This window comes from Notoacmeibacter ruber, from assembly GCF_003668555.1.
Lineage (GTDB): Bacteria > Pseudomonadota > Alphaproteobacteria > Rhizobiales > Rhizobiaceae > Notoacmeibacter > Notoacmeibacter ruber.
Window position 1 is genome coordinate 1,255,045 of sequence record NZ_RCWN01000001.1, and the last position, 56,740, is coordinate 1,311,784.

Sequence of the window (56,740 nt, forward strand, 5' to 3'; positions counted from 1 at the left end):
CGGGTCAAAAGCCCGTCGTGACCCGAGCTCGCAACTCGATTGCCGGCTTCAAGGTCCGTGAAGGCATGCCGATCGGCGCGAAGGTCACGCTTCGGCGTGAGCGCATGTATGAGTTTCTTGACCGCCTGATCACGATCGCGCTACCGCGCGTTCGCGACTTCCGCGGCTTGAATCCCAAGAGCTTCGACGGTCGTGGCAACTTTGCCATGGGCCTGAAGGAGCATATCGTCTTCCCCGAGATCAATTACGACAAGGTCGACCAGATCTGGGGCATGGACATCATCGTCTGCACGACCGCCAAGACGGATGATGAAGCGCGCGAACTTCTGCGTGGCTTCAACTTCCCCTTCCGGCAGTAACGGCAAGCGAAAAGGAGCCTCTTATGGCAAAAGTCTCTGCTGTTGAGAAAAATCAGAAGCGCCGCCGCATGGCGAAGAAGTACGCCGACAAGCGTGCTGCGCTGAAGAAGATCATCATGGATCGGTCCGCCCCGCTTGATGAGCGCTTTTCCGCTCAGCTCAAGCTGGCTGCGCTGCCGCGTAACTCGGCGAAGAATCGTATCCGTAACCGTTGCGGTGTAACGGGCCGTCCGCGCGCCTATTACCGCAAGCTCAATATGAGCCGTATCGCGCTGCGTGAGCTTGGCTCCGTCGGCCTGATTCCGGGCCTCAAGAAGTCCAGCTGGTAAGGAGCATTGACATGTCGGTGAATGATCCTCTTGGTGATATGCTCACCCGCATCCGCAACGGGGCCCTGCGTCGGAAGACTTCGGTCTCCACGCCAGGTTCGAAGTTGCGCGCGCGTGTTCTCGATGTTCTCAAGGAAGAAGGCTACATCCGCGACTACGCCGTCACGGAATATGAAAATGGCCGTTCGGACATTGAGATCGAACTGAAATACTATGAAGGCCAGCCGGTCATCCGCAAGATCGAGCGGGTGAGCAAGCCGGGCCGCCGGGTTTATGCTTCGGTGAAGAATATTCCGCAGGTCGCCAACGGCCTCGGCATTTCCATCCTGTCGACGCCTCGCGGCGTTTTGGCGGACCACTCGGCTCGTGAACAGAATGTCGGCGGGGAAGTTCTCTGCCAGATCTTCTAAGCCGGGCCCAACGGAAACGATAGAACAGGGATACGATCATGTCTCGTATCGGTAAGAAACCGGTTGCCGTGCCGGATGGCGTTACCGCCTCCGTCGACGGTCAGACCGTCAAGGCCAAGGGCCCGAAGGGTGAACTCCAGTTCACCGTCGCCGAGGAAGTATCGGTTGCGATGGAAGACGGCGCAGTCGCCGTCGAGCCGCGCAACGAAACGAAGGTAGCTCGCTCCAAGTGGGGCATGAGCCGCACCATGATCGCCAACATCATGGAAGGCGTGAAGGATGGTTTCGAGCGCAAGCTCGAGATCAACGGTGTCGGTTATCGTGCCGCCATGCGTGGCAAGGACCTTCAGCTCTCGCTCGGCTTCAGCCACGAAGTCATCTATGAAGCGCCGGAAGGCGTGACCATCACCGTGCCGAAGCCGACGGAGATCACGATCTCCGGCATCGACAAGCAGGTGGTCGGTGAAACTGCGGCCAAGATTCGCGAATATCGTCCGCCGGAGCCCTACAAGGGCAAGGGTGTGAAGTATGCCGAAGAGCGGATTGTCCGCAAAGAAGGCAAGAAGAAGTAAGGAACGGAAGATCATGGCTTACAAGACTCCCGTCCAGAAGCGCGCCTTTCGCGTCCGCAAGAAGCTCCGCCAGGTGGCCGCTGGCCGCCCGCGGCTTTCGGTCTACCGGTCGGGCCTGAATATCTACGCCCAGATTATCGATGACGCGAAAGGCCACACGGTTGCGGCCGCTTCGACGCTCGACAAGGATCTGCGCAGTTCTTCTGGCGCCAATGTCGATGCGGCAGCCTCTGTTGGAAAGCTCATTGCCGAGCGTGCCAAGGAAGCTGGCGTCACCGAGGTCGTCTTCGACCGCGGACCGTATATCTATCATGGTCGCGTCAAGGCTCTTGCCGATGCGGCACGTGAGGGTGGTCTCACCTTCTGATTTGATGTATTGACCGGCCGCCGCTGCTTCGCGGAAGCGAAGTGGGGGCCGATCTTTAAACCCAATCGCCAGTTTTCCGGAAAAGAACAAGGATAGGAACATGGCACAGAACCGCAGGGACGATCGCCGCGACCGCGATGAGCGCGACAGCGAATTCGTCGACAAGCTCGTTCATATCAATCGTGTCGCCAAGGTCGTGAAGGGTGGTCGCCGTTTTGGCTTCGCCGCTCTCGTCGTCGTCGGCGACCAGAAGGGCCGCGTCGGCTTCGGGCATGGCAAGGCCCGTGAAGTGCCGGAAGCGATCCGCAAGGCAACGGAAAGCGCCAAGCGCGATCTGATTTTCGTGCCGCTTCGTGATGGCCGTACGCTTCACCATGACGTCAAGGGCCGTCACGGCGCTGGCAAGGTTGTTCTGCGTACCGCGAAGCCGGGTACCGGTATCATTGCGGGCGGCCCGATGCGCGCCGTTTTCGAGACTCTTGGTATTCACGACGTGGTTGCCAAGTCGCTTGGTACATCCAACCCCTACAACATGATCCGCGCCACCTTTGATGCTCTGAAGAACCAGATGCACCCGAAGGACGTCGCAGCTGCCCGCGGCATCAAATATGCTGAGCTTCAGGCTCGACGCATCGATACCGCCCGGGCCGAGGAAAGCAGCGTGACGGAGGAAGCTCATGGCTGACAAGATCACCGTCGAGCAGATCGGAAGCCCGATCCGCCGTTCGAAGGATCAGCGCGCAACGCTGGCTGGTCTCGGTCTTAACAAGATGCATCGCCGTCGCGAGCTGGAAGATACGCCGGCTGTGCGCGGCATGATCGCCAAGGTCTCCCACCTTGTCCGCATCGTGGACGGAGAGTGAGGATAATAAAATGAAACTCAACGAACTTTCTCCGAAAGAAGGCTCGGTCAAGGATCGCACCCGCGTTGGTCGCGGTATCGGCTCGGGCAAGGGCAAGACCGGCGGTCGTGGCGTCAAGGGTCAGAAGTCCCGTTCCGGTGTTTCCGTCGCCGGCTTCGAGGGCGGCCAGATGCCGATCTATCGTCGCCTGCCGAAGCGCGGCTTCAACAATGTCTTCGCCAAAGACTATAATGAAGTCTCCGTTGAACGCATTCAGAAGGCCATCGACGCCGGCAAGCTCGACAAGGGCGCAACCGTTGACCTTGATGCGCTGGTCCAGGCTGGCATTGTCCGCCGCAAGAGGGATGGTGTTCGCCTGCTCGGCAATGGTGAGATCAAGGATGGCGTGACGTTCGAAGTGAACTACGCCACCAAGAGCGCGGCCGAAAAGGTCGAAAAGGCGGGTGGCTCGGTGAAGCTCATCGCACCCAAAACGAAAACCGCCGAATAAGTTCGGTGGGGCCGCTTCCGAGAAGGGAGCGGCCCTTTCCTTTTTATGGATGGTTGCCCCGCCGCGCTTGCGCTATCGCCCTGCGCGGCTTATTTCGGGCGCGCAACCGACTCTTCTATCCGGAACGTCGCATCGCTGACCGGCTCGCCGCATGGCTCGACCGGATCCGACCCCGAGGACTTTCATGGCATCTGCAGCAGAACAGCTCGCCTCCAATCTGAATTTTTCCGCGTTTGCCAAGGCGGAAGATCTCAAGAAACGCCTTTGGTTCACCCTGGGCGCCTTACTGGTCTATCGCTTCGGCACTTTCGTGCCGATGCCGGGCATCAACCCGGATGCCTTCGCGCAAGCCTTCCAGCAGCAGTCCGGCGGCGTCCTCGGCATGTTCAACATGTTCTCGGGCGGCGCGGTCCAGCGCATGGCTATCTTCGCTCTCGGGATCATGCCCTACATTTCGGCGTCGATTATCGTGCAATTGATGACGAGCGTCATTCCCTCGCTGGAAGCGCTCAAGAAGGAAGGCGAGCAGGGCCGGAAGGTCATCAACCAGTACACGCGCTACGGCACTGTATTGCTCGGCACCATTCAGGCCTACGGCATCGCCGTCGGTCTCGAGGGCGGCAACAATATCGTGATCGATCCGGGCTGGTTCTTCCGCATCTCAACCGTCATCACGCTTGTCGGCGGCACGATGTTTCTGATGTGGCTGGGTGAACAGATTACCGCACGCGGTATCGGTAACGGCATCTCGCTGATTATCTTTTCGGGTATTGTCGCAGGCTTGCCAGGGGCAATCGGCGGGACGCTGGAACTCGGCCGCACCGGTGCGCTGTCGACGGGTATCATTCTCGCGATCATCGCCCTGGCCGTGATCGTCATCGCGGTGATCGTCTTCTTCGAGCGCGCGCAGCGGCGGCTTCTGATCCAGTATCCGAAGCGCCAGGTGGGCAACCGGATGTTCCAGGGCGACACGTCTCACCTTCCGCTGAAGCTCAACACCGCGGGCGTTATTCCGCCGATCTTCGCGTCTTCGCTTCTGTTGCTGCCGGCAACCGTTGCAGGGTTCGCACAGAGCGAAAACATGCCCTCTTGGGCGGCGCCAATTCTGGCTGCATTGGGTCACGGGCAGCCGATCTATATGGCGCTCTACGCCTTCATGATCGCGTTCTTCGCGTTCTTCTACACTGCCATCGTCTTCAATCCGAAGGATACGGCCGACCAGTTGAAGAAGCACTCAGGCTTCATTCCCGGCTATCGTCCCGGCGAACGCACCGCGGATTATATCGACTACGTGCTCACCCGTATCACCTTCATCGGGGCGATCTATCTGGTCGTGATCTGTCTATTACCCGAATTTCTCATTTCGGCGACGGGCGTTCCGTTCTATCTCGGCGGCACCTCGCTGCTGATCGTGGTCTCGGTGACGCTTGATACGGTTGCACAGGTTCAGGGGCACCTCATTGCCCATCAATATGAGGGGCTCATCAAGAAATCGAAGCTCCGGGGAGGAAAGAGGGGCCGATGAGACTTATTCTTCTAGGACCGCCGGGCGCCGGCAAGGGAACGCAGGCGCAACGGCTGGTAAAACTCTACGATATACCGCAGCTCTCGACGGGCGACATGTTGCGCGCCGCCGTTCAGGAGGGAACGGAAGTCGGCCGTCGTGCGAAAGCCGTGATGGACGCGGGAGAGCTGGTTTCCGACGACATCGTCAACCAGATCGTGTCGGACAGGCTGGACCAGGCAGACTGTCAGAATGGTTTTATTCTTGACGGCTACCCGCGCACTTTGGCGCAGGCCGACTGCGTCGAGGAGATGCTGGCGGAGAAGGAAATGCCGCTTGACGCCGTTGTCGAGCTTCGCGTCGACGATGACGCTTTGATCGATCGCGTCTCTGGCCGTTTCACCTGCGCAAGCTGTGGCGCCGTCTATCACGATACGCAGAAACCGCCCCAGACCGAGGGTGTTTGCGATGTCTGCGGTTCGACCGAGTTCAAGCGGCGAGCGGATGACAACGCTGAAACCATGCGCACCCGTTTGCGGGCTTATTACAAGGAAACCGCGCCATTGGTTGGCTATTACCATGCCAAGGGCCTCCTCCGTCCGGTCGATGGCATGGGGGAAATCGATGAAGTCACGGCCGCTGTTCAGTCCGTTCTCGACGACTAAAGGCTGATCGCAACAAGAAGTCCGGTATCCGATCATTGGAGTCAGGCGGCGGGGTTGACATTGATCTTCACCTCCGCTACCGCCCGTTCGTCCTCCCGGAAAAGGAAATGGATGTGCCCCGTCGGGGCTTTTCGTCATTTCCGGTCGGGGAACCTGCAGGGGCCGGGCTCCACCGGACGCGGGTCAATACAATGCGCCGGCTAGGCCGGCCCAAATGGAGAAGTAAAGATGGCCCGTATCGCCGGCGTCAACATTCCGACGAACAAGCGCGTTGTCATCGCGCTGCAGTACATTCATGGCATTGGCGCGAAGTTCGCCCAGGATATCGTGGAGAAGGCGGGTATTCCTGCCGAGCGGCGTGTGTCCGAACTGACCGACGCTGAAGTGCTGCAGATCCGCGAAACAATCGACCGCGACTATCAGGTGGAAGGCGATCTTCGCCGAGAAACCGCGATGAACATCAAGCGCCTTATGGACCTTGGTGCCTACCGTGGCCTGCGCCACCGCCGCAACCTGCCGGTTCGCGGCCAGCGCACGCACACCAATGCCCGCACACGCAAGGGGCCGGCCAAGGCCATCGCAGGCAAGAAGAAGTAATTTTGCGTCCTTATCGGCCGTGATCGTCTTCAGGGCGGTCGCGGTCGTTCTGACGCGAGGTGTAGCCGCCGGCATTACGGCGGCGATGATATCGACTGAAAGGAACTGAAATGGCGAAAGAAGCCGCCCGCGTACGCCGCCGCGAACGCAAGAATATCTCGTCGGGTGTCGCGCATGTGAATTCGACGTTCAACAATACGATGATCACCATCACCGATGCGCAGGGCAACACCATTGCCTGGTCGAGCGCTGGCGCGCAGGGCTTCAAGGGCTCGCGCAAGTCTACGCCGTTCGCTGCGCAGATTGCTGCGGAAGATTGCGCCAAGAAGGCGATGGATCACGGCATGAACACGCTGGAAGTCGAAGTCCGTGGTCCTGGTTCCGGCCGTGAGTCGGCGCTTCGCGCGCTTCAGGCTGCTGGCTTCACGATCACCTCGATCCGTGATGTAACGCCGATCCCGCACAACGGTGTCCGCGCCAAGAAGAAGCGCCGCGTCTGATCCGTTTCCGCCATTGGCTGCCGGCAGTTCCGGTGGTCGACAACCGTTTCCTCCCAGCCTGCCACGATTGGATGGTGGCGGCACACTGAAGGAAGACAACCGAATGATCCAGAAAAACTGGCAGGAACTGATCAAGCCGAACAAGATCGAAGTCGGATCCAAAAAGGGCAATGTGACGACGCTCGTCGCCGAGCCCCTGGAACGCGGCTTTGGTCTGACGCTCGGCAATGCACTGCGCCGTGTCCTGCTGTCGTCGCTTCGCGGCGCAGCCGTGACCGCCGTCCAGATCGATGGTGTCCTGCATGAATTTTCGTCGGTCGCCGGCGTCCGTGAGGACGTGACCGACGTGATCCTCAACATCAAGGAAATCGCCATCAAGATGGATGGCGAGGGTCCCAAGCGCATGGTTGTGCGCAAGGCAGGCCCCGGCGTCGTGACCGCTGGCGATATCCAGACGGTCGGTGATGTCGAGATCCTCAATCCCGATCATGTCATCTGCACCCTCGACCGCGACGCGGAAGTGCGGATGGAATTCACCGTCGATAATGGCAAAGGCTACGAGCCGGCTGATCGCAACCGTTCTGAAGACAGCCCGATCGGGTTGATCCTCGTCGATGCGCTGTTCTCGCCGGTCCGCAAGGTCTCCTACAAGGTCGAGAACACCCGCGAAGGTCAGGTTCTCGATTATGACAAGCTCACGCTGACCATCGAAACCGATGGCTCGATCTCCGGCGAGGATGCCGTGGCTTATGCCGCCCGCATCATCCAGGATCAGCTGTCCATCTTCGTCAACTTTGAAGAGCCGCAGCGTGAAAACGCGACCGAGCAGGCCAGCGAGCTGGCCTTCAACCCGGCGCTGCTCAAGAAGGTGGACGAGTTGGAACTGTCGGTTCGTTCGGCCAACTGCCTGAAGAACGACAACATCGTCTACATTGGCGACCTCATTCAGAAGACCGAAGCGGAGATGCTCCGTACGCCGAACTTCGGCCGTAAGTCGCTGAACGAGATCAAGGAAGTTCTCGCCTCCATGGGCCTGCACCTCGGTATGGAAGTGCCGGATTGGCCTCCGGAGAATATCGATGAACTGGCCAAGCGCTACGAAGACCAATACTGAGGCGCGAACGCGTCCTCTCGATCGAAACGAAAGGAACAGGCTCATGCGTCACGGTAACCGGGGCCGGAAATTCAACCGCACACACGAGCATCGCAAGGCGATGTTCGCCAATATGGCTGCTTCGCTGATCACGCACGAGCAGATCGTCACGACTTTGCCGAAGGCGAAAGACCTTCGTCCGATCGTCGAGAAGCTCGTCACGCTCGGCAAGCGCGGCGATCAGCACGCTCGTCGCATGGTCGCGTCGCAGATTCAGGATGAGGCAGCTGCCAAGCGTCTCTTCGATGAAGTCGCGCCTCGTTATGCGGAGCGCAATGGCGGCTACCTTCGCATCATGAAGGCCGGCTTCCGTCATGGCGACAATGCGCCGATGGCGGTGATCGAGTTCGTCGATCGCGATGTCGATGCCAAGGGCAAGGCCGATCGCGAACGTATGGAAGCGGAAGCCGAGCTTGAGGGTGAAGAGGCTTAAGCCTCAATCCACCAGAAAATCGATTAAGGGTCGGCTTTGCGCCGGCCCTTTTTTCTTTTGCGCCAGCGCTTGTCATCCCTTCACCACGCTCGCCGCATATCGGAAACTGCTGGGCAGCAGAGGGAAAAGAAGAATGATTCGCCGTCGCCATCTTGTTTTGATTGCAGGACTTGCAGTGGGTGCCGTCACGGCTGCAACCGCCGAGGAAAAGCCGCTCGACACTTTGCTCGGTCAGTTGCGCGGAGGAGGTGGACCAAACTCCGTCGAGCGCCAGGTTCCCTCGAGCGCGGATGAGGTCAGGATGTCATATGCGCCTCTCGTTCGCGAGACGGCGCCAGCGGTGGTCAACGTCTATGCGACGAAGATGGCTCGTGCGCAGCGCTCGCCCTTCGAGGGCGACCCGTTCTTCGATCAGTTTTTCCGGCGCAGCCCGCGTCGCTCGCTCCGCCGCTCCTCATCTCTCGGTTCGGGCGTCATCGTCGACTCGTCCGGACTTGTGGTCACAAACAATCATGTCATCGAAGGCGCGGACGAAGTCCGCATCGCCCTGCATGACGGCCGCGAGCTGGAAGCGGAGGTTATGTTGCGCGACGAGAGCGTCGACCTTGCAATTCTGAAAGTGGAGAACGGCGAAGCTCTCCCGTTCCTTTCTTTCGCGGATAGCGATTCAATGGAGGTCGGTGACCTCGTCCTGGCGATCGGCAATCCGTTCGGGGTCGGCCAGACGGTAACCAGCGGTATCGTTTCGGCTCTGGCACGAAACCACGTGGGCGTTTCCGATTTCAACTTCTTCATTCAGACCGACGCTGCGATCAATCCGGGCAATTCGGGTGGTGCCCTTGTCGATATGGAAGGGCGGCTCGCCGGCATCAACACGGCGATCTACTCTCGCTCGGGCGGCTCGAACGGTATCGGGTTCTCTATCCCGGCAAATATGGTCCGCGCGTTTCTGGCAGCGGCCAAGGCGGGAGAGACGCGTTTTGAGCGTCCTTGGCTTGGCGCTGCGTTTTCGCCCATTACGAGGGACATTGCCGAGGCGCTCGGCCTGGATCGGCCACGCGGCGTTCTCGTGGCAGAGGTTATTGCAAACAGTCCGGCAGAGGTTGGGGATCTTCGTGCGGGCGATGCGATACTCGCGATGGACGGCCGCCCGATCGAGCATCCGGACGCTCTGGGATATCGTCTTGCCACCCATCCGATAGGCGAGCCGGCCACGTTTAGGGTGCTGCGTGATGGCGAGGAGATCGATGTGGTCTGCACACCCACCCGCGCCCCCGACCTGTCATCAAACGCCATCCTGCTGGAGGGGCAACAGCCATTGGCGGGTGCGAACGTTGCCGATCTGACGACGGCACTCTCGCAGCGCATGAATCTGAAGGGCAGGCCATCGAGCGGCGCAGTGATCGTCGAGGTATCTCCCGGCTCCATTGCCGAGAGCTATGGTTTTCGCACGGGCGACGCGATTGTCGAACTGAATGGCAGCCGCATCGACGATGCGACCACCCTGCAGCGTCTCGTTTCCGAAGGGGCGCGATTCTGGCGTATCGCGCTAGTGCGCGAAGGGCGCACATTCCGCCAGATGTTCAGCTTCTGACGTTCCAATGGCTGATCTTTTCGGACCCACCACGGACGACGCAACGCCTGAAAGAGAGCAAGCCGGGCAGGGCACCGCGGTGAACCGTCCTCTTGCCGATCGGCTCAGGCCCACTCGCTTGTCCGAGGTCGTTGGCCAGAACCATCTAACCGGCGACGATGGCGCTCTTACACGCATGCTGCGGTCGGGCACATTGGGCTCGATGATCTTCTGGGGACCGCCGGGAACGGGAAAAACGACAGTTGCCCGATTGCTCGCCGGTCAGACCGATCTGTCCTTCGAGCAGATATCGGCGATCTTTTCAGGCGTTGCAGAGCTGAAAAAGGTTTTCGAGGCCGCTCGGATGCGGTGGTCGCAAGGGCGACAGACCCTGCTGTTCGTCGACGAGATTCATCGTTTTAATCGCGCGCAGCAAGACAGCTTTCTGCCGGTTATGGAAAACGGTACCGTTATTCTTGTTGGTGCCACCACCGAAAATCCGAGTTTCGAACTCAACGCCGCCTTGCTTTCGCGCGCCAGGGTCCTGACGTTTCGTTCGCTGGATGGCGAGGATATCGAGGCACTTCTGGCGAAGGCGGAAGAAACGGATGAGAAAAAGCTGCCGCTCGATGACGAAGCCCGCGCCGTTCTCATTCGCATGGCGGATGGTGACGGCCGTGCTGCATTGACGCTGGCGGAAGAGGTCTGGCGTTCGGCCAAGAGTGGGGAAACGCTGGACGCGGAAGAGCTCCAATCGATTCTTCAGCGCCGCGCACCGGTCTACGACAAGAGCCAGGACGGCCACTACAATCTGATATCAGCATTGCATAAGGCTGTCCGGGGCTCCGATCCCGACGCGGCACTCTACTATCTTTGCCGAATGCTCGATGCGGGCGAGCACCCTCTCTATCTTGGACGAAGGCTCGTCCGTATGGCGAGCGAAGACATCGGTCTTGCCGATCCTCAGGCGCTCGTGATCGCAAACGCGGCCAAGGACGCCTATGATTATCTGGGAAGTCCGGAAGGGGAACTGGCCTTGGCGGAAGCCACGGTCTATCTCGCGACAGCGCCGAAATCCAACGCGGTCTACACAGCCTATAAGGCCGCTATGCGGAGCGCCAAGGAGAACGGGTCTCTCCTGCCACCCCGCCATATCCTGAACGCTCCGACAAAGCTCATGAAGGAGGAGGGGTATAGCGAGGGCTATCGCTATGACCACGATGAGCCGGATGCCTTTTCAAGTCAGGACTACTTTCCCGAGAAGATGGGTCGACGGGATTTTTACCGGCCCGTCGACCGTGGTTTCGAGCGCGAGATTGGCAAACGACTGGAGTATTGGAGCAAGCTCCGCCGCGACCGCGGAAACGGCTGACCATTGGCGCTTTGGCGCTCGATCGCGGGTTCCACTTCCGACGGATCGGCCTGAAAACCACCCGCTGCGAGGAGAGCGGCGAACCGGCCACCTTCCGCGGCCAGCACGTCGTAACTGCCGCGCTCTACGATCCGCCCGTCCTCGATCACGAGAATCAGGTCGGCATTGCGGATGGTCGAGAGACGGTGAGCGACGACAAAGGTCGTCCGGCCCTGCCGAAGCTGGTTCAGTGCGATCTGCACCTTGCTCTCTGTCTCGACATCGAGCGCACTGGTGGCTTCATCCAGAACAAGAATGGGCGCATTCTTGAGCACCGCGCGTGCAATGGCGATCCGCTGACGTTCGCCGCCCGACAGACATGCGCCGCGATCACCGGCCGCAGCATCGTATCCGCCATCCTTGCATTCGATGAAGCTCGCCGCTGACGCGGTGTGCGCAGCCTTGGCAATCTCGTCCCGGCTGGCAGGTTCGCGTCCAACGCGGATATTTTCTTCGATGGTCCGGTTCAGGATTGAGGGGTCCTGGAAGACGGTGGCGATATTGCGTCTGAGCGACTCGCGCGAGACGTCACTGATATCGGTCCCGTCGATCGTGATCCGGCCCTCCTGAGGTGTCTGAACGGCCTGAAGAAGATTGATGATCGTGCTTTTGCCGGAACCCGTCGGTCCGACCAGCGCAACCGTCTGTCCCGGCAGAACGGAAAACGCGATATCGGAAACGCCGCAATGGGACGAGGGGTACTGAAACGAGACGTTTTCGAACCGGACAGCGCCGCTCACGGCGCCCAACGCGGGCTTGCTGCACATGCGTGGCTCTCCGCCCGCCTCATTCTCCAGCCGAAAGAACTCCTGAAGCTTGGCGCGGCTGTCGTGCAGTTGCGTCAGGAAGCCTGTGATCTGATCGAGCCGGGAAATGAGCAGACCAGCAAATCCGGTGAAGGCGATCACATCGCCGATGGCAAGCTCGCCGCGGCTGACGAGAAGACTTCCGATCAGCAGCACGACAGCCATGGAAAGAGTGGAAGCCAGGCGGTTGAGGGTCGCGGCCAGGGCCCACCAGTTGAGGACCGGATATTGTTCGTCGAGCAGGCGGTGAGCAAAAATCCGGAGCGTATTCGTTTCAGTGGCAATCCGGTTATAGCTTTGCAGAACACCGACATTGCTGATCGTATCGGTCACGTGGCCGAACACATGATGGTTGGACTGCTCCAGTGCGCGTTGCCCGTGCTCGGTCTTCTGCATGACGAAGCGGCTCGTCATCGCATACGCCGCGGCGAGACCGAACAGGACGACACTCAGACGCCAGTCCATGGCTAGGGCCGTCGGGACGAGAAAGACCAGTGCCACAACGGTGGATAGATGCGCGCGCATGAAATCCAGCCAAAGGGCGAACAGCGTATCGACGCCCCGCAGCACGGTGTGAAGAACGCGCGAACTGCCTGTCTGCTGATGGTAGGCCAGCGGCAGCCGCATGACATGCTCATAGCTCTCCAGAAGCACCTGCATTTTGTGCTTGTTGGCGAGCCGGTCGCCGGCGAGGGCAACCAGGATGAAAGCGACGATGTTAAAGGCGCCGATCGCCAGCCAAATGACGAGATTGGTCGTGATCGACCCGTCTCCTGCAATGGCATCGAATACGCGGCCCAGGAGGACCGGCTCGTAAACGGCAATGGCGGCGAGCGCTACGTTTGCAGCGCAGATGACAGCCACCTTCTTCTTCTCAGGCAAAAGATAACGGATCGCTCTGAGATAAAGGGAAAAGACGGTGGAGGGGAAAACTGACTCGGAATAATTCAAACTCGAAATGCCCGCACAATGTGTTGCGCCGCCGCATGAAATCGGCAGCCTGCACCACGCTTCGTTTAGCGTCTCGAACTCCGTCCTCGAACGAAACGCTCGCGTGATGATGTAATGCCTTGGCGCGAAATGGGTTTCCGCGATAGATTGACGCTCGAAGATGAATTGTGATGAGGGTGTGGCGATTATGATGCGCTGCAAAATCATCCACTGGATGCAGATGTTTTCTCAAACGATTGAATCCACAATCGTATAGAGATCGCATAATATACCTTGAGCGGTGGGGTTCAGACGCTTTCTACGATTTGCTATGCAAAATTCACGCGACCACCATTCCCTAATTGCATGGCTCTTGTTGCAAGCTGTTGAACATATTTAAAAAAGTGAGATGGGGACGGACAACATGCAGGGAACCTTGGCCGTCATGATTGGCGGGGCCCTTGGAGCGGGTTTGCGCCATTTGGTCGGAATAGGCACCTTCCGCCTTTTCGGTTCCGGTTTTCCCTATGGGACCCTGACCGTAAACGTGGTCGGTTCTTTTCTCATGGGTCTGTTGGTGAGTTGGCTTCTGCCACGTCTACCCGGCGCGGAATGGCGTCTTTTTCTGGCGACGGGGCTGCTCGGCGGTTTTACCACGTTCTCTTCCTTCAGTCTCGATGTTGCGACCCTTTGGGAGAGAGGCGCTTCAGGTCTGACCGCGTTTTACGTTGCAGCAAGCGTTGTCGCATCGATCCTCGCAATCTTTGCGGGGCTGGCCTTGGGACGCATGGCCGGTTAGAGCGGACGCAGTACGGCGATATCCGCCACCAACACTTGAATGACAGGGTTTCCATGGCTGGCGTGGAACAGATTACCGTCGATCACGACGAGGCAGGCATGCGTGTGGACCGGTGGTTCAAGGCCCACTATCCGGGCCTCGGGTTCGGCGCGCTGCAGAAATTGCTCCGAAGCGGACAGGTGCGTGTCGATGGTGGCCGCGTCAAATCGGATACGAGGCTACAGGCGGGGCAATCTGTTCGTGTTCCGCCACTTGCCACCGACCGTAAGTCGAATGCGCCCCTGACGCATAAAACGATGAGGGACCGCGCCGATGGGGATCTCCTCTCCTCCATGCTGCTTTATGAAGACAAGAAGGTTCTCGTCTTCAACAAGCCTGCAAGCCTGGCCGTCCAGGGCGGGTCCGGCATCATGCGGTCTGTCGATTCCATGCTGGAGGCATGGCGGAACCAGAAAGGCGAAAAGCCCCGTCTGGTCCATCGGCTGGACCGTGATACATCCGGCGTGCTTGTCGTAGCGCGGACGCGAGGCGCGGCGCAGAAGCTGACGGGTGCTTTCCGTGAAAGGACGACCCGGAAAACCTATTGGGCTCTCGTCAAAGGTCTGCCCAAGCCCCTGGCCGGACGGATTTCGACATGGATGATCAAGGAGCAGACGCCGGATGGCGACCGGATGCGTAATGTTCGCCAGAGCAAGGAGGCGGACCACGCCATCTCGACCTACAAGGTCATCGAGCATGTCGGACAGGAACTCGCATGGGTTCGCATGGAACCGGAGACCGGCCGTACACACCAGCTTCGTGTCCATGCGCTGCATATGGGCCATCCCATTATCGGCGATCCGAAATATTTCGAGGCGGATCAGAACTGGGAATTTCCCGGTGGCATCCAGAACAAGCTGCACCTTCATGCCCGCCGGATCCGTATTCCGCATCCGGACGGAGGGATGGTCGACGTCACAGCGCCGCTACCACCGCACATGATCCAGAGCTGGAATTTGCTGGGCTTCGATGAGGGAACGGCCGAAAAGGTCGAGGAATCCGAAGAATGAAACTCGTCCTTTTCGATTGCGACGGGACGCTTGTTGACGGCGCCGGGCTCATTTGCGCCACGATGGATGAGACCTTCGCCGAACACGGCCTCTCACACCCCGATCAACTGGCGACCAGGGGGGTGATCGGCCGTAGCCTCGATCTGGCGATCGCCGAGTTGTTACCGGAGACCTATCAGCCGAACCTGCCCCAACTGGTCGAGCGCTACAAAAGCAACTATCGGCGCCTGCGCTTGGAAGGGGGCCACGTCGACCCCATTTATGATGGGATGGCCGAGCTCATAAGCGGGCTTGCGGATAGAGATGACGTGCTTCTCGGAATCGTTACTGGCAAGAGCCGCCGGGGTGTCGAAAGTGTTTTCGAGGCGCATGGATTCGGCCACAATTTCGTAACGGTGAGAACGGCGGACGACTGTCCGAGCAAGCCGCATCCCGCCATGGTCCTTGAGTGTTGCGCGGAAGTCGGTACGGACCCGACTGAGGCCATTGTGGTCGGCGATACGGTTTATGACATGGAGATGGCGGTTTCGGCGGGTGCCACCGCCATCGGTGTTGATTGGGGCTATGGCACGGTGGAGGATCTGCTGAGAACCGGCGCATTCGCAGTTCTGAGCCAGCCTTCCGAGCTGCTCGACCATTTGCCGCAGACGGTTTGAAGAAGAAAGGAGCGCGCTCATGCGCGACCAGCTGGAATCCATCGAACAGGGCAGCCGCCAGTTGGATACCGATCCGACGCAGAAGGCCCGCGAACAGATGCGCCGTCCGCTTCCCAAGCGGTTTTACAAGGAGGTCACGGTCGAAGAGGCCGATGACGTCTCCGCCTATGCCATTCTGCTGGACGGGCGGACGGTCAAGACGCCGGGACGAAAGGTCCTCGCATTCCCGACGCGCGCGCTTGCCGAGCTGATCGCGGCAGAATTTGCATCCCAGAAGGATGTTCTCGATCCGGCGGCAATGCCGGCTTTCCGGCTGGCTAACAGTGCGGTTGAAGCAGTCGCCGATAATGCAGAGGCGGTCGCGGGAGACCTTGTCCGTTTCGCTGGCTCAGACCTCCTGTGCTATCGCGCCGAGGGGCCTGCGGGACTGGTCGCCAACCAGCAGGAGAAATGGGATCCGCTACTGGCGTGGATATGCGAGGAGACGGGAGGCGCGTTCATCACCACAGGCGGCATCGTCTATGCCGAACAGCCGGAAGAGGCTCTGGCTGGCTTCGCGCGATATGTCGGCCGATACCGCGATGCTTTCCAGCTGGCGGCGATGCATTCCATGACCACATTGACGGGCTCCGTCTTCCTGGCCGTCGCGGTGGCCGAGGGGCGGATCACTCCGGAGGATGCCTGGACGGCGGCGCATGTCGATGAGGACTGGAATATTGCGCAATGGGGCGAGGACTTCGAGGCGAAGCGGATGAGGGAGGCACGCTGGACCGAGATGAAGGCGGCTGCTGAGCTTTTTCACGCCGTGCGCGCTTCGTAGAGATCATATGCGAGGCTGTTATCGATATGAAAAAGGCCCCGGCGAAACCGGGGCCTTTTCTGTTTCTACGCTACCGGCTGATCAGACCGAATAGTACATGTCGAATTCGACCGGGTGCGGCGTGTGCTCGAAGCGGATGACCTCTTCCATCTTCAGATCGATATAGGCGTCGATCTGATCGTCGTCGAAGACGCCGCCAGCGGTCAGGAAGGAGCGGTCGGCATCGACGCTTTCCAGAGCTTCGCGCAGGGAAGCGCAGACGGTCGGGATGTCCTTCAGCTCTTCCGGCGGAAGATCGTAGAGATCCTTGTCCATGGCGTCGCCGGGATGGATCTTGTTCTTGATGCCGTCGAGGCCAGCCATCAGCATGGAAGCGAAGCAGAGGTAGGGGTTCGCCATCGGATCGGGGAACCGCACTTCCACACGCTTGCTCTTCGGCGAAGAGCCGAACGGAATACGGCAGGATGCCGAACGGTTACGCGCCGAATAGGCGAGAAGAACCGGTGCTTCGAAGCCCGGGACCAGACGCTTGTAGGAGTTGGTCGACGGGTTGGTGAAGGCGTTCAGTGCCTTGGCGTGCTTGATGATGCCGCCAATGTAGTGAAGGCAGGTTTCCGACAGGCCAGCGTAGAGGTCGCCAGCGAAGGTCGGCTCGCCACCTTTCCAGATCGACTGGTGGCAGTGCATGCCCGTGCCGTTATCGCCATAGACCGGCTTCGGCATGAAGGTTGCCGTCTTACCGTAGGCGTTGGCGACCTGATGGACGACATACTTGTAGATCTGCATCTTGTCGGCGTTACGGACCATCTCATCGAACATGATGCCGAGTTCGTGCTGCGCTGCTGCCACTTCGTGGTGGTGCTTTTCGACCTTCACGCCCATCTCTGAGAGAACCGTCAGCATTTCCGAACGCATGTCCTGCGCGCTGTCGACCGGCGGTACGGGGAAATAGCCGCCCTTGGTCCGCACGCGGTGGCCGAGGTTACCGGTCTCGTAATCGGCGCCCGTATTGGTCGGCAACTCGATGTTGTCGAGCTGGAAGCCCGTATTGTACGGATCCGTGCTGAACTTGACGTCGTCGAAGACGAAGAACTCGGCTTCCGGGCCAAAATAGATGGTGTCGCCAACGCCTTCGCCCTTCATGTAGGCTTCGGCCTTCTTGGCGGTGCCGCGCGGATCGCGGTTATAGGATTCGCCGGAAACCGGGTCGAGAATGTCGCAGAAGATCGACATGGTCGACTGGGCGAAGAACGGGTCGACGTGAACCGTATCGTTGTCCGGCATGAGAAGCATGTCGGATTCGTTGATGGCCTTCCAGCCGGCAATGGATGAACCGTCGAACATGACGCCTTCAGCGAAGAGGTCTTCGTCGCAAAGGCTGGCGTCCATGGTGACGTGCTGCATCTTGCCGCGCGGGTCCGTGAAGCGCAGGTCGACGAATTTTACGTCATTATCTTTGATCTGCTTTGCGATATCGCTAGCCGAAGTCATTCTATGCAGTCCCCTTGGGTTCGTGAGGCTTTATTAGATTTTACCGGCATCAGCCGGTGGTAGGAGGAGGAAAGAAATTCCCGTCAAACGGCATCGGCTCCGGTTTCACCGGTACGGATGCGTATCACTTCCTCGATGGCGGAAACGAAAATCTTGCCATCGCCGATCCGGCCGGTCTGAGCCGCGCCGCGGATGGCATCGATCGCTGCTTCCACGCTCTCGTCCGAAAGGACGATTTCGACTTTCACCTTGGGAAGAAAATCGACCACGTATTCAGCACCCCGGTAAAGTTCGGTGTGCCCTTTCTGCCGGCCAAAACCCTTGGCTTCGGTAACGGTGATACCCTGCAGACCAACGTCCTGCAGCGCTTCTTTCACCTCGTCCAGTTTGAAAGGTTTGATGATCGCTTCGATCTTTTTCATGAAATTTGGAGGCCTCCCCTGATGAAGTGACCGGACGCTGATGTGCCCGCCCGGTAAGGATTAAGCATGTTCCATGCCAGTCAGAACCGGCGCCGCCAAAAGCTGGCGCATTGCGTCCTTCTGCAATCGAACAGCTGATCGATATTCAAGCCAACGCCTAAAGGATAGGCAATATGCATTCAAGTTGGGCAAGGGTAGCATCACAGTCCGGTTCGCAGAAAGGTTGATTGATCCTGAATGCCTCGCATCTACCGTCGTCGAAGCGACGGGAGCGAACATGCATCTTTTGACGACCCAACAGATGGCGCAGGCGGACCAACTGACAATGGATAGCGGCCTGTCTGGGTGCGATCTGATGCAGAATGCCGCCGAAGCGGTCGCCAGCATCATCCGCCAGTTGGCGGGGGCCGACCAGCTGATACAGATCCTGTGCGGTCCGGGTAATAATGGGGGTGACGGATACGCGCTCGGCGCAATTCTCGTCAGGGAATGGCGGAACGTCGAGATTTTCGCGGTGGCCGCGCCAAAAGATGATAGCGATGCGGCATGGGCGCGGTCGAAATGGGGTAAAGACGTCCGACCCCTGAGCGAGTTTCGGCCGGACGGGTCCGCCATCATCGTCGACGCTCTGTTCGGTGCGGGGCTTTCCCGGCCACTGGAGGGCGACGCGCTCGAGGCGGTGGAGCGTGCAAATGGATCGGCTGCGACAATCGTTGCGGTCGATATTCCGAGCGGCATCGGCGGAAATGATGGCAAGATTTATGGGACTGCGATCGAGGCATCCGATACGGTCACTTTTTTTCGCGGCAAGCCCGGCCATTGGCTCTATCCGGGCAGGGGCAATACGGGCCGGCTGCACGTCAAACAGATCGGGATTGAAGAGAGGGTGCTTCGTACGATCGATTCAAATTGTCGGCTCAATGGGCCCTTTCTTTGGATCGGGTCCTTACCCTCATCGGAAAACAGCACCCATAAATATGAGCGGGGGGCCGCTCTGATCTTTTCCGGTGCGGCGCTTTCCACCGGGGCTTCGCGTCTTTCCGCCCTTGCAGCCGCGAGAGCAGGCGCAGGCGCGGTCACTCTCGTCGCGCCGCCCGACGCTGCGCGAGTACATGCCGCACATCTGACCGCTATCATGGTCAATGAAGCTGAGACGCGTGAAGACGCGCTCGAGCGTGCGTGTAACGGGAAGGAGAGGGCCGCGGTGATCGGCCCCGGATATGGTGTCGGCGAGCCGTTGAAAAAGCTCGTATTGGGCCTCCTTAAGGCCAGCAATAGCGCCTTGAAGACCATCGTGCTCGACGCAGACGCGCTGACCAGCTTCCGTGAGGATCCAGAGACGCTGTTCGATGCGATCCGCGCCGGCAAAAAAAACGTGGTTTTGACGCCGCATGAGGGTGAGTTCTCTCGTCTGTTTCCTAACCTCGCCGAAGGTCACGCCAAAACCGAAAAGGCAGCCGAAGCGGCGCGGCGATCGGGAGCCATTGTTCTCCTGAAAGGCTCTGACACGGTGATCGCCGAGCCGGATGGCTGTATCGCAATCAACCCGAACGGTACGCCTCTACTTGCAACGGCGGGCTCCGGGGACGTACTCGCTGGCATAATCGCGGGGCTGGCCGCACAGAATATGCCACTCTTCCTTGCCGCCTGTGCAGCCGCCTGGCTTCACGCGGAAGCGGCTCGTTCGTTCGGCAGAGGTCTTGTCGCCGACGACCTGCCGGATCAATTGCCGGCCATTCTAGAGTCGCTATTCGATACTGAGGAGAGGGGACAATGAGGATCAAGCTGAAGCGCTTCTGGCGCTGGCTGAAAGGGCGGCTGTGGGTGCGGCCCGCGATCTACTGCATATTGGCAGTAGCCACGGTCTTTGTCGCCACGACAACCGACGTTTTCTTCCCCGAGATCGCCTTTCTCGATGTTTCCGTCGAAACCATCGAAAATTTGCTGACGATCATCGCGTCGTCCATGCTGGCCGTCGCGACGTTCGCAGTCTCCGTCATGGTTTCGACCTATAATGCGGCGCTGAACAATACGACGCCTCGAGCCTTCGATATCGTGGTCTCCGACACGTCTACCCGCCAGGCCATATCCAGCTTCATCGGTGCGTTTATCTTTGCCATGATCGGTCTCATGGGGGTCAATTTCAGTTATTTCGGATCGCCCGGCCGTGTCGTGCTCTTTTTGATGACACTCGCCGTATTCCTTTGGGTGGTCGGCACTTTCGTCTACTGGATCGACCATGTGACCCGTATGGGCCAGCTTCGACACACGATCGAACGGGTCGCCGGACGAGTGACGACACTTCTCGCCGAATATTTCGCAAATCCGGGCCGGGGAGGGGTTGTTGCTGACGTCGGTGAAGAGCCGCCCCGCGACGCGATCCCGGTCTATCCGAAGCAATCCGGTATCGTCGTCACGTTCAGTTGCGCTGATATCAAGGCGGTCATGCCCGAGGGCAGTTGGCAGGCTTTCATCGCCGCGCGGCCGGGATACCGGGTATCGCCATCGGTTGCTCTCATATGGATCAGGGGAATCGACGTGGACGAGGAGATGGCATCTTCTCTACGCTCCTGCTTCGATGTTTCCCGGGTGCGAACGCTTGAGGAAGATCCCGAAATGGGACTTCGCATTCTGGCCGAGATCGCCGACCGAGCGCTTTCACCGGGAGTAAACGATCCGGGCACGGCCATGGATATCGTCAATACATCGGTCTCGGTTTTCAATGACGCCCGGATCAGAGCGGAAGAAATCGACGAATGGCCGAGCGACGAGCGCATACGCGTCGTGCCGATCGAGCCCGATCGTCTTTTCGGTACGCTTTTCGAGCCGATCGCGCGCGATGGCGCCCATGTGGTGGAAGTTGCGGAGACGCTCCAGCGGTCGCTCGTCGCGCTTTATGTCATCTTGCCGGCGGCTTATGGCGAGACGCTTAGAACGCAGGCATGGCGTGCTTTTCGTTACGCGAGCGACAAGTTGGCTTACCAATGGGAGGTTGACCGTGTGAAAGCGGCGGGCCGATATCTCCTTGAAGGTGATGAAAGCGATCAAAAGTTCATCGCCGCAAAGAATCTCGAACGGGCCGTTCCAATCGACGAGACATAAATCCACTCCCGGTTGAAACTCATTTCCTCATTGAAACGTCCAGACTGTGTAACCGAAACGTTTTGAGAGGAAAGACAAATGACAAAGACGCTTACTGCAACGATCGCCATCGCCAGCTTCGCCTTTGCCACGCCGGTATTTGCTCAATCCGATGCATCCGTCAGCGCGTCGGATCAGGATGTCAGCAGCGGCACCGTGATGGCCGAGACCATTACGGCTCCCGAAAATGGCTGGCTGGTTGTGCATCGCACAGATTCAGAAATGGCGCCGGGACCGGTTGTTGGTTACGCGCCGCTCAAAGCGGGTGACAATGAAAGCGTCGTCGCCATCCTTCAGGAAGAAGTAGCCTCCGGCGATATGCTGATGCTCATGGTCCATGGCGAAACGGGCGGCAATGAAACCGGCGTATTCGAGTACACACTCGGTGCAAAGGAAGACGGACCGATCCGGATCAACGACGAACTGGTCATGAAGGTCGTCACCGCACAATAATTCCTTTGCGACAGTCTAATTTTTAGCCTCCGGCACCTCCGCCGGGGGCTTTTCAATCGACAGCCTTCTGCAGGGCATTCGCGCCGACCGGCGCGTTCACTTTTCCGCCGGAGATGAAAAAGACGAAAACGTCGCGCGGTTTCTTTTCAATCGTCCTGTCGGGTGCAATCAGATCGAGATCGTTCGGTGCGAGGCCTTCTGAATAATCCCTGAATCGCCCAGCCCATTGTTCGATTTCCTCAGTGCTGTAGCAGGTCGGAAGATCGTCCGAACCCTTCTGAAGACGGGCATAGACGAAATCGGCAGTGATGTCGGCGAACATCGGGTAGTCGGCGTGATCCGCAACAACGGCCGCGACACCATGGGCGGTGATCAACTCCACGAATTCAGCGGTTTGGAAACTGGGGTGCCGCGGCTCCACGACGTGAGTGAGTGCGAGACCATCCTGCTTTTGAGGCAGAAGTTCAAGAAAAGCGCTGAAGTCGTCCGGATCGAATGCCTTGGTCGGCATGAACTGCCAGAGGATGGGACCTAGCCGGTCACCGAGCTCGATAATGCCCTGCGTCAGAAATTTCTCGATGGAAGGACCTGCCTCGGCAAGCACTTTTCTGTTGGTGCAATAACGACTGGCCTTTAGCGAAAAGATAAAGCCCTCCGGCGTTTCGTCGCGCCATTTGGCAAAGGTCGCCGGCTTTTGACTGCCGTAATAAGTGCCGTTGATCTCGATTGTCTTCAATTGCCGGCTGGCATATTCGAGCTGACGCTTTTTGGCGAGATCATCGGGGTAGAAGGCTTCGTCCCATGGCTTGAATGTCCAGCCACCAATGCCGGCGCGTATCGAACCCGTCTCTGCCATCTGGCGCCCCCGTCTATCTGTGTGATCTCATAATGGTCCGGCGAAAATGGCCACTGCAATCTTGCTGCCCTTGCCATCAGCGCTGATGACAAGCGCCATCTCCGCGTAGCCGGCATCACCGAGTATCGGTTTGTATCTGCTGTTCCGGGTCCATTCTTCGACAAAATAGGCGACATCCGATTGGGTCACGGTCGATCCGCAGCCGCTGCAACGCGCCGAGATGGCTTGCAGGCTCTGCCACTCTTCGCGTCGGGGAAGTCCCTTGAGGAGGTCGAGCGATTGTAGAACATCGCTGTCGAAGTCTGCGTCGGGCAGCGTCTTTTCAATGTGGCGCCTGAGGCCCGAAGACGAAGAGAGAGGTGTCGTCCCGCTACGTGTCTCGTTGATCATCGCGACGGCAAATTGCGTCTGCCGGGCGGCATCGATTGGCTCGCCGCCATGATCGCCGCCACTGAGAGAGGTCCCTGGCCCGGCGAAGGTTTCCACGGCGAAACGACGGCCATCATCATAAACCACCGCAAATCCATAATTAGTGAGCCCGCGCGCCAGAATATTCTCGCGATGGCCCGGGCTGTTCATCCAGCCTTCGTGAAGCTCCTCGACAGCCTCGATGCCGGGGGCAGAGCATCCACTGCACCGCGCGATGTTCTCGCGGACGATCCGACTATCGTCGCCGCCTGCCGAAAGATAGCGATCGAGCGCTGTCTCGCCGTCTGGCGTAACATGCGAGAAATAATCGTTTTTCAGCATGTCACGCGCATGGATGAGCGCCGCTTCGTTCAGCGGCGCGCTAAGCGTCAACGGTGGCAGATCGTGTCTCGCACGGGAGGCGTTGACCAGTTCGACACTATGGCTGCGAAGGCTGCCGAGCACTTGTTGGTTGTCTTGCGCGATAGCAGCCGAAAGCGGAAGGAGAGCGGCGAGCAGAACACAAGTCCAAGCAGCGGCGTGAAGGCGCAGGCCCCTCATGACAGGCCGCATTGATCGGTTCACCAACCTCACTCGGCCGCTTCCGGCGCCTTGGCCTTGGCAGGACGATCCAGCAGTGGCCGCAAATACTGGCCCGTATAGGATCGCTTGTCCTTCGCCACCTCTTCGGGCGTGCCGGATGCGACGACTTCACCGCCGCCGGTTCCGCCTTCGGGTCCGAGATCGAGCAGATAATCCGCAGTCTTGATGACCTCCAGATTGTGCTCGATGACGGCGACCGTATTCCCCTGGTCGACAAGTTCATGCAGCACTTCGAGCAGTTTGGCCACATCGGCGAAATGCAGGCCAGTGGTCGGCTCGTCGAGAATATAGAGCGTCCGTCCCGTCGCCCTTCGTGACAGTTCCTTGGCAAGCTTGATGCGCTGGGCTTCGCCGCCCGAAAGCGTCGTCGCCTGTTGACCGACCTTCACGTAACCGAGTCCGACCTTTTCGAGCGTTTCCAGCTTGTCGCGGACCGCTGGAACGGCAGCAAAAAACTCCACACCTTCCTCGACGGTCATGTCGAGGACGTCCGCGATCGACTTGCCCTTGAATGTCACGTCCAGCGTCTCGCGATTGTATCTTTTGCCGTCGCACACATCACAGGTGACGTAGACGTCCGGCAGGAAGTGCATCTCGATCTTGATGACGCCATCGCCTTGGCAGGCTTCGCAACGGCCGCCCTTGACGTTGAAGGAGAAACGGCCCGGCTGATAGCCGCGCGCCTTCGATTCCGGCAGTGCGGCGAACCATTCCCGGATTGGCGTAAAGGCACCCGTATAAGTCGCCGGGTTGGAGCGGGGCGTGCGGCCAATCGGCGATTGGTCGATATCGATCACCTTGTCGATGAATTCGAGACCCTCGATCCGATCATGCGGGGCAGGGTGATCGCGGCTGCCCATCACCTTGCGGCTGGCCGCCTTGAACAGGGTCTCGATCAAGAAGGTCGATTTGCCACCGCCAGACACGCCGGTCACACATGTGAAGGTGCCCAGCGGCAATTCGGCCGTCACGTCCTTCAGATTGTTGCCTCGGGCCCCGACCACCTTCATCCGGCGCCCCTTCTGCCCCTTGCGGCGCTTCTTCGGAACTGAAATCTCCTGTGACCCGGAAAGATATTGACCGGTCAGGGAGTTGGGGTTGGCCATGACTTCGGCCGGTGTTCCCTGAGCCACAACCCGGCCGCCGTGAATACCCGCAGCGGGGCCGATATCGACCACATAATCGGCTGTGCGAATCGCGTCTTCATCATGCTCGACCACGATGACGGTATTACCCAGATCGCGAAGATGCTTCAGCGTATCAAGAAGGCGGTCATTGTCGCGCTGGTGAAGGCCGATGGAGGGCTCGTCCAGAACATAGAGCACACCGGTAAGGCCGGAGCCGATCTGGCTCGCCAAGCGGATGCGTTGGCTCTCGCCGCCGGAGAGCGTGCCGGAATTACGTGAGAGGGTGAGGTAATCGAGACCGACATCATTGAGAAAGCGAAGCCGTTCGCGGATTTCCTTCAGAATCCGGTAGGCGATCTCCCGGTCCTTCTCGTTCAGCCTGGTATCGAGGTCGGAAAACCATTCATCCGCCGCCTTAATCGACTGCGCGGTCACTTCGCCGATATGAAGACCGTCGATCTTCACGGCCAGCGCTTCCTGCTTCAGTCGGTAGCCATCGCAGGTGGGGCAGGGCGTCGCGGACATGTATCGCTCGATTTCCTCTCGCGACCAGGCGCTTTCCGTTTCCTTCCAGCGACGCTGAAGGTTCGGGATGACGCCCTCAAACGTCTTGGACGTCTTGTAGGAGCGTATACCATCATCATAGGCGAACGCTATTTTGGAGCGGCCCGTCCCGTAGAGGATGGCCTTCCTTGCCTCTGGCGACAGGTCGCGCCAGCGGTCGGACACATCGAAACCATAGGCCTTGCCCAATCCGATGAGCGTCTGAAGATAATAGGGAGAGGAAGAACGCGACCAGGGCGCGATGGCGCCCTCCCGGACAACGGCATCCTTGTCCGGAATGACCAGTTCTTCGTCGATGGCCTGCTGATGGCCAATACCGTCACAGCCCGGGCATGCACCAGCTGGATTGTTAAACGAGAAGAGGCGGGGTTCGATCTCCGAAATCGTAAAACCCGAAACCGGGCAGGCAAAATTTTCCGAGAACATGATCCTTTCATGCGTCTCGTTCTTGTTGCGGTTTGCACCGGCCGCGGCAAGTTTCTCATCGGGAAGCGGCCGGTCGGCGAATTCGGCCACCGCCAGGCCATCTGCCAGACCGAGTGCGGTCTCAATGGAATCGGCGAGACGCGACCCGATATCTTCGCGCACGACCAGGCGGTCGACGACCACATCGATATCGTGCTTGTACTTCTTGTCGAGCGCGGGAGCTTCGCCGATCTCGTAATATTCGCCATTGACCTTGATACGCTGAAAACCCTTGCGCTGCAGATCGGCCAGTTCCTTCCGGTATTCGCCTTTGCGGCCCCGGACGATCGGCGCGAGAAGATACAGGCGGGTACCATCCTCCAGCGCGAGGACGCGGTCGACCATCTGGCTGACCGTCTGGCTCTCGATGGGAAGACCTGTCGCAGGCGAGTAGGGCACGCCGACACGTGCGAAAAGAAGCCGCATATAGTCGTAGATCTCGGTGACGGTCCCGACGGTCGATCGCGGATTCTTGCTCGTCGTTTTCTGTTCGATGGAAATGGCCGGAGACAGCCCGTCGATCTGATCGACGTCTGGTTTCTGCATCATTTCCAGAAACTGGCGTGCATAGGCCGACAGCGACTCGACATAGCGGCGCTGGCCTTCAGCATAGATCGTATCGAAGGCGAGAGAGCTTTTGCCCGACCCCGAAAGACCGGTCATCACGATCAGACTGTCGCGTGGAAGGTCGAGGTCGACATCTTTGAGATTGTGTTCGCGCGCGCCGCGCACGGAAATGAACTTGCTTTCAGCCATTCGAATGATCAGTACTTTCGGGAATGTGGACAGTGCTGAAGGTAGGTATTCGATCAGCGATGTCGAGCGCTTTCACGCCACCATCCTGACATATGCTGGCGGGAGAGAGCAGCGCCGCCGTGAAACGGCACTGCCTAGATTGACCTTGCCTCAGCGGCAGGGATGGGCAACCAGTTTGCAGGTCAGCGGACGCCCTGCGCAGTTGAACGAAATCACTTTTGCCTTGCTGAAGTCGGAATAGTCGGTGCCATAGACCGGCTTACCGCGGTTCCGGGGCAGAATGTCGCGACCTTCGATCGCACGAACCCAACGGCGCACAGCACGTCGTTTGGCTCTCGTCTCACGCGCAGAGCGCCGAAGCGCAGCCGAGCGCCCGTAGGCTTCGAAGGCTTCTGGAGCGCATTTGGGGCGGGACGCCGCGCTTCGTTCACTTTGCATCGTCTCTGGTCTCAACTGCAAATTGGGCTTCGCCATCTCTTTGAGTGGCTCGGCAGTACTCTGTGCTGAAGCATCGACCACGGCAAAAAGTGGCAAGACCAATGCGACGATCATACTCAACGGTAGCTTTCTTTCACTGGGGGACATGACAGGCTCCTCTGGGCTAGGGACGCTGCACACCCGTTTTCGTTCTTGAAAAAAAACGACACGAGCCAGCTCAGTCTCGCCGGCTCAAGGACAGCGTCCAGTCAACGATCTAACCTTGCGGAAGACCAACTGAACAGCCTTTGAGGGTCCGGTTCACGAGGGGTTCAGAAAATGTGAACTCGATCGCCGACCGCACGCCTTCGTCAAAAACCCTCTCACTTAAATTCATTCTGATGTTTTCAGTATCAAAGTTCCGGGCCGGGGCCGGCTTGACATTTTCAAGAACATAATAGGAACATAGAGCTGTTGATGAAGTCATGTCAACCGGCGCGTAGGGGTGGTCTGCCATGGCGGGAAAGGTATAGGGTCGCGCCAAATCGTCGCGCCGCCGAGGTGCGTCAATCATGCGGAAGGAAAAATAATGGCAGGCAGCGTGAACAAGGTCATTCTGGTCGGCAATCTGGGTGCCGATCCAGAGATACGTTCGCTGAACAATGGCGGCAGGGTCGTCAATATGCGGATCGCGACCTCCGAGACATGGCGCGATCGCAATAGCGGTGAGCGGCGTGAGCGAACCGAATGGCACAATGTCGTGATCTTCAACGAGAACCTCGCAAAGGTGGCCGAGCAATATCTCAAGAAGGGCGCAAAGGTTTATCTCGAGGGCCAGCTTCAGACCCGCAAATGGCAGGACCAGAACGGTAATGATCGCTATTCCACCGAGGTGGTTCTGCAAAATTTCCGTGGCGAATTGCAGATGCTTGATAGTCGGGATGGCGGCTCCGGTGGCGGCGGTCGCGATATGAGCCGAGGCGGCTCCGATTTCGGTTCGAGCCGTGCCGGCGATGATTATGGCGGTGGCCGAGGCGGTTCCGGCGGGAGCGGCGGCGGCTATTCCGACATGGATGACGAAATTCCGTTCTAAGACAGCTCTGGACCGCAGGGGATGCCGCCGCGGCTTTGCCTTGTCGGTCTAGTCCACCCCGGACGGCACATTGCTTTGATCGGCGAAGGTGCGATGACCAGCAGCTGATTGCACTTCGAAATAAAGCTTGCGGATCATTGGATGACGCCGGCGAATTTCCTCTTCCATTTCGCTGACAAGCTGCTCGATGCGACCCGCCTTGATTTCGTTCTGGAAATCGAGGCTTGTCGCCAAGAGGATATCGCGCGGTCCGAGGTGCATGGAACGCAGCTCGTTGACCGCGACGATCTCGGGGTGACGTGCCATCCTCTGGCGTATATCTGACAAGACATCGGGATCGGCGGTTTCGCCGATCAGCAGCGCCTTGACCTCAATTGCGAGAATGATCGCCACGATGCCGAGTATAATGCCGATAAGGATGGATGCGGCGCCGTCGAATACCGGCATGGCCGTATACCAGCTGAGAAGCACGCCTGCGGCTGCGATCACGATGCCGATGCATGCCGCGGTATCTTCGGCAAGAACCACGAAGACCGCCGGATCTTTCAAGTCGCGAAGGTCGCTGTAGAAGCCGCGACCTGCTCGGGTCCGCTCGAAATTTCTGAAGGCGACACTCCAGGAATAGCCTTCGAAAAGAAACGCTATGACGAGCACGGCGACCGCAATCGTTGGAAACGCACCGTCTCCGCTTACTCCGGCTTCGTCGTGGAGCAGATGCGTCACGCCTTCATAGATCGAAAAGCCGCAGCCAAGGCTAAAAAGGAAGATGGCGACCACAAATGCCCAGAAATACAGGGCATTGCCGTAACCGAACGGATGACGTTCGTCTGCCGGCTTCTTGCTCTGGTGAATGCCGATCAGAAGAAAGCCCTGATTGGCCGTGTCGACGAGAGAATGAAATCCCTCCGCCAGCATGGAGGCCGAGCCGGACAGCGCTGCCGCGATGAACTTGGTGATCGCGATTCCAAGATTGGCGAACAGTGCGGCCAAAACGGCGCCTGTGCTTTCGCTCCCATCATTCGCGCCTTCGGATTTGCGTGGATTCTTCACGTCTCGTTTTCTCCATCGGGGAGGGGGAGATAATGTGTGGAAGGTTCGCGACCAGCCATATCCCGCTGCTCAGGCTGCAATCAGATCGCGAACGCCATCTGCGACGAACTGCACCGCGAGTGCGGACAGAATGACGCCGAGTAATCGTGTGAGAACCGATCGCCCGGTTTCTCCGAGATAGACGTCGATACGATCCGCGATGCGAAAGAAGATGTAGCAGAGCGCTACGACGAATGTGACGATGCCGATCAGGACGAGCCGTTCCGTCGGACTGGGAAACCGTTCCGACAAGAGGATGGTTGCGGAGATCGCTCCAGGCCCGGAAATGAGCGGGATGGCGAGCGGAAAGACCGCCAGATTGGCGAGATCGGTACGGCTTCGAACCTGGCTGACATTGCTGGATTTTCGTTCCACGCGTTTGCCGAAGATCATTTCAAAAGCGATCCAGAACAGCAAAAGACCGCCGGCGACGCGGAAAGCCGGTAATGTAATGCCGAACAGGTTGAGGATGATCGGCCCGGCCACGGCAAAGACCACGAGGATGCCGAGGCCGGTAATCGCACCGCTAAACGCGACATGATTGCGTTCGGACCGGTCCATGCCCGCGGTCAGGGCCAGAAAGAGCGGAGCCAGCCCGATCGGATCGATCGTGACGAACAGGGTGGCGAAGGGTTCGAGCAGTTGTTCAGGCTCCAAGGCGCTAAATCCTCCGAAAACTCTGGATAGCGTCAGGCGAGGTGGCCCTCGCACGCGCAATTATTCGATAAAATCCCTATATAGGGTGAAAGTGATTCTAACAGGAAACGTGAACACGCGTGACTGATCAGACTATACCGCCAGGCGGCTCCGAGGGCGAAGGCTTCGAGCCGATATCGATCATTGAGGAGATGCAGCGCTCCTATCTCGATTACGCGATGAGCGTGATCGTCAGCCGTGCGCTGCCCGATGTGCGCGACGGCCTGAAACCGGTTCATCGGCGCATTCTCTATGCGATGAATGAAAGCGGTTACCACTGGAACCGTAAATATGTGAAATCGTCCCGCATCGTCGGTGACGTCATGGGTAAATATCACCCCCATGGCGATTCCGCGATTTACGATTCCATGGTCCGCATGGCGCAGGACTGGAGCCTGCGCGATCCGCTGATCGATGGTCAGGGCAATTTCGGCTCGATCGACAACGATCCGCCGGCGGCGATGCGTTATACGGAAAGCCGCCTGGCAAAGCTCGCCCACGAGCTTCTGGAGGACATCGACAAGGATACGGTCGATTTCCAGGATAACTATGATGGGTCCGAGAGCGAACCGAAGGTTCTGCCGGCGCGCTTCCCCAACCTTCTTGTCAATGGTTCGGGCGGCATCGCCGTCGGCATGGCCACGAATATTCCGCCGCACAATCTCGGCGAACTCGTCGATGGCTGTGTCGCGCTGATCGACGATCCGGCGATCGATATTGAAAAGCTGACCGAGATCATTCCGGGTCCGGACTTTCCGACCGGTGGTCTCATCCTCGGCCGCGCCGGTATTCGCTCTGCCTATGAAAGTGGCCGCGGCTCGATCCCCATGCGGGGCCGGGCAACGATCGAACAATTGCGCGGAGAGCGCGAAGCAATCGCCATCACCGAAATCCCCTATCAGGTGAACAAGGCGGGGATGATCGAGAAGATGGCCGAGCTGGTGCGCGACAAGCGCATCGAAGGCATCTCCGATATTCGCGACGAGAGTGACCGGTCCGGTTATCGGGTCGTGGTCGAACTGAAGCGTGACGCGTCAGCGGATGTGGTGCTGAACCAGCTCTATCGTTTCACGCCGCTACAAACGTCGTTCGGCGCCAATATGGTTGCCCTGAATGGCGGCAAGCCCGAGCAGATGAACCTGCTCGACATGCTGCGCGCCTTCGTCGCCTTCCGCGAGGAAGTCGTCACCCGTCGGACCAAGTTCCTGCTCAACAAGGCGCGCGACCGCGCGCACGTCCTCGTCGGTCTCGCTATCGCCGTGGCAAATATCGACGAGGTCATCGCGCTCATTCGTAGTGCGCCGAACCCGCAGATTGCGCGCGAGCAGTTGATGGAGCGCAATTGGCCGGCAAAGGACGTCGCGCCGCTGATCGAGCTGATCGACGATCCGCGCCATACATTGAATGAAGACGGCACCTATAATCTCTCAGAAGAGCAGGCACGCGCCATTCTGGAATTGCGCCTGCAACGTCTGACCGCCCTCGGTCGCGACGAAATTGCCGACGAGCTCGAAACGATTGCGACCGAGATCCGCGACTATCTCGATATTCTCTCGTCACGTGCTCGCGTCCAGCAGATCATCAAGGATGAGCTGAACGCTGTGAAGTCGGAGTTTGGCACACCGCGTCGAACGGAGATCTGCGATTTCGTCGCCGATATGGACGACGAGGATTTGATCGCTCGCGAAGACATGGTCGTTACCGTCAGCCATACCGGCTATATCAAGCGGGTGCCGTTGTCCGTCTATCGGGCGCAGCGCCGTGGCGGCAAAGGCCGCTCGGGTATGTCGACAAGAGACGAGGATTTCGTCACGCGCCTGTTCGTCGCCAATACGCATACGCCGGTCCTGTTTTTCTCTTCTCGCGGCATTGTCTACAAGGAAAAGGTCTGGCGCCTGCCGGTTGGTACGCCGCAGTCACGCGGCAAATTCATGCGCAACATGCTGCCCCTTCAGGACAATGAGCGCATCACGTCCATCCTGCCTCTGCCGGAGGATGAAGATAGCTGGGGTCAGCTCGATGTGATGTTCGCCACGACGCGGGGGACTGTGCGCCGCAACAAGCTTTCCGATTTCGTGCAGGTGAACCGGAACGGCAAGATCGCCATGAAGTTTGAGGAGGGCGACGATACCGAAATTCTCGGCGTCGAAACCTGTACGGAGCATGACGATGTGTTGATGACCACGGCGAGCGGCCAGTGCATCCGCTTCCGCGTGAGCGACGTCCGTGTGTTCGGCGGCCGGTCGAGCCAGGGCGTTCGTGGTATCAATCTGGGTGATGACGATACCGTCATTTCGATGGCGATCCTGTCTGGGACAGACGCATCGGCGGAAGAGCGCGCCTCCTATCTGCGCCAATCCATGGCGGAGCGCCGTCAAGGGGACGTCGAGGAAGCCGAGACAGCCTCAGATGAAGAAGCTGTGTCCGATGATTTGGTATTGGATCCGGAGCGCTACCGGGAAATGGCCGAAAGAGAGCAGTGGGTGCTGACGGTATCCAGCCGCGGTTTCGGCAAACTATCGTCCTCTCATGATTTCCGGGTTACTGGTCGCGGTGGCAAAGGCATCCGCGCGACAGCGGCGGGCCGTGAGAAGGAGATCGGCAAGCTGGTCGCTTGTTTCCCCATCGAAACTGCCGATCAGATCATGCTTGTGACCAATGGTGGCCAGGTGATCCGTGTGCCTGTCGGCGGTATTCGTATTGCCGGGCGCGCCACCAAAGGCGTGACGATCTTCCGGACGTCGAAGGACGAGAAGGTGGTCTCCGTCGAGCGCATTCCCGAACAAGAGGAAGAACAGGTGGTCGATGACACGATTGCCCCGGGCGATGTCGATCACGTGGAAACTGATGAGGCCGGCGTTGCGCCCGACTCCGCCGTTGCGACCGAAGAAAACCCGTCTGATAACGAAGACTGAATGTTATCGAGCGCGTTTCTAATGTCGGAAACAATGAGGGCCCGCCATGTTCGATGGCGGGCCCCTTGATTAGCGGGTCGGAATAAACCCAGTCAAAAATATCAATCGGTTATCAAAATGCTTCTCGTGAGGAGAGGACAGTCAGTAGCGCCCGTTCCTGCCGAAAGGCGTTGCCCTGACACGCAGTTCCACGCTCCGTCGCTTCTCCGATTCCTGATGTGCCGTCACGAGGGTGGCGATCATCATGGCGATCATCATTGTCAAAGCGAGCATCAATATAAGCATGATTTCTTCTCCTTGCGCTTCCAAAACGGAGCAACTGGGGAAAGGTTGCACAATTTCTGATGAACCTGCTTTGAACGAGTTATTCAGCGAAGAACTGAAGGCGGTTGCTCGCGGGCCGGCAGCCTTCTAAAAGGCGATGATGAAGCTGCGAACCGCTCTCTATTCCGGAAGTTTCGACCCGCTGACCAATGGCCATGTGGACATTATCAGCCGATCGATGGTCCTTTGCGAGCGCCTCGTCGTCGCCATTGGCGTTCACCCGTCCAAAAAGCCGCTCTTTTCCTTCGAGGAGCGGCGCCAGCTGATCCATGAGACTCTTGACGGCAGGTTCAGTGCCGACCGTATCCATGTCGTCGCATTTGAAGGACTCGTGATTGATGCAGCGCGGGAGGCGGGTGCAAGCATCCTTGTCCGTGGCCTTCGAAACGGAACAGACCTGGACTATGAGATGCCGATGGCCGGCATGAACGGGGCCATGGCGCCGGAAGTTGAAACGGTTTTTCTCCCCGCATCCCCTGACGTGAGCTTCATCACCGCTACATTGGTCAGACAGATCGCAGCCATGAACGGCGACGCGGCGTCCTTTGTGCCGCCCTGTGTTGCCGCCGCGCTGCGCAACAAGTTCTGACCGACGAGGATTTCATGAAACATCTGATGACCGGCCTTCTCCTGGGCCTTTCGACTTTCGCCCTTGCTTCGGAGGCGCAGGCTGCCGAACCCGAAAACACGCTCGTTCTTGAGCTGCCAGCGGGCGAGGTGACGATAGCGCTCCGCCCGGACCTGGCGCCGCAGCACACGGCGCGCATCAAGGAACTCGCCTGTGCCGGGGAGTACGACAATGTCGCATTCCACCGTGTCATCGACGGATTCATGGCGCAGACCGGCGATGTGCAGTTCGGCGATATGGAAGACGGTTTCGAGCCGCAGCGGGCTGGGATGGGTGGCTCCGACCTGCCGGACATTCCCGCGGAGTTCTCCGACAAGCCGTTCGAACGCGGCACGGTGGGTATGGCCCGTTCGGCCAGCCCGGATTCCGCGAACAGCCAGTTTTTCATCATGTTCGACGAAGGCAGCTTTCTCAACGGTCAATATACGGTCGTGGGTGAAGTCGAAGACGGCATGGATGCGGTCGACGCGATCACCAAGGGCGACGGTCCGAATGGAAGCGTTTCTTCGCCCGACAGAATTCAAACTGCGACGATTGCGGGCGGTTGCTGAAGCCTCTTCGACGCGCACTCTTTTTTGAAAGGAAACTCAATGGCAGATATCGAAATCAAGGATCCCGAAAACACCCTGTTGGTGGAAACCACCCAAGGCATGGTCGTTATCGAGCTGAAGCCGGACCTGGCGCCGGGGCACGTTTCGCGTATCAAGGAGCTGGCTCGCGAAGGCGCTTATGACGGTGTCGTATTTCACCGTGTGATCGACGGTTTCATGGCTCAGACGGGCGATGTCCAGTTCGGTAAAAAGGGCGGCCCGAAATTTGATGAGCGTATGGCCGGCCGCGGCGCATCGGACAAGCCGAACCTGAAAGCCGAGTTCAACACCGCTCACCACGGACGTGGCGCTTGCTCGATGGCTCGCGCGCAGGACCCGGATTCGGCAAACAGCCAGTTCTTCATCGTTTTTGATGATGCCGGGTTCCTCGACCGCCAATATACCGTCTGGGGCCAGGTGATCGACGGAATGGAGAATGTCGATAAGGTCAAGCGTGGGGAACCTGTGAGTGATCCGGATTCGATCGTTTCCATGAAGGTCGCGGCTGACGCCTGATTGCTTCCAATCACGATGATTCTTCAGGGCGGTGTCGGCATGGCACCGCCCTGTTGCGTTAAGGCCGCACGCCCGGAAAATCAGCGATCCGAAGCGGCCACCGATTGAAGGGCGGGCGCAAGCCGGCTTAACGTCTCCTCCACTCATTTTATTCGACGAAGCGGATCCCATGACACCGGCATCATTGTTGCGCGCGGGCGCCCTCATCATCGCTCTCGCCCTGGCGCCGGTCCTCTCAGCCTGTTCCACGCAGAGCGTGCTGGAGACCCTGCCGTCCGAAGCGCAGGTCCCGCTTTCCGAACGTTACGCCGCACATGTGGTGGATGTCGGCAGTGGCCGCGTACTGCTCAGCCAGAATGCAACGGCGCAGCGCTACCCTGCCTCTCTAACCAAGATGATGACGCTCTACATGCTCTTCGATGCCATCGAGGCAGGACGTATCGACCGAACGTCGTCCATCCCGATCAGCGCCTATGCGGCCGGAAAGCCGCCCAGCAAGCTTGGCGTAAAGGCTGGCGACACGATCAGCGTTGATACGGCCATCCGCGCGCTGGCAATCAAGAGCGCCAATGATGTCGCAGCGGCGGTTGGCGAATTTCTTTATGGCAGCGAGGATGCTTTTGCAGCGGCCATGACGGCGCGCGCCCGCGAACTCGGCCTACACTCAACCCGTTTCGTCAACGCTTCGGGACTGCCTGATCCTCGTCAGATCACGACGGCTGCCGACATGTCGCGTCTCGGTATTTTGCTGATGAGCGAGCACGCTCGTTTCTATCCCTATTTCAGCCAGCGGGAATATACATTCCGGGGCCGCACAATTCGGGGCCATAATCACCTGCTGGCGGAGCCCGGCGTCGATGGTATCAAGACCGGCTACATTCGGGCTTCGGGTTTTAATATCGTCACGTCGGTAAAAAAGGGGCCTCGCCGCTACATCATCACGGTTATGGGCGGTGACACGGCAAAAGAGCGCGATGAGCGCGTTCGGAAGATCATCGCGACACTACGCTGAGTGTCCTTCTCCAATGTTTGACGTTGCGGCGCTTTATACGGCTGAAAAAGCTGACATTGGCGGTTGACCGCTCAAGCCCTCAAAACTATGGTCCGCGCGGCTTGCCAAGGCGGTTTCGCCTGACAGTGAGCGAGCGCGTAGCTCAGCTGGTAGAGCAACTGACTTTTAATCAGTAGGTCCAGGGTTCGAACCCCTGCGCGCTCACCAACGCAACATCCGTCGAAATGTCGTCTACGCTTTGTTGTGTCAGCGGCATCGGGCGGGTTTCGGAACAGGCGCAATCATGGCGATCGATGTCGGATATGCGACGGCTTTGGCGGCAGGGGCGATATCCTTCCTGTCTCCGTGCGTCTTGCCGATTGTGCCTCCCTATCTCTGCTATATGGCCGGCGTTTCAGTCGAAGAATTTCGCGGTGCTTCGCCCGGCCCTGATGCCAAGGCCTCTCGACGCGCGATGACGCCGCGCCGCGCACTTCTGTTTGCAGCGCTCGCCTTCGTTCTCGGCTTCTCGACCGTTTTCATTCTGCTTGGCGTCGGTGCTTCGACGATAGGTCGTTTTCTGAGGCTCTGGCAGGAACCGCTCTCCATTGCCGCCGGGCTTGTGATCATCATCATGGGTCTGAATTTTCTGGGCGTTATCCGCATTCCGTTTCTCGCTCAGGAGGCAAGGCTCAACCATTCCGGGCGGCCGGCGAGTGCGATCGCAGCTTATATTATGGGGCTCGCCTTCGCTTTCGGCTGGACACCTTGTATCGGTCCGGTTCTGGGTTCGATCTTGACGCTCGCTGCCGGACGCGCGACGGCAGGCGAGGGCGCGCTGATGCTGGCCATCTATTCGCTTGGCCTTGGCATTCCCTTTCTCATCGCCGCATTCTTCTCCGGTGCGTTCATGCGGTTCCTGCAGCGTTTTCGTCTGCATCTTGGCCGAGTCGAAAAGGTCATGGGGGCGCTTCTCGTTCTGGCGGGTATCGCTTTCCTTACGGGCGGTATCCAATACGTCTCCAATCTCCTGCTCGATACGTTTCCCGTTTTCTTGACGATCGGCTGATCCTCGAATGCTTGCTTGGCGCGGTTGGGGCCATTTGCTAGACGGACGGCGAAGCGGCGTATCGTAAGATACGTCCAGTGATCCATTGGAGACGAGCCTTTCATGACCGAACGAAGCTGCCTTTCGATAGTCCTTGCGGCAGGCGAGGGCACCCGCATGAAGAGCGACCGGTCAAAGGTCCTTCATGAGATCGCAGGCCTGCCCTTGGTCGCACACGTGGTTCGGGCTGCGGCCGCAGCAGGCAGTAACCGCGTGGCACTCGTCGTGGGCCGCGATGCCGAAATGGTCGAAGAGGTCGCGACGCCCCATACCGCACGCGTGACGACCTATCTGCAGAAGGAGCGTCTCGGGACGGCGCACGCCGTCCTCGCTGCGGCTGAGGCAATCGGTGAAGGTGCCGATGATGTACTCGTGCTGTTTGGCGACACGCCCCTGGTGCGACCGGACGATCTTTCCGCCGCTCGAATTGCATTGGCCGAGGGCGCGGCTGTCGCGGTGATGGGATTCTACACTGAAAATCCGTTCGGTTATGGACGGCTGATCGAGGAAGATGGCCAACTCGTCGCGATCCGTGAAGAAAAGGATGCCTCTTTCCTCGAGAAACAGATCCAGTTCTGTAATGGCGGCCTTATGGCGATCGCTGGCGAACACGCCCTTTCGCTGCTGCGCGCCATCGGCAATGACAACGTCAAAGGCGAATTCTACCTGACGGATATCGTCGCTCTGGCCCGTGAAGCAGGGCACAAGGTCGTTGCAAAGGAGATCGGTTTCGAATCGGTGCTCGGAGTGAACACCCGGGTCGAACTCGCCGAAGCAGAAGCCATATGGCAGCGCCGGACCCGTCGGCAGATGATGTTGGACGGGGTGACGCTCGTTCAGCCTGCAAGTGTTCATTTTTCATGGGATACGGTGATCGGCCAGGATAGCGTCATCGAACCCAATGTCGTCTTTGGCCCTGAGGTCTCGCTCGGGCAGAACGTTCGTGTTCGCGGTTTCAGCCATCTGGAGGGCGCAAGCGTTTCGGACGGAGCCGAAATCGGCCCGTTCGCTCGTCTTCGACCTGGCACGGAACTGGCGGAAAAGGCGAAGGTCGGTAATTTCTGTGAGGTCAAGAAAGCGCGGATAGGCGAGGGAGCGAAGGTCAACCACCTCACCTATATCGGGGACGCCGAGGTCGGGGCGCGCAGCAATATCGGCGCCGGTACGGTCACCTGCAACTATGATGGTTATTCCAAACATCAAACCGTGATCGGCGAAGACGTCTTCATCGGCACGCACTCGTCATTGGTGGCGCCGGTCAGGGTCGGTAGTGGCGCCTATGTAGCAACCGGATCGGTATTGACCGACGACGTACCGGACAACGCGCTGGCCATCGCGCGAGGACGGCAGGTGAACAAGGAAGGACGTGGCAGGGCCTTGCGCGAGCACCTTCAGGCCAAAAAAGATCGGAAGAAATAACCTCTGATTCAATCTCGCCAGTCGGTGCGTTACCGCTGCGATACGCAAATTTATTTTCGCGCGGGCAAACAAGCTGTTACGCCGAAGCGACATTCATTTGAGAGGCAATATGTGCGGCATTGTAGGAATTATCGGGACCCGGTCTGTAGCGCCGCTTCTGGTCGACGCGTTGAAGCGATTGGAATATCGCGGTTACGATTCCGCTGGTGTCGCGACCCTTGAAGACGGCCATCTGGACCGCCGGCGTGCGGAGGGCAAGCTCTCCAATCTCGAAGCGAAGCTCTCCGATTCGCCGCTTGGCGGGCATATCGGTATTGGTCACACGCGATGGGCCACGCATGGGGTTCCAAACGAAACCAACGCGCATCCGCATTTTTCGACGCCTGTTGCGATCGTTCATAACGGCATCATCGAGAACTTTGCCGAACTCCGTCAGGAGCTAAAGGCAAACGGCTATGAGTTCGCAACACAGACCGATACCGAGGTTGTCGCTCACCTCGTCTCTTCCCTGACAAAGGCGGGACGCGAGCCGGTCGCTGCTGCGCAGGAGGCGATATCCCGCCTTCGGGGCGCCTTTGCCATCGCCATGCTCTTCGAAGGGGAAGACGATCTGATCATCGGCGCGAGAAATGGACCTCCGCTCGCGATCGGCCACGGCGAGGACGAAATGTACCTCGGCTCGGACGCGATCGCGCTGTCGCCGTTCACGGACTCGATCACCTATCTGGAAGACGGCGATTTCGCTGTCATCCGCTCTGGCGGTGTGGATATCTTCGATGCGCAGGGCCAGAAGGTTGCCCGTCAGGCGCAGAAGAGCAGCACCGGCGCCATCGTGGTGGATCGGGGCAATTACCGGCACTTCATGCAAAAGGAGATCCTCGAACAGCCCGAGGTCGTCTCCCACACTCTTGCCTATTATCTCGACCTGGCCAACGGCGCTCCGCGTCAGATCGACTCCTCGATCGATTTTGCCTCCATCAAACGGCTTTCCATCAGCGCCTGCGGCACGGCCTATTATGCGGGGCTGATCGGTAAATACTGGCTCGAGCGTTTTGCCCGCCTGCCGGTCGATATCGATATCGCGTCGGAGTTCCGCTATCGCGAAATGCCTCTCGATGCAGGGGATGCCGCTCTCTTCATTTCCCAGTCCGGCGAAACGGCCGATACGCTGGCCTCGCTGCGCTACTGCAAAGGCGAGGGGCTGAAGATCGGTGCCGTGGTCAATGTCCGGGAATCGACCATAGCCCGCGAGGCCGACACCATTTTTCCGACGCTTGCTGGTCCCGAGATCGGCGTCGCGTCAACCAAGGCTTTCACGTGTCAGCTCGCTTCGCTTGCGTCGCTGACGATCCATGCGGCCAAGGCTCGGGGAACCCTGGACGAAGAGACGATCGCCGAAATGGTCCACGGCCTGATGGAACTGCCGCGTTTGATGACGAAGACGCTCAAGGTCGAGCAGGATATCGTGGGCTTGTCGCGCGAATTGGCTCACGCCACCGACGTGCTCTATCTCGGCCGGGATACAGCCTTTCCATTGGCTATGGAAGGTGCGCTAAAACTAAAGGAAATTAGCTATATACATGCAGAGGGTTATGCAGCAGGTGAACTGAAGCACGGGCCTATCGCGCTGATCGACGAAGACCTTCCGGTTATCGTGATCGCGCCTTACGACGCTGTTTTCGAGAAAACGGTGTCGAACATGCAGGAGGTCGCGGCCCGTGGCGGGAAGATCATTCTGATCACCGATGCGAAGGGAGCCGCCGCATCGAGCGTCGACACCCTCAAAACGATTGTCATGCCCGACGTTCCGGCATTCGTCGCGCCGATCGTCTATGCCTTGCCGATCCAGCTTCTGGCCTATCATACAGCCGTCTTTATGGGGACCGACGTGGATCAGCCCCGCAATCTCGCAAAGAGCGTCACGGTTGAATAGCGCGCCAGACTGGAACGTTGATCGCAAACGTCCTAAATTCTGCGCTGCAACAACCTTTCCAAGATCAGGTCATTCACGCCCATGAGCCGGCTCCGCACGTATTTTCTGACAGGTTTTATCGTGCTGGCACCGCTCGCCATCACCGCCTGGCTCGTCCTCGGCTTTGTCGAATGGGTCGACACGCTGATCAAACCCCTTATTCCGCGTGTCTATAACCCGGATACCTATCTTCCATTCCCGGTGCCGGGCGTCGGTCTCATTCTCGCATTGATCGGCATAACCATCGTTGGGTTTCTGACCGCGAATTTCATCGGCAAGGCGATCATTCGAATGGGCGAGCGGATCGTCAATCGGATGCCCTTGGTGCGTAACGTCTACAAGGCGCTCAAGCAAATTCTCGAAACTGTTCTGAGTGAGAAGACGAACTCGTTCCAGAATGCAGCACTGATCGAGTATCCGCGGCCAGGAATGTGGGCGCTGTGCTTTGTTGCGACCGAGGCAAAAGGCGAGGTGAAGGACGTCACGGGTGGCCCCGAAGGGGCGCTTGCCGTCTTCGTCCCCACAACGCCGAACCCGACATCCGGTTTTCTGCTTCTGGTACCGCATGAGGATGTCCACATCCTCAACATGTCGGTGGAGGATGCAGCCAAGCTGATTATTTCCGGAGGCCTTGTGTCGCCTGAGGAAATGGAAACGACGCCCGCGCTCGAAGCGCTTGCGAACTTGTCGGACAAGAAGCGGACCGACGCGGCCTGACAGACGTCAACCGGCTCGCAATAGGCGGACCGCATCATCCCGCCCGAATAGATAGAGCAGGATTCTGAGAGCTTCGCCGCGAGGCCCCGTCAGGTCGGGGTCCGTGGCCAGGAGAAACCGCGCCTCGTCGCGTGCTTCGTCAAGCAATTCGCCATGAAACTCCAGTCGGGCCACGCGAAATCCAGGCGCTCCGGACTGCTTCGTGCCCAATAGGTCGCCTTCCCCCCGGAGCCTCAGATCCTCTTCCGCGATCCGGAAGCCATCCTCCGTTTCTCGCATGACCTTGAGACGTGCCTCCGCGACTGCATTGAGTGGGCCACGAAACAGAAGAATGCAGGAGGAGGCGTCCGCACCGCGCCCGACACGCCCGCGCAACTGATGAAGCTGAGAAAGACCGAAGCGCTCTGCATGTTCGATCACGATGATCGACGCATCCGGCACATCGACACCCACCTCTATGACCGTCGTGCCAACAAGAATACGGGTCTCGCCGGATTTGAACGCTGCCATGGCGGTGTCTTTTTCCGGGCCTGACATGCGGCCGTGAATGAGGCCTACTCTTGAGGCCCCAAGCCGATCTGAAAGCCACTCATGACGCTCCGTCGCACTGACCAGATCGCTTTGCTCGGATTCTTCAACAAGTGGACAGATCCAGTAGATCTTGCGACCATCATCGAGAGCTTTTTCCAGTCGGTCCCCGAGTTCACCCAGCCGCTCGACGGGCAGGCTTGCCGTCTGGATGGGCTTTCGCCCGGCGGGTTTTTCCGTCAGCCTTGAGACGTCCATATCGCCAAAGGCCGTCAGCACCAGCGTCCGCGGTATCGGGGTTGCCGTCATGACAAGCAGGTCGGGATTGACACCTTTCGCCGAAAGGGCGAGCCGCTGATGCACACCGAAGCGATGCTGTTCGTCGATCACTGCCAGACCGAGATCGTGAAATTCGACCCCCTGCTGAAAGAGCGCATGGGTACCGACGCAGATATCGATCGTGCCGTTGGCGAGACCATCGAGCACGGGCTGGCGGCTTGTGGCATTGTCGCGACCGGTCAGAATCGCAACCTTCAGGTCTGCCGCTTGCGCAAGGGGCGCGATCGTAGCGAAATGCTGCCGCGCCAGAATTTCCGTCGGGGCCATCAAAACCGATTGGGCGCCGGCATCGGCGATATGGGCCATCGCCATCAGCGCCACGACCGTCTTTCCGCTTCCCACATCGCCCTGCAGTAGCCGAAGCATCTTTTCCGGTTTTGCGAGATCGCCGCGAATTTCTGACAGCGATTGTGTCTGGCCGTCCGTCAAGCGAAACGGCAGGGCGCCGGCGATCGCATCAACCCGCGTGCCATCGCTTTCGAAGGCTCGCCCGCCTCGACGCCGCAAGCGCGCACGAACCAGGGCGATGGCCAGTTGGCCTGCCAGCAACTCATCTCGCGCCAACCGGCGCCAAGGCTTCCCCTCTGGTGACACATCTTCGGGCTCAGCAGGATCATGCAGCGTCCGAAGGGCATCACCGAAGGATGGAAAATTGTCGGCACTTTTCCGACTTGTGGAAGGATCGCGCCACTCGGGGAGGGCGGGCAGCCTTTCCAATGCCGCGTCGATGCTTTTGCGCAATGTTTTTGGCGCCAACCCAGCGGTGCCGGGATAGACCGGGTCCAGCGGCGGCAGACCTCCGCTTTCCTCGCGCGCCATCGCATCGGGATGGATCATGGAGGCTTTACCATGGAACCAGTCGATCTTGCCCGACACCATGACGATATCGCCCTCGGGCAATTGTTTGGTCAGCCAATCCCCATGAGCACGAAAGAAAGTCAATGCGATCTCGTCGCTCTCATCCTGGCAGAAGACTCGATAGGGGGCGTTTCGCGCGGCGCGCGGTGCCGGCTGATGTCGAATGACACGCAATCGTAGCGTCACGACGGTATCGGGCGATGCCTGCACGATCGTTGTGACGTCCCGCCTGTCGATCACGCGCGTCGGCAGGCAGAAAAGCAGATCGACGATTCGTGCAACCTCTTCGGGCCCGGTCGTCGGAACCACGCGGGCAATATTTTCGGCAACCTTGGGCCCGACACCGGCGAGACTGGTGACGGGTGCGAAGAGAGGATCGAGGAGGGACGGGCGCATCGCGCCAATATAGACTGGCTGGGCGCGGGAAAAAGCGGATGGCTCTTTTTCGCTGGGGACATTTTCGTTACCTACGGCAACGGCTGACACAGGCGGCTTTCAAGCCTATATGGCAGCCCAACCAATCCGAGAGGTCCGAATGATGAGTGGCACCCAGATCAGCAGCGCGTCCGTAGATGACCCGCGCCGCAAGAAGCTCCTCTTCAGGGCCTGGCACCGGGGTATGAGAGAGATGGACCTGATCCTCGGTCCCTTCGCCGACGAGAATATCGCCACAATGGACGGTGCGACGCTGGATCATTTCGAGGAGCTGATGCACGTCAACGACCAAGAGCTCTACCAATGGGTTCTGGGCGAGAAGAGCGTCCCGGAGGAGTGGGACGGACCGCTTCTGGATTCCATCATCACCCATCGTCGGAACCGGATCGGTTGATGGCATGAGCGTTCTTTCACCGATCAGATTGCCCGCTGGCACAGCGCCTGTCATTGTGGATGGCGTCGCAGATGGCTATGAGCCGTTTGCTCTGGCCCGTCTTGTGGCTGCCGCGGGTGACCGGCCAATCCTGTTCATCGCGCGTGATGGTAACAGGTTGCCCGACCTTGCGAGCACGCTCTCATTTGCGGTGCCAGAGGCTCGGATCATCACGCTCCCGGCCTGGGACTGCCTGCCCTATGACCGCGTTTCTCCAGGGGCTGACGCGGCCGCTAGGCGGCTTGATGCGCTCGGAGCAATCACCAACCTCAATTCCTCGAGCGGTCCATCCATCATTCTGGCATCCGCAAATGCGGTCTTGCAGCGCATACCGCCGAGCAAAAATCTCGCAGAGCAACTCTTCGATGCCCGCCCGGGCGCCACGCTGGAGATGAATAGCCTGATACGTCGGCTCGAATCGGATGGGTTCGAGCGGGTGGCGACGGTCCGGGAGGTGGGCGAATACGCGGTGCGCGGGGGGATTCTGGACCTTTTCGTCCCCGGGGCCGAAGAGCCGGTAAGGCTGGATTTCTTCGGAGACGAGCTGGATACGGTCCGCAGTTTCGACCCGGCCACGCAGCGCACCAGTCGCCAGCTCGAACGCTTCACCATGCAGCCCGTGTCGGAAGTGACATTGAATCCGGAGGCGATTGCACGATTTCGAAGGGGCTATATCGAGGCGTTCGGGGCGCCGCGACGCGAAGATGCCCTCTATCAATCCATTTCGGAGGGCAAGCGCTTTGCCGGCATGGAGCATTGGTTGCCGCTTTTCTATGACGGGCTCGACACGGTGTTTGATCTCATGCCGGAAGCGATGGTCGTTTTCGACCACCTTGCGACGGAAGCGATCGAAGAGCGCGAAAAGCAGATCCGGGATCATTTCGAAAGCCGCAAGGCCACGGGCGGGATGGGATCGGACCAGTCGGTGCCTTACAATCCGCTGCCTCCGGAGCGTCTTTACATGACGCTCACGGAAGTCGATGAGCGCTGCTCCGCCCGCGAGCGGATTGATCTGACGCCGTTCGACCAACCCTTTACCGAAGGGCGCCGTGTCGCCCATGCGGGCGCCCGGCGTGGCCGTAGCTTTGCCGAAGAGCGGGCGCAGCCTGACGCAAATGTCTTCGATGCGTCGGTGAAACACCTGGCTGAGCTACGCGGGCAATCCGGGCGGGTTCTCGTTGCCGCCTGGACCGAGGGTTCGCTTGATCGGCTGTCGGGCATTTTGGCGGAACACGGTCTTGGTGGCACACGTTCGGTGGGCGATCTCAGCGAAGCCGCGAAACTGGAAGGACAGACGATAGGTCTCGCCATCCTGCCGATCGAGCACGGCTTCGAAAGCGATGATCTTTCGATTGTCGCAGAGCAGGATTTGCTGGGTGACCGTTTGGTCCGGCGGAGCCGGAGAAAAGGCAAGGCGGCTGATTTCATTTCGGAACTGTCGTCTCTTTCGACGGGCGACCTTGTGGTTCATTCCGAGCATGGCATTGGTCGGTTCGTCGGTTTGCGAACCATTGAGGCCGCCGGCGCGCCGCACGACTGCCTGGAACTGCATTACGCATCGGACGGACGTCTTTTTCTGCCGGTCGAGAACATCGAACTTCTTTCCCGCTACGGCGGGGAGGGGACCGATGCGGCGCTCGACCGCCTTGGCGGCGGCGCTTGGCAGGCGCGCAAAGCAAAGCTCAAGAAGCGCTTGCTCGATATGGCCGACAAGCTCATTCGTATCGCGGCTCAACGCGAGATGAAGTCGGCGCCGCGTTTGGCGCCGCCCGATGGCCTCTATGGCGAGTTCGCCGCCCGGTTCCCGTATGAGGAAACGGAAGATCAGCAGAAAGCGATCGATGCGGTGCTGGACGACCTTTCCTCCGGCCGTGCAATGGACCGATTGATCTGCGGCGATGTCGGCTTCGGCAAAACCGAGGTCGCATTGCGTGCTGCTTTCGCAGCGGTGATGGAAGGGTTTCAGGTTGCGGTGGTTGTGCCCACCACGCTTTTGGCCCGACAGCATTTCAAGACGTTCAACCAGCGTTTTTCGGGTTTACCCGTGACGGTTCGACAGGCAAGCCGTCTGGTAGGCAGCAAGGAATTGTCGGAGACCAAGAAGGGCCTTACCGACGGGAGCGTCGATATTGTCGTCGGTACCCATGCGTTGCTTGGAACGAGCGTAAAATTCAAGCGGCTTGGACTGCTGATCATCGATGAGGAGCAGCATTTCGGTGTGAAGCACAAGGAGCGGCTGAAGGAACTGCGCTCCGACGTTCACGTTCTGACGCTTTCGGCGACGCCAATTCCGAGAACCCTTCAGCTTGCCCTTTCAGGTGTGCGCGAGCTGTCGCTGATCACCACCGCTCCCGTCGATCGAATGGCCGTTCGTACCTTCATCTCGCCTTTCGATGCGATGGTCGTTCGCGAAACGCTACTCCGCGAACGCTATCGCGGCGGGCAGAGCTTTTATGTGGTCCCCCGAGTTTCGGACCTTGCCGACGTCAAGCAGTTCCTTGATGAGCACGTGCCAGAACTGAAGGTGGCGGTCGCTCATGGCCAGATGCCGCCGACCGAGCTCGACGATATCATGAACGCCTTTTACGACGGGCAATACGACGTCCTCCTCTCCACGACGATCGTTGAGAGTGGGCTCGACGTGCCAACGGCCAACACGCTGGTGGTCCATCGTGCTGACATGTTCGGCCTGGCCCAGCTTTACCAGATAAGAGGACGTGTCGGCCGGTCGAAACAGCGTGCCTATGCGCTTCTGACGCTACCAATCCGCAAGAAACTGACCGTCCAGGCCGAGCGCCGGCTGAAGGTCTTGCAGTCTCTGGATACGTTGGGTGCAGGCTTTCAGCTCGCCAGCCACGACCTTGACCTGCGCGGCGCGGGAAATCTGTTGGGCGAAGAACAATCCGGCCATATTCGCGAGGTCGGCTATGAGCTTTACCAGCAGATGCTCGAAGAGGCCGTGGCGCAGATCAAGGGCGAGGAAGACGCAGATTCGGGAAGCTGGTCACCGCAGATTACGATCGGCACTGCGGTTCTCATTCCGGAAGACTATGTGCCGGATCTCAATTTGCGCCTGAGCCTCTATCGCCGTTTGGCCGAATTGACCGACCCGCATGAGATCGATGGTTTTGGCGCGGAGCTGATCGATCGCTTCGGGCCGCTTCCCGAGGAAGTTCAGCATTTGCTAAAGGTCGTCTATATCAAGGCGCTGTGCCGTAAAGCCAATGTCGAAAAGCTGGATGCCGGGCCAAAAGGCGTGGTCGTCGCGTTCCGCAATCAGGAGTTCGCCAATCCGGCTGCACTTGTGCAGCACATTGCCCGCCAGGGCGCCATGGCCAAGCTGCGCCCGGATCAGTCCATCGTCTTCGTTCGCGATCTGCCCACGCCTGAGAGCCGTCTCTCTGGCAGTGCTGTGATCATGTCACAGCTGGCGAAACTGGCGGATACGCAAACGGCAGCGGCCTGATCGCCGCCGCCGGGCGGGCGTCAGGACGATTAGTTCGCGGCCGGGGCCGGCTCCTGTCGCGGTGGACGCAGACCATCGTAGTCGCAGCGAACCAGGATGCGCGGTTCCTTGCCTTTCACATTGAAAGCGATCCGGTCCGGACCGTCGCGTTGCTCGATTCGATAGTATTCCCTGCTGGGTCCTGGTTCGACCGTACCCTCCTGAAAGAGATCGGTGGCGATGAAGAGGACAGGGCCGGTGCGGACAAGCTCGGCAAAATCCGCATGGCCGTACCAAAAGTCGAGCCTGTCTTGGGAGACCTGCATGCGCCCGGCCTCGGCATCTCCCAGACAGGCCGCGCGGGAGATATCCCACGTTCCGATCATGCTGTCAGGAACGGTCGTTTCCGCCGAGGCGAAGCCCACGCCTGGAAACGAGCAAATCGTTGTCATTGCGACACATTTCAGAAGCGATTTCATCATGGTTTGCCTCGAAAGAGGAAGAGCCCTCCGCCAATCTAACACGAGGTCGGCTCAAACGATCCTACACCTGCACCTTTACGGGAAATCAGAATTCGCCGTTGGCTTTCGCGTCGGCGACTTGCCGCAGGGCGTTTGCAAGAACGTCCGGGGGTTGTGCGCCGGGCAACCCGTAACGCTGTTCGATGAGCGTGAAGGGGACGCCCTGAATCCCCATTTCATTGGCCTGAGCAATTTCCTCGCGAACCAGGTCGGCATCGGCATCGCCCTGCAACAATTGCGAGACGATCGCCTTGTCCATGCCGGCCTCCTCGGCTGCATTCGCCAGTGTTTCGTGGTCTGACAGATCGACGCCCTCCTCGAAGAAGATCTGAAAAAGCCGGGCGACCAGGCGGTGCTGGATCGTCACATCCTGCGTTCCTGCCCAATGCAGGACGCGGTGGGCATCCAGCGTATTGGGAGATGTCTTGATCTTATCGAACGCGAAGTCGATGCCGGCCGCTTTCCCTTCCTTCGAGATCGCAGCATGCAACTGATCGAGACGGTCCTGACTGCCGAACTTGTTCAGCATGTAGCTTTGACGCTCGACACCCTCTGGCGGGATCGTCGGATCAAGCTGATAGGGCCGCCAACGAATGGCGACCGGTAGGTCGGGCATCGCTGAACGGGCTTCCTCCAGCCGTCGGAAGTGAATGTAACACCAAGGACATACCACATCCGAAACGATATCGAGTGTGAGAGGCGAGGCAGGGCTTAACGGTTCGGCGGTTTCTTCTGACATTCCCGTTATGTAGCAGCCATCGGCAACGATACAACGGTCGGACTTATCCGTCGCGGGCCTTCCGGATCAATCGCCGCTCTTGGCTGCACTCTGCCACCACCAGGTCGGAAGCTGAAAGCCATAGATCGGCGTATAGTCGGGATAGGCGAGATCGGCATCATGAGCCACCCGCTGCTCGCTCATGTAATAGAATGGGATCACGTAGAACCCGGAGAGCAGCACGCGATCGTAGGCTCTCACAGCCGTCTGGAAATCCTCTTCAATCTTCGCGCCGAGCATCGCTTCGATCATGGCGTCGATGGCGGGATCCTTCGCGCCGGCAAAGTTGAATGACCCCTCGGCCTCAGCCGCTTCCGAGGACCAGCGGCCGATTTGTTCCTGGCCGGGCGAGAGCGACGACGAGTAGAAATGGATGATCGCATCGTAGTCGAAGCGCTTGCGCCGTTCGAAATACTGCGCCGTATCCACCTTGCGCAGATTGAGCCTGACGCCGAGCAAGGCGAGCGTTTTTTGCCAGGCAAGCGCGATCATTTCCCCCTCGCTGCCATTAATCATCAGCTCAAAGGCTAGCGGATTGCCATTCGGTCCGACCAGTTGCCGGCCTTCCAGTTTATACCCCGCTTCCTTGAAAAGGTTCATCGCGTTTCTGACGAAGTTGCGGTCTCGGCCGGTGCCGTCCGATGCGGGCGGAGTCCACTCACCGGCCATGATCTGAGGCACGATCTGGTCTTCGAAAGGTTGCAGCAGAGTCTTTTCCGCCTCATCCGCCGGAGTAGCCTGTGAATCGAGAACCGAATTGTCGAAGTAGCTTCCGATGCGCGTATAGGCATTGTCGAACATGTTCCGATTGATCCAATCGAAATCGAACAGATTCACGATGGCGCGGCGGAGCTTCGGATTGTCGAAGGGAGGGCGCCTCGTGTTGAAGACAACGCCGCGCATGCCGGACGGCAAAGCGGACTCGAACGTCGATTTCTGCACATCGCCGGAGGTGGCTCGCGGAAAGTCGTAGCGACGTGCCCACCGCGCAGGATCGGAATTGGCGAACGGGCTCTGCTCGATCTGCACGTCGATCTCGCCTTTCTTGAAGGATTCGAATCGCGCGGTCTCGTCGCGGAAATAGACGATGCGGATCCGGTCGTAATTATCGAAACCGCGTTTGGCAGGGATGTCCTTGCCCCAATAGTCGGGATTTTTTGTGAGCGTAATCCGCTCGCCAGGGCGAACCTCGGTAAGAATATACGGACCGGTGCCGGTAATGGGCTCAAGCGTCGATTTGTCGAAATTTTCTCTGTCGATCGCGTGTTCGGGAAGGACAGGCGTCATCGCGACGATCAAAGGCAGCTCGCGGTCGCTCAACTCGGGATCCAGCGTGAAGCGGACGCCTCGATCCCCGACCTTCTCCATTTTCGCGATCTTGTCCCGCACGCGCTTATAGCGTGGATTGGCCTTTTCCGCGAGCAGATCGAAAGTGAAGATCACATCCTCTGGCCGAACGGGCTCGCCATCGGAGAACCGTGCCTTCGGATTGATCTGGAATTCCACGAATGTACGTTCCTCGTCGGTCTCGACCGTTTCGGCCAGCAACGGGTACAGCGTAAAAGGTTCGTCGAAGGAGCGCGCCATGAGTGGCTCGAAGACGTTCATTCCGACTTCCAGATCGTTCAGTCCGCGAACACCGTCCCCTTGGATGATGAAAGGATTAACGGAGTTGAAGGTGCCGGGAAGCCCGTAAGTGATCATGCCGCCCTGCGGTGCAGCGGGGTTGGCATAAGGAAAGTGCTCGAAATCCGCGGGCAGAGCCGGTTCTCCATGCATGGCGAGAGCGTGAGAGGGAGCGGCTTGCGCCGTCCCGGTCGAGACCAGCGAGCATAATGAGAGAGCAAAAGCGGCTCCGCATATGGTCCCGACCGCTTTTGAGCGGCGAAAGAGGTTGCACGCAGTAAAGAGAGCCATCATGGAGACCTTGCCGAAAAAGATTCGCTTTGGCCAAGGTATCAGCGTATCGCCGCGGCACAAATTGGGCAGAGGCACGTCATTCTATTGCCCAATTTGATCGGGAAACACGGAACCATTCCGGCGTATCGCTCACGCGGCGATGATTTCAACCGTCGGCTCGATTTCAGAGGGATATAACATGACAGCACTGACCAACGCTGCGCGGCGTCTCGTGCTTGCCGCCGGCATGCTCGGGCTTCCGGCCATCGCCATGGCGCAGGACGCCCCGAAGACGCCGGGCCCGAACCAGTGGACGAAGCTCTGCCAGACCAAGGATGATCAGAAGAGCTGCCAGACGCAGTTCGTTCAGATCGCTTCGGGCAGCGGCCAATTGGTGACCGCCGTCTACATCGAGGAATTGTCCAAGGGCAGCGAATCCAAGCGCGGCATCCGCGTCGTGCTTCCGCCCGAGCGCGTCCTGAGCGCCGGTGTCGGATTGCAGGTCGATAGCGGACAGATGCAGAAGCTGGACTATACGATCTGCCCGCTGCGGCCTTCGCCAATGTGCATCGCACAGGCTCCGATCACCGAGCAGCAGATCAATGCGTTCCGCAAGGGCGGCAAGCTGACCGTCATCTCGCTCAATCCGATGGGCCAGAAGACCCCTGTGACTGTCACCCTGAAGGGATTCGCATCCGCTCATGACGGAGAGCCAATCGACGCTTCCACCCTCGCTGCCCAGCAGAATGCGCAGAGCGAAGATCTAAAGAAGAAGCGCGAGGAATGGGTCAAGAAATTCCGCGAAAAGCAGACCGGCGGCGAATCAAACTGATCCGCTAAAGCCGAGGACGGATGAAGCGGGGTCGAAAGGCCCCGCTTTTCTTTTGCGCGGTCGTCAGTTCATGGGAATGTCGCGGGGGCGGAAATGTCCGTCCGCGCCGACATCGAAGAATTCGGCAATCTGCGGGTGGCGAAGGGGCAGCCCGCTATCGTCCTCGAGCAGGTTCTGCTCGGACACGTAGGCCACATATTCCGTCTCGTCGTTTTCTGCCAGAAGGTGGTAAAAGGGCTGGTCCCGATGCGGCCGCATGCCCTCGGGAATCGATTCGTACCATTCTTCCGTATTGTCGAAGACCGGATCGACATCGAAGATCACGCCCCGGAACGGAAAGATCCGGTGCTTGACGATCTGGCCAATATGAAAACGTGCGTCTCTTTGCACAGGCTCAACCTCTTATTTTCATACGGTATGTGGTGTGGTGCGGCGGGATTTCCAATGGTATAAGCCGTTTCGGAGGGGGGGCGAACTCCTCATCGTAGGCCAACCTCGAACGCGTTCGGGGAATGGCTGTGCTTGAATGCAAAGTCTTGCGGCGAACAGTCGGATATGGTGCACGTCATCTCGCACCATCCCATTTTCATCATCCGTACCGCTCCGATAAGCCATGGCCGAAATTTTCGCACTCGTTCTGCCGTTCTTCGGCCTGATCATCCTGGGCTACGCAGCAGGGAAAATCGTGCGCCAGCCGGTCGAGGCGCTGGGGTGGATGAATATCTTCATAATCTACATCGCCTTGCCCGCGCTGTTCTTTCAACTGCTGTCCAAGACGCCGATCGAGAAGCTCACCGAATGGAGCTACATCCTCGGCGCGGCGGCCAGCACCTACATCATCTTCGCGCTGATGTTCCTGATCGCCTTTTTTAGAGAACGGCTTATTCCGCCCGCGACGATTGCGGCATTGGCGGCCGCTTACGGCAATATCGGCTATATGGGGCCGGGTCTCGCGCTATTGGCGTTCGGGCCGAGCGCCGCTGTTCCCGTGGCGCTGATCTTCGCCTTCGAGAACGCGCTCCATTTCGCCGTAACGCCAGCGCTGATGGCTCTTTCGGGAACGGTGGAGAGATCGCCCGGAGCTCTGGCGCTGGATATAGCGAAGCGCATCCTGCTTCACCCTTTTATCCTGGCGACATTTGTGGGGGTCGGGGCCGCAGCGCTGGAGTGGTCGCCACCGATCGCGATCGAACGGCTTCTCGAATATCTCGCCAACGCAGCGGCTCCGTGCGCCCTGTTCGTCATGGGTGTGACCCTGGCGCTCCGTCCATTACGCCGTGTCCCGACAGAGCTTGGTTTAATCGTGCCTTTGAAGCTGGTCGTCCATCCGCTGCTGTGCTGGCTGATCTTGAGCGCGGTCGGCAATTTTGATCCGGTCTGGATCCAGTCAGCCATCCTGCTGGCGGCACTGCCGACGGCGACGAATGTTTTCGTCCTTGCTCAGCAATATCATGTCTGGGCCGAGCGCGCCTCGGCCACCGTCCTCATCACGACGGGGGCATCAGTCGTGACTGTAACGGCGATTCTCTGGTTGATGCGAACGGGGGCGGTACCGGTCGATCTGTTCCCTTAACCCCTCCCGGACCTCGCGCCGTATGGCGCGAAAGCCGCTACCGGGGGCCATCCCCTCACGCATGAAAAAGTCGCGGAGCGGTCCGATCCGGCGCAGCGTGTCGAGGCCCACGGCACGAGCAAACTGTGCGGGCAGCATCGCAGATAGCAATGAGCGATTGAGAGACCGAACGGCTGCAGAGCGCAGCGTAATATCCGACCGGCGAGCACGATTATAGGCATTGAGCGCCGCAAGGGAGCCGGGGTCGCCATCAGGCCCAGGAAGGACGGCAGCAAGGTCCGCCACATCTCTCACCGCCAGATTGAGGCCCTGCGCGCCGATCGGTGGGAAGACGTGGGCGGCCTCGCCGATCAAGGCAATCCTCTTGGCAGCAAACCTTGGCGGAAGCGCCGTCGTCAGCGGGAAGGCAGCGCGGGGCCCTTCGACGCTCACCTCACCGAGAAGCGATTGCATGCGCTGTTCGATCTGGCGAGCCAGCGTATCGTTATCGGTCTCGAGGAGCTTTTTGGCGGTGTGAGGCGACACGACCCAGACAAGGCTGGACATATGCTCGTCGGGTAGCGGAACCTGGGTAAACGGGCCGCTTTCGGTATGAATTTCCGTCGATGTAAAATCGTGGGAAACGACGTGCCGGAATGATAGAACCAGCGCTGATTGGGGCAGGGGAGCCGGCTCCTGGCGGATCCCGGCAGCACGGCGCGCTGCCGATTTGCGTCCGTCGGCACCGACGACAAGACGGCAATCAATGCCTTCGCCGTCATCGAGTCGAATGCGGACGGAGTCCTCGGTTGCAGAATAGCGGTTCACCTTGGCGGTGCTTCGCCGGATCAGCGGTTGGTCGGCAAGAGCATCCTCCAGAATGCCGTTGAGCGTGGCGTTTGGAATATTATAGCCGAACGCGGTCTCGCCGATGTCGGAGGCATAGAAAGATACGGCGGGCGAACGCAGGAGACGCGAGGTCCCGTCGGCGATCCGCATGATCCTAAGCGGCGCGCCAGCCTCCTCTATGGGGTATCGCAGCCCCACCTTTCCGAGCGTGGAAAGACTTGGTTGCATCAATGCGGTGGTGCGTGGATCGTTGCGGTCGACCTCTGGTCCAATAAGACGAACGCTGTGACCAGCCCGAGCAAGACAGAGGGCGGCGATCATGCCTGCGGGACCCGTTCCGACAATGGCAATGCGTTCGATCGACTCCATGACTTCACCTTTCTCTGTTTGTCAGCCCTCATATGGCGTGAGAGAGCCCTCTGCAAACCGGATTCTTGAACCCGTCATGCAGGGCGCTAGCTGGGGCGCGAAAAGGGAGCGCCAATATGAGCAATCATGCGATTATCGTCGAAGAGACCGGCGGACCGGAAGTCCTGAAGTGGAAAGAGGTGGATGTCTCTGCTCCCGGCCCAGGAGAGGTGCGGATCAGACAGAAAGCGGTCGGTCTCAATTTCATCGATACCTATTTCCGCAGCGGTCTCTATCCCGCGGATGCGCCCTTTACCCCGGGCAATGAGGGCGCCGGGGATGTGATCGCGGCCGGCGAAGGCGTCACTCGTTTCAGGGAGGGGGATCGGGTGGCCTACACGGTGGGGCTGGGGGGCTACTCTGAAGAGCGGAATCTGCCCGCCGATCGCGCCGTATCGATACCGGACAACGTTTCCTATGAATTGGCGGCCGTGGCGATGCTGAAGGGACTGACGGCGCGCTACCTGCTTCGCAAGACCCACGATTTGAAGGCTGATGATACCGTCCTCTTTCACGCGGCGTCCGGCGGCGTTGGCCTTATCGCCGGGCAGATTGCGCAGCACATCGGCGCGCGGATCATCGGCACGGCCTCGAAGGAAAAGCACGATCTTGCACGCCATCACGGCTATGACGAGCTGATCGACTACAACAATGAGGACTTTGCGCAGCGGATCAAACAACTCACGAATGGCGATCTTTGTGATGTGGTCTATGACAGCGTCGGGAAGACGACCCTCATGAAGTCGCTCGATTGCCTGCGGCCCATGGGACTCCTCGTCAGCTTCGGCCAGTCTTCAGGCAAGGTCGATCCTCTCGATCTCGGTCTTTTGTCTCAGAAAGGCTCGCTCTTCGTGACGCGACCGACGCTCTACAATTATATCGCCAGCCGCAGCTCTTTGGAGGAGGCAACAGAAGAGATGTTCGGCTGGCTTGGCGACGGAACCGTCAAGATCGAAATCGGGCAGCGTTTCGCGTTGAAGGATGCCGAGAAAGCGCACCGTGCGCTCGAAGGACGAGAGACGGTAGGTGCGACCGTGCTTCTCCCGGACGCTTGAGCGGCACTAGGAGCTGCTCTTGACCGCCTCCATTGCCACATAGCTCGAGCTGGAAGCGACGTGTGGCAGCGCGGAAATCTGTTCTCCAAGTATGATGCGAAACGTCTCGATGTCGCGAGTTCTGACCTTCAAAAGATAATCATAACCGCCTGCGATCATGTGACATTCCTCAATCTCGGGTATTTCTGCCACCGCCTTGTTGAACGATTGCAGGGCTTTCTGACGGGTGTCGGTCAGCCTCACCTCGACGAAGCAGATATGTCCGAGCCCCAGCTTTTGCCATGAGAGGCTTGCCCGATAGCCTGTGATGATGCCCTCATCCTCCAGCCGTTTCACGCGGCTGGCGACGGGCGTCTTTGAAAGTCCCACTCGTCGCGCCAGCTCCGTCATGCTGAGGCGGGCGTCGCGTGTAAGCTCTCGGATAATGGCTTCGTCGGTCTGATCGACACGTGACGAGCCATCCGGCCTGCTGATGGGCATGATTAAATCCGATCCGACTGTAAAGTTCATCATTTTAGGTACATCGTCTGCTCATGAAAAGCTATTCTCGCAGGATCGCAACGAGAGGAGCGTTTCATGACGCGAGCGCGCACGGTCAGCCTTTCCGAAATCGAGCAGGCGAAATTCGCACCTGAAGGCCCGTTGGTGGCCGACATGATCGAGCTTGCCGCGTTGGATGAAGGCGACCGTCGGACGATCATAGGCGATGCGGCCGAGCTGGTGCGAAAGATCCGCACGAGCGGTCGGCCGGGTCTGATGGAAGTGTTCCTGGCCGAATACGGGCTGTCGACGGACGAGGGCATCGCGCTGATGTGCCTTGCAGAGGCGCTCCTGCGGGTGCCGGACGTGCAGACCATCGAGGACCTGATTGAAGACAAGATTGCGCCCTCCGATTGGGGACGGCATCTCGGACGCTCGGCATCCAGTCTCGTCAATGCTTCGACATGGGCGTTGCTGATCACCGGCCACGTTCTGGATGAGCGCGGCCCGGGGATGGCCAGCCATCTGCGCGGCGCGATCAAGAGGCTCGGCGAACCCGTCATCCGGACGGCGGTGGGTCGTGCGATGAAAGAGATGGGCCATCAGTTCGTTCTTGGCGAAAGCATCGGCAAGGCGCTCGACCGCGCGGCGAAGGCGGAAGAAAAAGGCTATAGCTACTCCTACGATATGCTGGGCGAGGCGGCCATGACGGCCGATGACGCGAACGCCTATCGCGAGAGCTACGAAAACGCGATCGCCGCGATTGCCAAGCGCTGTATCCATGCCGATTTTCGACGTAATCCCGGTATCTCGATCAAACTTTCGGCACTTCATCCGCGTTATGAAGTCGCTCATGAGCAGCGCGTGATGGATGAGTTGGTTCCGGTGGTCTCGGCGCTCGCCCGCCAGGCTGCCGCAGCCAATATGAATCTCAATATCGATGCGGAAGAAGCCGACCGCCTCGAATTGTCGCTCAAGGTTATTGAGGCGGTATTGGCCGATGAGGCGCTCGCGCGCTGGGACGGCTTTGGAGTGGTCGTTCAGGCCTATGGCCGCCGGGCCGGGCTTACGATCGACTGGCTTTATGACCTTATCCGTCGTCTGGACCGCAAGATCACCATACGACTGGTAAAGGGGGCGTATTGGGATACGGAGATCAAACGCGCGCAGGTGGCTGGCCTGGATGATTTCCCGGTCTTTACCCGCAAGGCTTCCACGGATGTCAGCTATCTGGCCAATGCCCGTAAGCTGATATCGATGCGGGATCGGATCTACCCGCAA

The 56,740-nt window shown here is 59.1% G+C and carries 56 protein-coding genes and 1 tRNA gene (2 of these 57 running past the window's edge); 40 read left to right on the plus strand and 17 right to left on the minus strand.

The annotated features are described in order from the left end of the window. From rplE to D8780_RS06015, 16 genes are all read left to right on the plus strand, one after another. Positions 1–359, plus strand: partial view of a 50S ribosomal protein L5 gene (rplE, locus tag D8780_RS05940; RefSeq protein ID WP_121644778.1) — the 3' portion only. It extends 199 nt beyond the left edge of the window; the window shows 359 of its 558 coding nt (coding positions 200–558); its start codon lies beyond the left edge, outside the window; its stop codon occupies positions 357–359. Positions 360–382: 23 nt separating this feature from the next. After that, entirely contained in the window at positions 383–688 is a 306-nt protein-coding gene (gene rpsN, locus D8780_RS05945) for a 30S ribosomal protein S14 (protein WP_121644779.1), read from the plus strand. Between the two features lie 11 nt (positions 689–699). Beyond that, entirely contained in the window at positions 700–1,098 is a 399-nt protein-coding gene (rpsH, locus tag D8780_RS05950) for a 30S ribosomal protein S8 (protein ID WP_121644780.1), read from the plus strand. A 38-nt stretch (positions 1,099–1,136) separates the two neighbouring features. Beyond that, complete coding sequence (rplF, locus tag D8780_RS05955; RefSeq protein ID WP_121644781.1) at positions 1,137–1,670, plus strand: 50S ribosomal protein L6; 534 nt, start codon at positions 1,137–1,139, stop codon at positions 1,668–1,670. 13 nt (positions 1,671–1,683) lie between these two features. Next, positions 1,684–2,037, plus strand: coding sequence for a 50S ribosomal protein L18 (gene rplR / locus D8780_RS05960; protein ID WP_121644782.1), 354 nt, complete (start codon positions 1,684–1,686; stop codon positions 2,035–2,037). Between the two features lie 100 nt (positions 2,038–2,137). After that, a complete protein-coding gene (gene rpsE / locus D8780_RS05965) occupies positions 2,138–2,722 on the plus strand; it encodes a 30S ribosomal protein S5 (RefSeq protein WP_121644783.1) in 585 nt (194 codons plus the stop codon). Continuing rightward, positions 2,715–2,900 carry a 50S ribosomal protein L30 gene (rpmD, locus tag D8780_RS05970; protein WP_121644784.1) on the plus strand — a complete coding sequence of 62 codons (186 nt, stop codon included), beginning with the start codon at positions 2,715–2,717 and terminating at the stop codon, positions 2,898–2,900. Before rpsE ends, rpmD begins: the two co-directional genes overlap by 8 nt. 10 nt (positions 2,901–2,910) lie before the next feature. Further along, positions 2,911–3,390 carry a 50S ribosomal protein L15 gene (rplO, locus tag D8780_RS05975; protein WP_121644785.1) on the plus strand — a complete coding sequence of 160 codons (480 nt, stop codon included), beginning with the start codon at positions 2,911–2,913 and terminating at the stop codon, positions 3,388–3,390. A 184-nt stretch (positions 3,391–3,574) separates the two neighbouring features. Further along, positions 3,575–4,915 (plus strand): preprotein translocase subunit SecY, encoded by a 1,341-nt coding sequence (gene secY / locus D8780_RS05980; protein ID WP_121644786.1) that lies wholly within the window; start codon positions 3,575–3,577, stop codon positions 4,913–4,915. Beyond that, positions 4,912–5,559, plus strand: a complete 648-nt coding sequence (locus D8780_RS05985) for an adenylate kinase (protein WP_121644787.1) — start codon at positions 4,912–4,914, stop codon at positions 5,557–5,559. Before secY ends, D8780_RS05985 begins: the two co-directional genes overlap by 4 nt. A gap of 228 nt (positions 5,560–5,787) precedes the next feature. Continuing rightward, the gene (rpsM, locus tag D8780_RS05990; RefSeq protein ID WP_121644788.1) at positions 5,788–6,156 is read left to right on the plus strand and encodes a 30S ribosomal protein S13; all 369 of its coding nucleotides are present in this window, start codon (positions 5,788–5,790) and stop codon (positions 6,154–6,156) included. 110 nt (positions 6,157–6,266) lie between these two features. After that, the gene (rpsK, locus tag D8780_RS05995; RefSeq protein WP_121644789.1) at positions 6,267–6,656 is read left to right on the plus strand and encodes a 30S ribosomal protein S11; all 390 of its coding nucleotides are present in this window, start codon (positions 6,267–6,269) and stop codon (positions 6,654–6,656) included. 103 nt (positions 6,657–6,759) lie between these two features. Then, positions 6,760–7,770, plus strand: coding sequence for a DNA-directed RNA polymerase subunit alpha (locus tag D8780_RS06000; RefSeq protein ID WP_121644790.1), 1,011 nt, complete (start codon positions 6,760–6,762; stop codon positions 7,768–7,770). A gap of 43 nt (positions 7,771–7,813) precedes the next feature. Beyond that, a complete protein-coding gene (gene rplQ, locus D8780_RS06005; RefSeq protein WP_121644791.1) occupies positions 7,814–8,242 on the plus strand; it encodes a 50S ribosomal protein L17 in 429 nt (142 codons plus the stop codon). 133 nt (positions 8,243–8,375) lie between these two features. After that, on the plus strand, positions 8,376–9,836 hold the full coding sequence (locus D8780_RS06010; RefSeq protein WP_158598450.1) for a Do family serine endopeptidase: 1,461 nt from the start codon (positions 8,376–8,378) through the stop codon (positions 9,834–9,836). Positions 9,837–9,843: 7 nt separating this feature from the next. Then, entirely contained in the window at positions 9,844–11,187 is a 1,344-nt protein-coding gene (locus D8780_RS06015; RefSeq protein WP_121644793.1) for a replication-associated recombination protein A, read from the plus strand. Here D8780_RS06015 and D8780_RS06020 read toward each other — a convergent pair. Next, on the minus strand, positions 11,097–12,983 hold the full coding sequence (locus D8780_RS06020) for a glucan ABC transporter ATP-binding protein/ permease (protein WP_425373621.1): 1,887 nt from the start codon (positions 12,981–12,983) through the stop codon (positions 11,097–11,099). The two genes, D8780_RS06015 and D8780_RS06020, sit on opposite strands and share 91 nt — an antisense overlap. A 403-nt stretch (positions 12,984–13,386) precedes the next feature. On the opposite strand from D8780_RS06020, the gene crcB reads away from it, so the two are divergent. From crcB to D8780_RS06040, 4 genes are read left to right on the plus strand one after another with little or no spacing between them, the layout of a single operon-like run. Next, positions 13,387–13,761, plus strand: a complete 375-nt coding sequence (gene crcB, locus D8780_RS06025) for a fluoride efflux transporter CrcB (RefSeq protein ID WP_121646401.1) — start codon at positions 13,387–13,389, stop codon at positions 13,759–13,761. Between the two features lie 53 nt (positions 13,762–13,814). After that, positions 13,815–14,810, plus strand: coding sequence for an RluA family pseudouridine synthase (locus D8780_RS06030; protein WP_121644795.1), 996 nt, complete (start codon positions 13,815–13,817; stop codon positions 14,808–14,810). Continuing rightward, positions 14,807–15,466: an HAD-IA family hydrolase gene (locus tag D8780_RS06035; RefSeq protein ID WP_121644796.1), complete on the plus strand. Its 660-nt coding sequence runs from the start codon at positions 14,807–14,809 to the stop codon at positions 15,464–15,466. Before D8780_RS06030 ends, D8780_RS06035 begins: the two co-directional genes overlap by 4 nt. Before the next feature lie 19 nt (positions 15,467–15,485). Continuing rightward, complete coding sequence (locus D8780_RS06040; RefSeq protein WP_121644797.1) at positions 15,486–16,286, plus strand: ATP12 family chaperone protein; 801 nt, start codon at positions 15,486–15,488, stop codon at positions 16,284–16,286. Positions 16,287–16,367: 81 nt separating this feature from the next. Here the strand turns inward: D8780_RS06040 and glnA are convergent, their stop codons facing one another. Beyond that, positions 16,368–17,777: a type I glutamate--ammonia ligase gene (gene glnA / locus D8780_RS06045; RefSeq protein ID WP_121644798.1), complete on the minus strand. Its 1,410-nt coding sequence runs from the start codon at positions 17,775–17,777 to the stop codon at positions 16,368–16,370. An 83-nt stretch (positions 17,778–17,860) separates the two neighbouring features. After that, the gene (locus D8780_RS06050) at positions 17,861–18,199 is read right to left on the minus strand and encodes a P-II family nitrogen regulator (protein ID WP_121644799.1); all 339 of its coding nucleotides are present in this window, start codon (positions 18,197–18,199) and stop codon (positions 17,861–17,863) included. Between the two features lie 277 nt (positions 18,200–18,476). Here D8780_RS06050 and D8780_RS06055 point away from each other — a divergent pair, with 277 nt between their 5' ends. From D8780_RS06055 to D8780_RS06065, 3 genes are all read left to right on the plus strand, one after another. Continuing rightward, a complete protein-coding gene (locus tag D8780_RS06055; protein ID WP_121646402.1) occupies positions 18,477–19,976 on the plus strand; it encodes an NAD(P)H-hydrate dehydratase in 1,500 nt (499 codons plus the stop codon). Then, positions 19,973–21,301, plus strand: a complete 1,329-nt coding sequence (locus tag D8780_RS06060) for a DUF2254 domain-containing protein (RefSeq protein WP_121644800.1) — start codon at positions 19,973–19,975, stop codon at positions 21,299–21,301. The genes D8780_RS06055 and D8780_RS06060 overlap by 4 nt, the downstream gene beginning before the upstream one ends. Before the next feature lie 78 nt (positions 21,302–21,379). After that, complete coding sequence (locus tag D8780_RS06065) at positions 21,380–21,793, plus strand: DUF7282 domain-containing protein (RefSeq protein ID WP_121644801.1); 414 nt, start codon at positions 21,380–21,382, stop codon at positions 21,791–21,793. 52 nt (positions 21,794–21,845) lie between these two features. Here D8780_RS06065 and D8780_RS06070 read toward each other — a convergent pair whose 3' ends face one another. From D8780_RS06070 to D8780_RS06085, 4 genes are all read right to left on the minus strand, one after another. Next, positions 21,846–22,649, minus strand: a complete 804-nt coding sequence (locus D8780_RS06070) for a DUF72 domain-containing protein (protein ID WP_121644802.1) — start codon at positions 22,647–22,649, stop codon at positions 21,846–21,848. Positions 22,650–22,676: 27 nt separating this feature from the next. Then, a complete protein-coding gene (locus D8780_RS06075) occupies positions 22,677–23,630 on the minus strand; it encodes a CAP domain-containing protein (RefSeq protein ID WP_121644803.1) in 954 nt (317 codons plus the stop codon). Between the two features lie 17 nt (positions 23,631–23,647). Beyond that, positions 23,648–26,572, minus strand: coding sequence for an excinuclease ABC subunit UvrA (uvrA, locus tag D8780_RS06080; RefSeq protein ID WP_121644804.1), 2,925 nt, complete (start codon positions 26,570–26,572; stop codon positions 23,648–23,650). 150 nt (positions 26,573–26,722) lie between these two features. Beyond that, a complete protein-coding gene (locus D8780_RS06085) occupies positions 26,723–27,130 on the minus strand; it encodes a hypothetical protein (protein WP_210209457.1) in 408 nt (135 codons plus the stop codon). A gap of 448 nt (positions 27,131–27,578) precedes the next feature. Here D8780_RS06085 and ssb point away from each other — a divergent pair, with 448 nt between their 5' ends. Next, positions 27,579–28,082, plus strand: a complete 504-nt coding sequence (gene ssb / locus D8780_RS06090; RefSeq protein ID WP_121644806.1) for a single-stranded DNA-binding protein — start codon at positions 27,579–27,581, stop codon at positions 28,080–28,082. A gap of 48 nt (positions 28,083–28,130) precedes the next feature. Here ssb and D8780_RS06095 read toward each other — a convergent pair whose 3' ends face one another. Both D8780_RS06095 and D8780_RS06100 read right to left on the minus strand, forming a co-directional pair. Continuing rightward, the gene (locus D8780_RS06095) at positions 28,131–29,132 is read right to left on the minus strand and encodes a cation diffusion facilitator family transporter (protein ID WP_121644807.1); all 1,002 of its coding nucleotides are present in this window, start codon (positions 29,130–29,132) and stop codon (positions 28,131–28,133) included. 69 nt (positions 29,133–29,201) lie between these two features. Continuing rightward, a complete protein-coding gene (locus D8780_RS06100; RefSeq protein ID WP_121644808.1) occupies positions 29,202–29,828 on the minus strand; it encodes a MarC family protein in 627 nt (208 codons plus the stop codon). A gap of 119 nt (positions 29,829–29,947) precedes the next feature. Here D8780_RS06100 and gyrA point away from each other — a divergent pair, with 119 nt between their 5' ends. After that, a complete protein-coding gene (gyrA, locus tag D8780_RS06105; RefSeq protein ID WP_121644809.1) occupies positions 29,948–32,782 on the plus strand; it encodes a DNA gyrase subunit A in 2,835 nt (944 codons plus the stop codon). A 141-nt stretch (positions 32,783–32,923) separates the two neighbouring features. Here the strand turns inward: gyrA and D8780_RS15820 are convergent, their stop codons facing one another. Beyond that, positions 32,924–33,067, minus strand: a complete 144-nt coding sequence (locus D8780_RS15820; RefSeq protein ID WP_199699563.1) for a hypothetical protein — start codon at positions 33,065–33,067, stop codon at positions 32,924–32,926. Between the two features lie 145 nt (positions 33,068–33,212). On the opposite strand from D8780_RS15820, the gene coaD reads away from it, so the two are divergent. The 9 genes from coaD to D8780_RS06150 all read left to right on the plus strand — a co-directional run bounded on the left by coaD (position 33,213) and on the right by D8780_RS06150 (position 41,047). Then, the gene (coaD, locus tag D8780_RS06110) at positions 33,213–33,695 is read left to right on the plus strand and encodes a pantetheine-phosphate adenylyltransferase (RefSeq protein ID WP_199699627.1); all 483 of its coding nucleotides are present in this window, start codon (positions 33,213–33,215) and stop codon (positions 33,693–33,695) included. A gap of 14 nt (positions 33,696–33,709) precedes the next feature. Further along, complete coding sequence (locus D8780_RS06115; protein WP_245412277.1) at positions 33,710–34,285, plus strand: peptidylprolyl isomerase; 576 nt, start codon at positions 33,710–33,712, stop codon at positions 34,283–34,285. 39 nt (positions 34,286–34,324) lie between these two features. Next, complete coding sequence (locus D8780_RS06120; RefSeq protein WP_121644810.1) at positions 34,325–34,840, plus strand: peptidylprolyl isomerase; 516 nt, start codon at positions 34,325–34,327, stop codon at positions 34,838–34,840. Positions 34,841–35,009: 169 nt separating this feature from the next. Next, positions 35,010–35,852, plus strand: coding sequence for a D-alanyl-D-alanine carboxypeptidase family protein (locus D8780_RS06125; RefSeq protein WP_121644811.1), 843 nt, complete (start codon positions 35,010–35,012; stop codon positions 35,850–35,852). Positions 35,853–35,983: 131 nt separating this feature from the next. Then, a tRNA-Lys gene (locus D8780_RS06130) sits at positions 35,984–36,059 on the plus strand. Positions 36,060–36,135: 76 nt separating this feature from the next. Then, the gene (locus D8780_RS06135; RefSeq protein ID WP_121644812.1) at positions 36,136–36,900 is read left to right on the plus strand and encodes a cytochrome c biogenesis CcdA family protein; all 765 of its coding nucleotides are present in this window, start codon (positions 36,136–36,138) and stop codon (positions 36,898–36,900) included. A 102-nt stretch (positions 36,901–37,002) separates the two neighbouring features. Continuing rightward, positions 37,003–38,358 (plus strand): bifunctional UDP-N-acetylglucosamine diphosphorylase/glucosamine-1-phosphate N-acetyltransferase GlmU, encoded by a 1,356-nt coding sequence (gene glmU / locus D8780_RS06140; protein WP_121644813.1) that lies wholly within the window; start codon positions 37,003–37,005, stop codon positions 38,356–38,358. A 109-nt stretch (positions 38,359–38,467) separates the two neighbouring features. After that, entirely contained in the window at positions 38,468–40,291 is a 1,824-nt protein-coding gene (gene glmS / locus D8780_RS06145) for a glutamine--fructose-6-phosphate transaminase (isomerizing) (protein ID WP_121644814.1), read from the plus strand. A gap of 81 nt (positions 40,292–40,372) precedes the next feature. Beyond that, positions 40,373–41,047: a DUF502 domain-containing protein gene (locus D8780_RS06150; RefSeq protein WP_121644815.1), complete on the plus strand. Its 675-nt coding sequence runs from the start codon at positions 40,373–40,375 to the stop codon at positions 41,045–41,047. 6 nt (positions 41,048–41,053) lie between these two features. Here D8780_RS06150 and recG read toward each other — a convergent pair whose 3' ends face one another. Further along, the gene (gene recG / locus D8780_RS06155) at positions 41,054–43,168 is read right to left on the minus strand and encodes an ATP-dependent DNA helicase RecG (protein ID WP_121646405.1); all 2,115 of its coding nucleotides are present in this window, start codon (positions 43,166–43,168) and stop codon (positions 41,054–41,056) included. Between the two features lie 139 nt (positions 43,169–43,307). On the opposite strand from recG, the gene D8780_RS06160 reads away from it, so the two are divergent. Both D8780_RS06160 and mfd read left to right on the plus strand, forming a co-directional pair. Continuing rightward, the gene (locus D8780_RS06160; RefSeq protein WP_342633426.1) at positions 43,308–43,601 is read left to right on the plus strand and encodes an FAD assembly factor SdhE; all 294 of its coding nucleotides are present in this window, start codon (positions 43,308–43,310) and stop codon (positions 43,599–43,601) included. A gap of 4 nt (positions 43,602–43,605) precedes the next feature. Continuing rightward, positions 43,606–47,106, plus strand: a complete 3,501-nt coding sequence (mfd, locus tag D8780_RS06165) for a transcription-repair coupling factor (protein WP_121644816.1) — start codon at positions 43,606–43,608, stop codon at positions 47,104–47,106. A gap of 29 nt (positions 47,107–47,135) precedes the next feature. Here mfd and D8780_RS06170 read toward each other — a convergent pair whose 3' ends face one another. From D8780_RS06170 to D8780_RS06180, 3 genes are all read right to left on the minus strand, one after another. Continuing rightward, positions 47,136–47,567 (minus strand): hypothetical protein, encoded by a 432-nt coding sequence (locus D8780_RS06170; protein ID WP_121644817.1) that lies wholly within the window; start codon positions 47,565–47,567, stop codon positions 47,136–47,138. 85 nt (positions 47,568–47,652) lie between these two features. Further along, positions 47,653–48,345 carry a DsbA family oxidoreductase gene (locus D8780_RS06175; protein ID WP_121644818.1) on the minus strand — a complete coding sequence of 231 codons (693 nt, stop codon included), beginning with the start codon at positions 48,343–48,345 and terminating at the stop codon, positions 47,653–47,655. Between the two features lie 66 nt (positions 48,346–48,411). After that, positions 48,412–50,163 carry an extracellular solute-binding protein gene (locus D8780_RS06180; protein ID WP_245412383.1) on the minus strand — a complete coding sequence of 584 codons (1,752 nt, stop codon included), beginning with the start codon at positions 50,161–50,163 and terminating at the stop codon, positions 48,412–48,414. A 319-nt stretch (positions 50,164–50,482) separates the two neighbouring features. Here D8780_RS06180 and D8780_RS06185 point away from each other — a divergent pair, with 319 nt between their 5' ends. Continuing rightward, a complete protein-coding gene (locus D8780_RS06185; protein ID WP_158598452.1) occupies positions 50,483–51,115 on the plus strand; it encodes an invasion associated locus B family protein in 633 nt (210 codons plus the stop codon). Positions 51,116–51,178: 63 nt separating this feature from the next. Here the strand turns inward: D8780_RS06185 and hspQ are convergent, their stop codons facing one another. After that, on the minus strand, positions 51,179–51,505 hold the full coding sequence (gene hspQ, locus D8780_RS06190) for a heat shock protein HspQ (RefSeq protein WP_121644820.1): 327 nt from the start codon (positions 51,503–51,505) through the stop codon (positions 51,179–51,181). 223 nt (positions 51,506–51,728) lie between these two features. Here hspQ and D8780_RS06195 point away from each other — a divergent pair, with 223 nt between their 5' ends. Then, the gene (locus D8780_RS06195) at positions 51,729–52,688 is read left to right on the plus strand and encodes an AEC family transporter (RefSeq protein ID WP_121644821.1); all 960 of its coding nucleotides are present in this window, start codon (positions 51,729–51,731) and stop codon (positions 52,686–52,688) included. Here D8780_RS06195 and D8780_RS06200 read toward each other — a convergent pair. Then, the gene (locus D8780_RS06200) at positions 52,617–53,885 is read right to left on the minus strand and encodes a UbiH/UbiF family hydroxylase (protein ID WP_121644822.1); all 1,269 of its coding nucleotides are present in this window, start codon (positions 53,883–53,885) and stop codon (positions 52,617–52,619) included. The two genes, D8780_RS06195 and D8780_RS06200, sit on opposite strands and share 72 nt — an antisense overlap. A 116-nt stretch (positions 53,886–54,001) precedes the next feature. Between D8780_RS06200 and D8780_RS06205 the strand changes: the two genes are divergently transcribed. Continuing rightward, complete coding sequence (locus D8780_RS06205) at positions 54,002–54,979, plus strand: quinone oxidoreductase family protein (protein ID WP_121644823.1); 978 nt, start codon at positions 54,002–54,004, stop codon at positions 54,977–54,979. Positions 54,980–54,985: 6 nt separating this feature from the next. Here the strand turns inward: D8780_RS06205 and D8780_RS06210 are convergent, their stop codons facing one another. Further along, positions 54,986–55,459 (minus strand): Lrp/AsnC family transcriptional regulator, encoded by a 474-nt coding sequence (locus tag D8780_RS06210; protein ID WP_121646408.1) that lies wholly within the window; start codon positions 55,457–55,459, stop codon positions 54,986–54,988. Positions 55,460–55,555: 96 nt separating this feature from the next. Between D8780_RS06210 and putA the strand changes: the two genes are divergently transcribed. After that, on the plus strand, positions 55,556–56,740 hold the beginning of the coding sequence (putA, locus tag D8780_RS06215; RefSeq protein ID WP_121644824.1) for a bifunctional proline dehydrogenase/L-glutamate gamma-semialdehyde dehydrogenase PutA. It continues 2,268 nt past the right edge of the window; the window shows 1,185 of its 3,453 coding nt (coding positions 1–1,185); its start codon is at positions 55,556–55,558; its stop codon lies beyond the right edge, outside the window.

Excerpts from the sequence above, each read along its gene's own strand:
- rpsN (WP_121644779.1), top strand. The coding sequence starts at position 383 with ATGGCAAAAGTCTCTGCTGTTGAGAAAAATCAGAAGCGCCGCCGCATG.
- rpsH (WP_121644780.1), top strand. The coding sequence starts at position 700 with ATGTCGGTGAATGATCCTCTTGGTGATATGCTCACCCGCATCCGCAAC.
- rplF (WP_121644781.1), top strand. The coding sequence starts at position 1,137 with ATGTCTCGTATCGGTAAGAAACCGGTTGCCGTGCCGGATGGCGTTACC.
- rplR (WP_121644782.1), top strand. The coding sequence starts at position 1,684 with ATGGCTTACAAGACTCCCGTCCAGAAGCGCGCCTTTCGCGTCCGCAAG.
- rpsE (WP_121644783.1), top strand. The coding sequence starts at position 2,138 with ATGGCACAGAACCGCAGGGACGATCGCCGCGACCGCGATGAGCGCGAC.
- rpmD (WP_121644784.1), top strand. The coding sequence starts at position 2,715 with ATGGCTGACAAGATCACCGTCGAGCAGATCGGAAGCCCGATCCGCCGT.
- rplO (WP_121644785.1), top strand. The coding sequence starts at position 2,911 with ATGAAACTCAACGAACTTTCTCCGAAAGAAGGCTCGGTCAAGGATCGC.
- secY (WP_121644786.1), top strand. The coding sequence starts at position 3,575 with ATGGCATCTGCAGCAGAACAGCTCGCCTCCAATCTGAATTTTTCCGCG.
- D8780_RS05985 (WP_121644787.1), top strand. The coding sequence starts at position 4,912 with ATGAGACTTATTCTTCTAGGACCGCCGGGCGCCGGCAAGGGAACGCAG.
- rpsM (WP_121644788.1), top strand. The coding sequence starts at position 5,788 with ATGGCCCGTATCGCCGGCGTCAACATTCCGACGAACAAGCGCGTTGTC.
- rpsK (WP_121644789.1), top strand. The coding sequence starts at position 6,267 with ATGGCGAAAGAAGCCGCCCGCGTACGCCGCCGCGAACGCAAGAATATC.
- D8780_RS06000 (WP_121644790.1), top strand. The coding sequence starts at position 6,760 with ATGATCCAGAAAAACTGGCAGGAACTGATCAAGCCGAACAAGATCGAA.
- rplQ (WP_121644791.1), top strand. The coding sequence starts at position 7,814 with ATGCGTCACGGTAACCGGGGCCGGAAATTCAACCGCACACACGAGCAT.
- D8780_RS06010 (WP_158598450.1), top strand. The coding sequence starts at position 8,376 with ATGATTCGCCGTCGCCATCTTGTTTTGATTGCAGGACTTGCAGTGGGT.
- D8780_RS06015 (WP_121644793.1), top strand. The coding sequence starts at position 9,844 with ATGGCTGATCTTTTCGGACCCACCACGGACGACGCAACGCCTGAAAGA.
- crcB (WP_121646401.1), top strand. The coding sequence starts at position 13,387 with ATGCAGGGAACCTTGGCCGTCATGATTGGCGGGGCCCTTGGAGCGGGT.
- D8780_RS06030 (WP_121644795.1), top strand. The coding sequence starts at position 13,815 with ATGGCTGGCGTGGAACAGATTACCGTCGATCACGACGAGGCAGGCATG.
- D8780_RS06035 (WP_121644796.1), top strand. The coding sequence starts at position 14,807 with ATGAAACTCGTCCTTTTCGATTGCGACGGGACGCTTGTTGACGGCGCC.
- D8780_RS06040 (WP_121644797.1), top strand. The coding sequence starts at position 15,486 with ATGCGCGACCAGCTGGAATCCATCGAACAGGGCAGCCGCCAGTTGGAT.
- glnA (WP_121644798.1), bottom strand. The coding sequence starts at position 17,777 with ATGACTTCGGCTAGCGATATCGCAAAGCAGATCAAAGATAATGACGTA.
- D8780_RS06050 (WP_121644799.1), bottom strand. The coding sequence starts at position 18,199 with ATGAAAAAGATCGAAGCGATCATCAAACCTTTCAAACTGGACGAGGTG.
- D8780_RS06055 (WP_121646402.1), top strand. The coding sequence starts at position 18,477 with ATGCATCTTTTGACGACCCAACAGATGGCGCAGGCGGACCAACTGACA.
- D8780_RS06060 (WP_121644800.1), top strand. The coding sequence starts at position 19,973 with ATGAGGATCAAGCTGAAGCGCTTCTGGCGCTGGCTGAAAGGGCGGCTG.
- D8780_RS06065 (WP_121644801.1), top strand. The coding sequence starts at position 21,380 with ATGACAAAGACGCTTACTGCAACGATCGCCATCGCCAGCTTCGCCTTT.
- D8780_RS06070 (WP_121644802.1), bottom strand. The coding sequence starts at position 22,649 with ATGGCAGAGACGGGTTCGATACGCGCCGGCATTGGTGGCTGGACATTC.
- D8780_RS06075 (WP_121644803.1), bottom strand. The coding sequence starts at position 23,630 with ATGCGGCCTGTCATGAGGGGCCTGCGCCTTCACGCCGCTGCTTGGACT.
- uvrA (WP_121644804.1), bottom strand. The coding sequence starts at position 26,572 with ATGGCTGAAAGCAAGTTCATTTCCGTGCGCGGCGCGCGCGAACACAAT.
- ssb (WP_121644806.1), top strand. The coding sequence starts at position 27,579 with ATGGCAGGCAGCGTGAACAAGGTCATTCTGGTCGGCAATCTGGGTGCC.
- D8780_RS15820 (WP_199699563.1), bottom strand. The coding sequence starts at position 33,067 with ATGCTTATATTGATGCTCGCTTTGACAATGATGATCGCCATGATGATC.
- D8780_RS06115 (WP_245412277.1), top strand. The coding sequence starts at position 33,710 with ATGAAACATCTGATGACCGGCCTTCTCCTGGGCCTTTCGACTTTCGCC.
- D8780_RS06120 (WP_121644810.1), top strand. The coding sequence starts at position 34,325 with ATGGCAGATATCGAAATCAAGGATCCCGAAAACACCCTGTTGGTGGAA.
- D8780_RS06125 (WP_121644811.1), top strand. The coding sequence starts at position 35,010 with ATGACACCGGCATCATTGTTGCGCGCGGGCGCCCTCATCATCGCTCTC.
- D8780_RS06135 (WP_121644812.1), top strand. The coding sequence starts at position 36,136 with ATGGCGATCGATGTCGGATATGCGACGGCTTTGGCGGCAGGGGCGATA.
- glmU (WP_121644813.1), top strand. The coding sequence starts at position 37,003 with ATGACCGAACGAAGCTGCCTTTCGATAGTCCTTGCGGCAGGCGAGGGC.
- glmS (WP_121644814.1), top strand. The coding sequence starts at position 38,468 with ATGTGCGGCATTGTAGGAATTATCGGGACCCGGTCTGTAGCGCCGCTT.
- D8780_RS06150 (WP_121644815.1), top strand. The coding sequence starts at position 40,373 with ATGAGCCGGCTCCGCACGTATTTTCTGACAGGTTTTATCGTGCTGGCA.
- recG (WP_121646405.1), bottom strand. The coding sequence starts at position 43,168 with ATGCGCCCGTCCCTCCTCGATCCTCTCTTCGCACCCGTCACCAGTCTC.
- D8780_RS06160 (WP_342633426.1), top strand. The coding sequence starts at position 43,308 with ATGATGAGTGGCACCCAGATCAGCAGCGCGTCCGTAGATGACCCGCGC.
- mfd (WP_121644816.1), top strand. The coding sequence starts at position 43,606 with ATGAGCGTTCTTTCACCGATCAGATTGCCCGCTGGCACAGCGCCTGTC.
- D8780_RS06170 (WP_121644817.1), bottom strand. The coding sequence starts at position 47,567 with ATGATGAAATCGCTTCTGAAATGTGTCGCAATGACAACGATTTGCTCG.
- D8780_RS06175 (WP_121644818.1), bottom strand. The coding sequence starts at position 48,345 with ATGTCAGAAGAAACCGCCGAACCGTTAAGCCCTGCCTCGCCTCTCACA.
- D8780_RS06180 (WP_245412383.1), bottom strand. The coding sequence starts at position 50,163 with ATGCATGGAGAACCGGCTCTGCCCGCGGATTTCGAGCACTTTCCTTAT.
- D8780_RS06185 (WP_158598452.1), top strand. The coding sequence starts at position 50,483 with ATGACAGCACTGACCAACGCTGCGCGGCGTCTCGTGCTTGCCGCCGGC.
- D8780_RS06195 (WP_121644821.1), top strand. The coding sequence starts at position 51,729 with ATGGCCGAAATTTTCGCACTCGTTCTGCCGTTCTTCGGCCTGATCATC.
- D8780_RS06200 (WP_121644822.1), bottom strand. The coding sequence starts at position 53,885 with ATGGAGTCGATCGAACGCATTGCCATTGTCGGAACGGGTCCCGCAGGC.
- D8780_RS06205 (WP_121644823.1), top strand. The coding sequence starts at position 54,002 with ATGAGCAATCATGCGATTATCGTCGAAGAGACCGGCGGACCGGAAGTC.
- D8780_RS06210 (WP_121646408.1), bottom strand. The coding sequence starts at position 55,459 with ATGCCCATCAGCAGGCCGGATGGCTCGTCACGTGTCGATCAGACCGAC.